The 57,671-nt window shown below is 57.2% G+C and carries 49 protein-coding genes and 1 pseudogene (2 of these 50 cut by a window edge); 30 read left to right on the top strand and 20 right to left on the bottom strand.

Translation table 11 applies throughout. The features are described 5' to 3' along the window. Both AC2FIP_RS17740 and AC2FIP_RS17735 read left to right on the top strand, forming a co-directional pair. Positions 1-327: the 3' portion of a hypothetical protein gene (locus AC2FIP_RS17740; protein WP_496787508.1), read on the top strand. Its footprint begins 1,020 nt before the window's first position; the window shows 327 of its 1,347 coding nt (coding positions 1,021-1,347); its start codon lies beyond the left edge, outside the window; its stop codon occupies positions 325-327. Between the two features lie 141 nt (positions 328-468). Further along, a complete protein-coding gene (locus AC2FIP_RS17735) occupies positions 469-2,976 on the top strand; it encodes a GcvT family protein (RefSeq protein WP_496787507.1) in 2,508 nt (835 codons plus the stop codon). A gap of 65 nt (positions 2,977-3,041) precedes the next feature. On the opposite strand, the gene AC2FIP_RS17730 is transcribed toward AC2FIP_RS17735, so the two are convergent. The 3 genes from AC2FIP_RS17730 to AC2FIP_RS17720 all read right to left on the bottom strand — a co-directional run bounded on the left by AC2FIP_RS17730 (position 3,042) and on the right by AC2FIP_RS17720 (position 5,163). Beyond that, positions 3,042-3,377: a carboxymuconolactone decarboxylase family protein gene (locus AC2FIP_RS17730; protein WP_496787506.1), complete on the bottom strand. Its 336-nt coding sequence runs from the start codon at positions 3,375-3,377 to the stop codon at positions 3,042-3,044. 68 nt (positions 3,378-3,445) lie between these two features. Beyond that, positions 3,446-4,099: a DUF938 domain-containing protein gene (locus AC2FIP_RS17725; protein WP_496787505.1), complete on the bottom strand. Its 654-nt coding sequence runs from the start codon at positions 4,097-4,099 to the stop codon at positions 3,446-3,448. Beyond that, positions 4,096-5,163, bottom strand: a complete 1,068-nt coding sequence (locus AC2FIP_RS17720) for an NAD(P)/FAD-dependent oxidoreductase (protein ID WP_281973636.1) — start codon at positions 5,161-5,163, stop codon at positions 4,096-4,098. Before AC2FIP_RS17720 ends, AC2FIP_RS17725 begins: the two co-directional genes overlap by 4 nt. Before the next feature lie 145 nt (positions 5,164-5,308). Here AC2FIP_RS17720 and AC2FIP_RS17715 point away from each other — a divergent pair, with 145 nt between their 5' ends. Then, complete coding sequence (locus AC2FIP_RS17715) at positions 5,309-5,713, top strand: hypothetical protein (RefSeq protein WP_142638956.1); 405 nt, start codon at positions 5,309-5,311, stop codon at positions 5,711-5,713. 3 nt (positions 5,714-5,716) lie between these two features. After that, complete coding sequence (locus tag AC2FIP_RS17710; protein WP_496703855.1) at positions 5,717-6,949, top strand: HlyD family secretion protein; 1,233 nt, start codon at positions 5,717-5,719, stop codon at positions 6,947-6,949. Between the two features lie 15 nt (positions 6,950-6,964). Here AC2FIP_RS17710 and AC2FIP_RS17705 read toward each other — a convergent pair whose 3' ends face one another. The 8 genes from AC2FIP_RS17705 to xdhA form a co-directional block, all read right to left on the bottom strand. Continuing rightward, entirely contained in the window at positions 6,965-7,723 is a 759-nt protein-coding gene (locus AC2FIP_RS17705; protein WP_496787503.1) for a nuclear transport factor 2 family protein, read from the bottom strand. Between the two features lie 145 nt (positions 7,724-7,868). Next, positions 7,869-8,942, bottom strand: coding sequence for a BMP family ABC transporter substrate-binding protein (locus AC2FIP_RS17700; RefSeq protein ID WP_281973637.1), 1,074 nt, complete (start codon positions 8,940-8,942; stop codon positions 7,869-7,871). Positions 8,943-8,976: 34 nt separating this feature from the next. Beyond that, positions 8,977-9,897, bottom strand: a complete 921-nt coding sequence (locus AC2FIP_RS17695) for an ABC transporter permease (RefSeq protein ID WP_142638949.1) — start codon at positions 9,895-9,897, stop codon at positions 8,977-8,979. A 2-nt stretch (positions 9,898-9,899) separates the two neighbouring features. Further along, positions 9,900-10,982 carry an ABC transporter permease gene (locus AC2FIP_RS17690; RefSeq protein WP_142638948.1) on the bottom strand — a complete coding sequence of 361 codons (1,083 nt, stop codon included), beginning with the start codon at positions 10,980-10,982 and terminating at the stop codon, positions 9,900-9,902. Between the two features lie 35 nt (positions 10,983-11,017). Then, complete coding sequence (locus AC2FIP_RS17685) at positions 11,018-12,535, bottom strand: ABC transporter ATP-binding protein (RefSeq protein ID WP_142638946.1); 1,518 nt, start codon at positions 12,533-12,535, stop codon at positions 11,018-11,020. After that, positions 12,532-13,467, bottom strand: a complete 936-nt coding sequence (xdhC, locus tag AC2FIP_RS17680; RefSeq protein WP_496787501.1) for a xanthine dehydrogenase accessory protein XdhC — start codon at positions 13,465-13,467, stop codon at positions 12,532-12,534. The genes AC2FIP_RS17685 and xdhC overlap by 4 nt, the downstream gene beginning before the upstream one ends. After that, entirely contained in the window at positions 13,467-15,791 is a 2,325-nt protein-coding gene (xdhB, locus tag AC2FIP_RS17675; protein WP_496787500.1) for a xanthine dehydrogenase molybdopterin binding subunit, read from the bottom strand. The genes xdhC and xdhB overlap by 1 nt, the downstream gene beginning before the upstream one ends. Further along, positions 15,788-17,149, bottom strand: a complete 1,362-nt coding sequence (xdhA, locus tag AC2FIP_RS17670; RefSeq protein WP_496787499.1) for a xanthine dehydrogenase small subunit — start codon at positions 17,147-17,149, stop codon at positions 15,788-15,790. Before xdhA ends, xdhB begins: the two co-directional genes overlap by 4 nt. A 343-nt stretch (positions 17,150-17,492) precedes the next feature. Here xdhA and dnaE point away from each other — a divergent pair, with 343 nt between their 5' ends. The 3 genes from dnaE (at position 17,493) to AC2FIP_RS17655 (ending at position 21,669) form a co-directional block, all read left to right on the top strand. After that, complete coding sequence (gene dnaE, locus AC2FIP_RS17665) at positions 17,493-20,993, top strand: DNA polymerase III subunit alpha (protein ID WP_496709676.1); 3,501 nt, start codon at positions 17,493-17,495, stop codon at positions 20,991-20,993. 89 nt (positions 20,994-21,082) lie between these two features. Further along, complete coding sequence (locus AC2FIP_RS17660) at positions 21,083-21,295, top strand: YMGG-like glycine zipper-containing protein (protein ID WP_282022354.1); 213 nt, start codon at positions 21,083-21,085, stop codon at positions 21,293-21,295. Between the two features lie 5 nt (positions 21,296-21,300). Then, positions 21,301-21,669, top strand: a complete 369-nt coding sequence (locus tag AC2FIP_RS17655; RefSeq protein ID WP_282022355.1) for a hypothetical protein — start codon at positions 21,301-21,303, stop codon at positions 21,667-21,669. A 4-nt stretch (positions 21,670-21,673) separates the two neighbouring features. On the opposite strand, the gene AC2FIP_RS17650 is transcribed toward AC2FIP_RS17655, so the two are convergent. Next, entirely contained in the window at positions 21,674-21,868 is a 195-nt protein-coding gene (locus tag AC2FIP_RS17650; RefSeq protein ID WP_142638896.1) for a SlyX family protein, read from the bottom strand. Between the two features lie 127 nt (positions 21,869-21,995). Between AC2FIP_RS17650 and hisS the strand changes: the two genes are divergently transcribed. The 3 genes from hisS to hisG are packed head-to-tail and all read left to right on the top strand — an operon-like array spanning position 21,996 to position 25,261. Next, a complete protein-coding gene (gene hisS, locus AC2FIP_RS17645) occupies positions 21,996-23,483 on the top strand; it encodes a histidine--tRNA ligase (RefSeq protein ID WP_496787498.1) in 1,488 nt (495 codons plus the stop codon). Between the two features lie 3 nt (positions 23,484-23,486). Continuing rightward, positions 23,487-24,575, top strand: coding sequence for an ATP phosphoribosyltransferase regulatory subunit (locus tag AC2FIP_RS17640; RefSeq protein ID WP_496787496.1), 1,089 nt, complete (start codon positions 23,487-23,489; stop codon positions 24,573-24,575). Next, positions 24,572-25,261, top strand: a complete 690-nt coding sequence (gene hisG, locus AC2FIP_RS17635) for an ATP phosphoribosyltransferase (protein ID WP_496787495.1) — start codon at positions 24,572-24,574, stop codon at positions 25,259-25,261. The genes AC2FIP_RS17640 and hisG overlap by 4 nt, the downstream gene beginning before the upstream one ends. On the opposite strand, the gene AC2FIP_RS17630 is transcribed toward hisG, so the two are convergent. Then, positions 25,262-25,693: a DUF1489 family protein gene (locus AC2FIP_RS17630; protein ID WP_496787494.1), complete on the bottom strand. Its 432-nt coding sequence runs from the start codon at positions 25,691-25,693 to the stop codon at positions 25,262-25,264. A 128-nt stretch (positions 25,694-25,821) separates the two neighbouring features. On the opposite strand from AC2FIP_RS17630, the gene AC2FIP_RS17625 reads away from it, so the two are divergent. Together AC2FIP_RS17625 and AC2FIP_RS17620 are read left to right on the top strand one after the other, a co-directional pair. Then, on the top strand, positions 25,822-28,104 hold the full coding sequence (locus tag AC2FIP_RS17625) for an adenosylcobalamin-dependent ribonucleoside-diphosphate reductase (RefSeq protein WP_496787493.1): 2,283 nt from the start codon (positions 25,822-25,824) through the stop codon (positions 28,102-28,104). A 340-nt stretch (positions 28,105-28,444) separates the two neighbouring features. After that, positions 28,445-29,020, top strand: a pseudogene (locus tag AC2FIP_RS17620) (tyrosine-type recombinase/integrase). A gap of 27 nt (positions 29,021-29,047) precedes the next feature. On the opposite strand, the gene AC2FIP_RS17615 reads toward AC2FIP_RS17620, so the two are convergent. From AC2FIP_RS17615 to AC2FIP_RS17600, 4 genes are all read right to left on the bottom strand, one after another. After that, on the bottom strand, positions 29,048-29,356 hold the full coding sequence (locus AC2FIP_RS17615; protein WP_496787492.1) for a hypothetical protein: 309 nt from the start codon (positions 29,354-29,356) through the stop codon (positions 29,048-29,050). 145 nt (positions 29,357-29,501) lie between these two features. Beyond that, positions 29,502-31,445: a multiheme c-type cytochrome gene (locus AC2FIP_RS17610; RefSeq protein ID WP_496787490.1), complete on the bottom strand. Its 1,944-nt coding sequence runs from the start codon at positions 31,443-31,445 to the stop codon at positions 29,502-29,504. A 56-nt stretch (positions 31,446-31,501) separates the two neighbouring features. Further along, positions 31,502-32,479: an HAD family hydrolase gene (locus tag AC2FIP_RS17605; RefSeq protein ID WP_496692290.1), complete on the bottom strand. Its 978-nt coding sequence runs from the start codon at positions 32,477-32,479 to the stop codon at positions 31,502-31,504. Between the two features lie 97 nt (positions 32,480-32,576). Beyond that, complete coding sequence (locus AC2FIP_RS17600) at positions 32,577-34,208, bottom strand: arylsulfatase (protein WP_496696853.1); 1,632 nt, start codon at positions 34,206-34,208, stop codon at positions 32,577-32,579. Between the two features lie 319 nt (positions 34,209-34,527). Between AC2FIP_RS17600 and AC2FIP_RS17595 the strand changes: the two genes are divergently transcribed. Beyond that, the gene (locus AC2FIP_RS17595; RefSeq protein WP_496787489.1) at positions 34,528-34,764 is read left to right on the top strand and encodes a hypothetical protein; all 237 of its coding nucleotides are present in this window, start codon (positions 34,528-34,530) and stop codon (positions 34,762-34,764) included. 670 nt (positions 34,765-35,434) lie between these two features. Here the strand turns inward: AC2FIP_RS17595 and curA are convergent. Beyond that, the gene (gene curA, locus AC2FIP_RS17590) at positions 35,435-36,466 is read right to left on the bottom strand and encodes an NADPH-dependent curcumin/dihydrocurcumin reductase (RefSeq protein WP_496787488.1); all 1,032 of its coding nucleotides are present in this window, start codon (positions 36,464-36,466) and stop codon (positions 35,435-35,437) included. A gap of 658 nt (positions 36,467-37,124) precedes the next feature. Further along, positions 37,125-37,742, bottom strand: coding sequence for a helix-turn-helix domain-containing protein (locus tag AC2FIP_RS17585; protein ID WP_496692294.1), 618 nt, complete (start codon positions 37,740-37,742; stop codon positions 37,125-37,127). 101 nt (positions 37,743-37,843) lie between these two features. Between AC2FIP_RS17585 and AC2FIP_RS17580 the strand changes: the two genes are divergently transcribed. Genes AC2FIP_RS17580 through AC2FIP_RS17560 form a run of 5 tightly spaced genes read left to right on the top strand, consistent with a single transcriptional unit; the run spans position 37,844 to position 41,450 of the window. After that, positions 37,844-39,034, top strand: a complete 1,191-nt coding sequence (locus tag AC2FIP_RS17580; protein WP_496787486.1) for an LLM class flavin-dependent oxidoreductase — start codon at positions 37,844-37,846, stop codon at positions 39,032-39,034. Beyond that, complete coding sequence (locus tag AC2FIP_RS17575) at positions 39,027-39,704, top strand: glutathione S-transferase family protein (RefSeq protein ID WP_496787484.1); 678 nt, start codon at positions 39,027-39,029, stop codon at positions 39,702-39,704. Before AC2FIP_RS17580 ends, AC2FIP_RS17575 begins: the two co-directional genes overlap by 8 nt. Continuing rightward, complete coding sequence (locus tag AC2FIP_RS17570; protein WP_281973656.1) at positions 39,704-40,186, top strand: flavin reductase family protein; 483 nt, start codon at positions 39,704-39,706, stop codon at positions 40,184-40,186. The genes AC2FIP_RS17575 and AC2FIP_RS17570 overlap by 1 nt, the downstream gene beginning before the upstream one ends. Next, on the top strand, positions 40,183-41,079 hold the full coding sequence (locus AC2FIP_RS17565; RefSeq protein WP_496787483.1) for an alpha/beta hydrolase: 897 nt from the start codon (positions 40,183-40,185) through the stop codon (positions 41,077-41,079). Before AC2FIP_RS17570 ends, AC2FIP_RS17565 begins: the two co-directional genes overlap by 4 nt. Further along, on the top strand, positions 41,076-41,450 hold the full coding sequence (locus tag AC2FIP_RS17560) for a nuclear transport factor 2 family protein (RefSeq protein WP_271952617.1): 375 nt from the start codon (positions 41,076-41,078) through the stop codon (positions 41,448-41,450). Before AC2FIP_RS17565 ends, AC2FIP_RS17560 begins: the two co-directional genes overlap by 4 nt. A gap of 374 nt (positions 41,451-41,824) precedes the next feature. Here AC2FIP_RS17560 and AC2FIP_RS17555 read toward each other — a convergent pair whose 3' ends face one another. Further along, entirely contained in the window at positions 41,825-42,478 is a 654-nt protein-coding gene (locus AC2FIP_RS17555; RefSeq protein WP_496692299.1) for a GntR family transcriptional regulator, read from the bottom strand. 74 nt (positions 42,479-42,552) lie between these two features. Here AC2FIP_RS17555 and AC2FIP_RS17550 point away from each other — a divergent pair, with 74 nt between their 5' ends. The 12 genes from AC2FIP_RS17550 to fdhF all read left to right on the top strand — a co-directional run. Then, positions 42,553-43,770, top strand: a complete 1,218-nt coding sequence (locus AC2FIP_RS17550) for a Gfo/Idh/MocA family protein (protein ID WP_496787482.1) — start codon at positions 42,553-42,555, stop codon at positions 43,768-43,770. Between the two features lie 100 nt (positions 43,771-43,870). Further along, the gene (gene dctP / locus AC2FIP_RS17545) at positions 43,871-44,881 is read left to right on the top strand and encodes a TRAP transporter substrate-binding protein DctP (RefSeq protein WP_496787479.1); all 1,011 of its coding nucleotides are present in this window, start codon (positions 43,871-43,873) and stop codon (positions 44,879-44,881) included. Between the two features lie 30 nt (positions 44,882-44,911). Then, entirely contained in the window at positions 44,912-45,487 is a 576-nt protein-coding gene (locus AC2FIP_RS17540; RefSeq protein WP_496696870.1) for a TRAP transporter small permease, read from the top strand. Then, entirely contained in the window at positions 45,484-46,779 is a 1,296-nt protein-coding gene (locus AC2FIP_RS17535) for a TRAP transporter large permease (protein WP_496692303.1), read from the top strand. Before AC2FIP_RS17540 ends, AC2FIP_RS17535 begins: the two co-directional genes overlap by 4 nt. Further along, positions 46,779-48,671, top strand: coding sequence for a bifunctional sugar phosphate isomerase/epimerase/4-hydroxyphenylpyruvate dioxygenase family protein (locus AC2FIP_RS17530; RefSeq protein WP_496787477.1), 1,893 nt, complete (start codon positions 46,779-46,781; stop codon positions 48,669-48,671). Before AC2FIP_RS17535 ends, AC2FIP_RS17530 begins: the two co-directional genes overlap by 1 nt. Further along, entirely contained in the window at positions 48,668-49,504 is an 837-nt protein-coding gene (locus tag AC2FIP_RS17525) for a citryl-CoA lyase (protein ID WP_496787476.1), read from the top strand. The genes AC2FIP_RS17530 and AC2FIP_RS17525 overlap by 4 nt, the downstream gene beginning before the upstream one ends. Before the next feature lie 451 nt (positions 49,505-49,955). Beyond that, positions 49,956-50,870, top strand: a complete 915-nt coding sequence (locus AC2FIP_RS17520; protein WP_496787475.1) for a sugar phosphate isomerase/epimerase family protein — start codon at positions 49,956-49,958, stop codon at positions 50,868-50,870. Continuing rightward, positions 50,851-52,260 carry an aldehyde dehydrogenase family protein gene (locus AC2FIP_RS17515; protein ID WP_496787474.1) on the top strand — a complete coding sequence of 470 codons (1,410 nt, stop codon included), beginning with the start codon at positions 50,851-50,853 and terminating at the stop codon, positions 52,258-52,260. The genes AC2FIP_RS17520 and AC2FIP_RS17515 overlap by 20 nt, the downstream gene beginning before the upstream one ends. Continuing rightward, positions 52,260-54,041 carry a thiamine pyrophosphate-binding protein gene (locus AC2FIP_RS17510; RefSeq protein WP_496787472.1) on the top strand — a complete coding sequence of 594 codons (1,782 nt, stop codon included), beginning with the start codon at positions 52,260-52,262 and terminating at the stop codon, positions 54,039-54,041. Before AC2FIP_RS17515 ends, AC2FIP_RS17510 begins: the two co-directional genes overlap by 1 nt. A gap of 282 nt (positions 54,042-54,323) precedes the next feature. Further along, on the top strand, positions 54,324-55,205 hold the full coding sequence (locus AC2FIP_RS17505) for a LysR family transcriptional regulator (protein WP_142640095.1): 882 nt from the start codon (positions 54,324-54,326) through the stop codon (positions 55,203-55,205). Positions 55,206-55,290: 85 nt separating this feature from the next. Further along, entirely contained in the window at positions 55,291-56,994 is a 1,704-nt protein-coding gene (locus AC2FIP_RS17500) for an NAD(P)H-dependent oxidoreductase subunit E (protein ID WP_496787471.1), read from the top strand. Positions 56,995-57,007: 13 nt separating this feature from the next. Further along, positions 57,008-57,671 carry the 5' portion of a formate dehydrogenase subunit alpha gene (gene fdhF, locus AC2FIP_RS17495; RefSeq protein WP_496701090.1) on the top strand. Its footprint extends 2,120 nt past the window's final position, so 664 of the gene's 2,784 nt are visible here — the first part of the coding sequence; it begins with the start codon at positions 57,008-57,010; the stop codon falls past the right edge of the window.

Here is a 57,671-nt window from a genome sequence, read left to right as displayed (position 1 = left end):
GATGATTTGATCCAGATCGGGTATCGCAAAGGGTTGGCTGGCCTGGAAATTGAAAACGCAGATGCGGATGGATCTGGCGGCAGTGTTTTTGGGCGACTTTTCGGGAAGCTAACGGGTGGGTCGGAAGAAAAAGAGGTCGAACCGAAAAGCTCGAGCGGTTTGTTCGGCGGCCTGAAGTCGTTTTTTAAAGGTTCAGAAACTGCCGATGCTTCTGGGAAACGTGTGAACGAAGCATCCGAGATTCGTGTGAACAAGGGTGGCGCAGGGTCTTCGGGCAAATGCGCCTTCAAAGATGCGCGCAAGACCTGCTCGCTGTCTGGCGGCTGAGAAAGTTCAAAACTTTTAGGAAAAACGACCCCCAGATGTCTGAGGGTCGTTTTTTTTATATCACTGGTCGGATGAATGTCGCGCGGTGGGCGCTGATTGCGCCATATGGTGGCAACAGATTCCAAGGGGAGACACCCGGCTATGAAAACCCAAGTCAAAGCACTGGTCGTTGGCGGCGGCGCCGTCGGCACTTCGATTGCCTATCATCTGGCCAAGGCAGGCTGGGACGATGTCATGCTAATTGAGCGGGACGAACTGACATCAGGTTCGACCTGGCATGCGGCGGGTTTGCTGCCGCTGTTCAACATGTCCTATGCGACCACGCATATCCACAAATACTCGGTCGATTTCTACAAGCAGCTTGAAGATGAGACCGGCCTGAACGCGGGTTTCGCCGTGGTTGGCAACCTGCGCATGGCGCAGACCCAGGAGCGCATGGACGAATACATGCTGTACGCGTCCACCGCCGAAACCTGTGACGTTGCCTATGAATGGCTGACTCCGGACCAGATTAAGGAACGCTGGCCGCTGATCGAGACCTCGGACCTGAAGGGCGCGATCTATCACACCGAGGACGGCTATATTAACCCAGCAGACGTGACACAGGCGATGGCCAAGGGTGCGCGTCAACGCGGTGTTGAGATCGTTCGCAAGCTGCAGGCCGATGCCTTCCATTGGAATGGCACTCATTGGGAAGTCACCTGCACCAAAATGGTCGAGAAGGGCGGTAACCTCATTCCGTCGGATGAGCAGGTGGTTATCACCGCCGAGCATGTCGTGACCGCATCGGGCAACCACGCACAGCGGACCGCGAAAATGCTGGGCATCAAGATGCCCGCGATCCCGGTCGAACACACCTTCATCGTCATGGACAAAGACCCTGAGCTGGTCAAATGGCGTGAAGCGGGCAACCCCGAACACCCTGTTGTCCGCGATGCCGACAACGAATCCTACGCACGCGAGGAACGCGGCGGCTGGATTTTGGGGATCTATGAACATGGTGCGCCGGCGCAGTTCGAACACGGCGTGCCGGACAGCTTCCGTGCTGATCTGTTCCCGCTCGATCTCGACCGGATTGCAGATCAGTATATGGCAATGGCCGAGCGCGTGCCGTCCTGTGCCGAATCCGGCCTGAAAGACGATTTCAACGGCCCGATCTGCTACACACCCGACGGTAACCCGCTGGTTGGACCCGCGCCGGGTCTGCGCAATATGTGGCTGGCCGAGGGCTTCAGCTTTGGTATCACCGCTGCGGGTGGCACCGGTTATTATCTGGCCCAGATGATGGTCGATGGAGAAGCCGAGATCGACATGGCCTCGCTGGACCCCAAACGCTATAGCAGCAACTGGATGACCACCGAGTTCGCGGCGCGCAAGAACGAAGAGTGCTATGAGCACGTCTATATCCTGCACCACCCCGATGAAGAACGTGCTGCCTGCCGCCCGCTGCGGACTGTTCCGGCCTATGACCGTCAGAAAGCGCGTGGCGCACAGTTTGGCTGGGTTAACGGCTGGGAGCGCCCGAACTATTTCGGTCCGCTGGATGCACCCGAAAACTTCGACCATGATGCCCGCTCGTTCCGCCGCGGTGGCTGGTGGCAGCATGCCGTTGACGAAGCAAAGGCGATCCGCGAAGGCGTTGGCCTGATCGACGCATCGGCCTTCACAAAGCATGTCGTCAAAGGCCCCGGTGCGACCCAGTTCCTGGATTGGTTCACCTGCAACAAGCTGCCCAAGGTCGGTCGTATCAACCTGACCTACGCGCTGACCTCGCACGGTACCACCCGCACCGAATACACCATCGTCCGTAACGGCGAGAACAACTACTATATCGTCTCTGCCGGTGCCTGGACTGAGTACGACGCCGATTACCTGCGCAAGGCGGCCGAGGACAAGATGGAGGAGTTCGGTTACATCGAGATCCAGGATGTGACCACTCAGTGGGGCGTTTTTGCCATCGCCGGACCCAAATCGCGGGACGTTCTGAAAGAGGTCATCAAAGACGCCGATCCGGAAACCGCACTGTCCAACAAGCGCTTCCCATGGTTGTCGGCCCGTCAGATCGAACTGGGCATGTGCCCGGTCAACGCGATCCGTGTGGCCTATACCGGTGAGCTGGGTTGGGAACTGCACCACCCGATTGAAATGCAGAACTACCTATACGACCTGCTGGAAAAAGCGGGTGAGAAGCATGGCATGAAGCTGGTCGGCGCACGCGCCCAGAACTGGCTGCGTCAGGAGAAATCCTATCGCGCCTTCGGCACCGAACTGGGCCGCGACGCGACCCCGCTGGAAGCCGACCTGCCGCGCTTTGTTGACCTGTCCAAGGACTTCTATGGGAAGGCCAAGCTGGCAGAGACTGGCGTGCGCGTGAAATGCTGCACGCTGCTGATCGACGGCCCGAACGATGCCGATCCGTGGGGCCGGGAAGTGCTGTATACGCCGGAAGGTGAACGCGTCGGTCGTCTGACTTCGGGTGGCTATTCAGTAGCCTTCGAGAAATCCATCGGCATGGGCTATGTGAAGCCCGATCTGGCGGTGGAAGGCACCAAGCTGAAGGTTAAGCTTCAGGACAAATTGTGGGATGCGGTCGTCACCTGCGACAGCCCCTATGATCCGAAAAACGAAACCATCCGCAAGGACGGCTGATCTGGATAAGAACGGCGGCACCTTTTTGGTGCCGCCTTCAAATGCCCGCAGCACGCGGGCTTTTTTCATGCACTCAGCTCGTCGAAACAGTCCAGCGCCTTAGAGGCGTACATCATCGACGGCCCGCCCCCCATCTGAACCGCCATGGACAGAACGTCCGAAATCTCGTCACGTGACGCGCCGGCTTTGATCAAAGCTTCGGTGTGCAGCATGATACAGGGTTCGCATCGGTCCGCTATGGATATGCCAAGAGCGATGAATTCTTTGGTCTTGTAGTCTAGCGTTCCGCCTTGCTTGACCGCCGCGCCAAGCGCACCGAAGGCGCGGGCGGTATCAGGGATTGCGCCGTTCAAATTGCGAAGACCTTTTCGCGTGTCGTTGATCTTTTCCTGCCAGGGCATGCTACATTCCATTTAACATCGTGTGTTTGGAATATGTTTAGTTGGCCTCGGTCGGGCTTTGATCTGGATCAGGTGTCAGATTTTTCCACGATGAAGGCCAGGTTATTTGCAGGCATCTCCGCGACTTCCAGGATTTTCAGGTCGTGATTGGCCAAAAGCTCAGAAACGTCTCCGTCGTTTTTATATCCGATTTCAGCATCCTGCTGGACCAGAGCTGTATGAAATCGTTGATCCCCCGCGCTGGTCAGGCGATTGTTGCGCATGAAGGGACCATAGAGGATCAACTGGCCATTCGCGTTCAGTGCTTGCGCTGCCTCGCCGACAAGCGTTTCCATTTCGGCCCAGCTGATCAGGTGCAAGAGATTGATCAGAACGATCAGATCCCTGCCGCCAAACGGCTGATGCCAACCCTCGATGGTTGCATCCAGAGCGACTGCTTTAGACACATTCGGCAGGCCCGCGGTGTAGGCATTGATGCTGGCCTGCCGTTCGGATTCAACCTCACTGGGTTGCCAATGCATGCCGGGGCGGCATTCGGCAAAGGCTGCGATGTGCTGACCGGTGCCACTTGCCAGTTCTAGCGCTTGTCCGGTCAAAGGGGCGAACCGGTCCAGAAGGTCGCACAAAGCCCTGACGTTACGGCTGGCTGCCGGAGCGACCAACTGACCGTTCTCTCCTACAGTCGCGACGCTGGCGTTGGAGGGTAACGGGCGCTTGTTCATCTGTGCAACCTGTCTGGTCTCAGAGAGGCGATGGTCGCCGTGTCCAGACTTGATTGGTTGCCGACTGTCAGATCCGCTACCAGTTGGGATGCAGCAGGGGCCGTCTGAAACCCGTAACCACCCTGACCGGCAGACCAGATAAACGTAGGATCGGTCGGATCGGGCCCCAAAACCAGGCTGCCATCCGGTGCGAAACTGCGCAAGCCCGCCCAGTTGGTTTCGACCCGCGTCACAGGCTCGGTGACCATTGCCTCGTACCGGGCCAAGCCCTCGGCCAGAACCATGTCATCGGCAAACGCATCATGGGCGGCGGTCGGATCGGCATCGGCAGGTGAGACCAGCAATTTGCCCGCGTCGGGTTTAGCATACCAGCTTTCGCCCGCACCCAACATCATGGGCCAGGCGCGCAAGTCATGCCCGCCGGGGGCCGGGATACGGGCCATTGAGCGGCGGCGCGGCTGGATACCAATCGGCGCGATACCGGCCATCGCCGCGATTTCGTCAACCCAGGCGCCGGCTGCATTGACGATGTGTCGTGCCTCAAAGCTCTCAGTGGCCTCGACGATCCAGTGCCTATGTTTGCGAATTGCCGTGACGCTTTGCCGGGTCAGAACGGATCCGCCATTCCCACGGATCGTCCGGGCGAAATCCTGCATCATGCGGTCGGTATCTATATCTTGTTCACTGTCGCTGTGCGCCGCGAACCCGACGGTTTCGGGGTTCAGGATCGGGATAAGGGATTGTGCCGCGTCAAAGGAAATCTGTCGGCCGCCAAGTTGATCGGCATCCCGGTGAAACACATCGTGTTGGTCTTTCCCGCCGATCAGAACCCAGCCGCGTGGCGACAGATAGTCATTCGTCTCAAAATGCGCTGCGCTGGCAAGGTTGAGGGCAATAACAGCAGGCGGACCATAGGCGGGTGCAAACATAGCCGCGGACCGGCCTGATGCGTGATAGCCCAGCGCCTCTTCGCCTTCGAGCACGGTGACCTGGCCGCGCTCTGACAACCGCGCGCCCGCGCTAAGCCCGGCAATACCGCCGCCGATAATCAGGAAATCTATCATGTCGCCCCTTTGCTGGCCGCAGTCGTGATTTTCTGACGTCGAATGCGCCCTGCACGACCGTAGAATTCTAATTGAGACTTTAAGCAGGGTTGAATTTGCGCATCAACCCATCCAAAGAAGTGGAAAGCAATTAGAGGAGGGCAGGGTGAGCACAGCAGATTTACACCCATTGGCCACGGGGCACATTCCGTCTTACGTGACCCAGGCGGATGGCAGCGATTTTCTTTTGACGGTCATGTTCATTTTCACGGTTGTGGTGATCATCCTGATCGGCGTTGGCTATTTCACCCTGCATTCGATCCCCGAAAAGCTCGCGCATGAATCCAACCACCCGCAGTTTCAGCTTGTGGGAATTCTTGCGCTGCTGGCTTTGTTCACTCATAACGGATTGTTCTGGATTGCAGCCATTCTGGTCGCCGGATTCCAGTTTCCCGACATAGGTGCGCCCTTGCGTGCCATTGCCGATGCGATCCGATCTTTGGCGCCGCAACCGCCTGCTGATCCCGATCCCGTTCCATCCCCCGAACCCGTCGCGCAGCAGGAGCAATAGGACATGCTTGAAACACTGATGTGCGCGCTGGTCACAGTGCTGCCCGATTATCTGTTCCGCCGCTTTGTGCAGGGAAAACGCATCGGGCATGAGATAACCCTGTTCACCATGTGGTACGAGCTGCGCTGGGGTCTGACAACCTGTGCCATTATGGCGCTGACCGTGATCACCACTCTGTTCTATTTTCACCCGGCCAGCAAAACTGCGGCCTCGTATTTCCGCACGGTGACGATCCTGCCGCAACTGGGTGGGCGAGTGTCCGAGGTCTATGTCTCCAACAATCAACAGGTTGTTGCTGGGCAGCCAATCTTCCGGATCGAGGACTTCACTCAGACTGCAATGGTTGAGGCAGCGCATGCGCAGATCGCGCAAGTTCAGGCATCACTGAAAGTTGCGGAGACCGATCTGGCCGAGGCCGCCGCCGGGATCGCGGGCGCAAAAGCGGCGCTGGATCAGGCGCTAGAGGACTTGCAACGCAATACGACCCTGCGGGACGAAGGGTCAAGCGCCGTCCGCCTGGCCGAGATTGACCGGCTGGAAAACCTTGTCGCTGAACGAGAGGCCAAGCTGGTTGCGGCTGAATCGCAACGCGCTGCCGTCGTACAGCAAATCGAAGAGCTGATCCCGGCCCAACTGGCCAGCGCCAATGCGAACCTGGATGCTGCTTTGACCGAGCTGGACAAGACTGTGATCAACGCGGGTGTGACGGGGAGGATCGAACAGTTCGGCCTTCAGGTTGGCGATTACGTCAGTCCTCTGCTACGTCCAGCAGGTATTCTTGTGCCGTCAAATTCCGGGCATGACCGCTTTCAGGCTGCGTTCAATCAGATGTCGGCGCAGGTTATCAAACCCGGCATGGTCGGAGAGCTGGGCTGCATGACCAAGCCGTTCACAGTTATTCCGGTTGTGGTGGTCGAAGTTCAGGATGTGATCCCATCGGGACAAATTCGCCCGTCAGACGAGCTTAGAGACGTGCAGTCCAACAAGGTGCCGGGCTCGATCCTGGTTTATTTTGAACCGCTTTATAAGGGCATGGCGGATGATATCCCGCCCGGCAGCAACTGTCTGGCGAATGTCTACACCGATAACCACGAGCGGCTGGAGCATGAAGATTTGGGCTTTTGGCAATCTGCTTTCCTGCATGTGGTCGACACGATCGGCGTGGTTCATGCGGCGGGTCTGCGCCTGCGTTTGATCCTGATGCCGGTGAACACGCTGGTTCTGACTGGGCATTAACGGCTCTTACGTAGATCAGAATTTGCCGTTGTCATTCTTCCACTCGCTACGGGGCGCTATGGTTTCCATAGTGCCCCAATGCTCGACGATCACGCCGTCAGCGACCCGAAACAGATCATAAAAGCTGGTATGTTTTCCGTGACTGGCACCTTCGCTCATGCACAGGACGAAATTCCCTTCTGCCAGCACACGATGGACGCGGTGATACTGAACGATCAACTCCGCGTCTGATCTAGCTTCAAGCACCATGCGATAGGCGTCGATGCCGTCAACGCCATCGGGATCGTGTTGTATCAGGTTCGCATCAACAAACGCCTTCATCCGCTCGGTTTTCCGGTCTATCAGGACCGTTTGCGAGAAGTTGCCAACCAATTCCCGGTTCTGTTCGGTTCTGTCAATATCCGTGATTTCAGTTGGCCCATCAAGCATGCCGCGTCCCGAAGCGTTTGGGCCGCGCAGGGGCTGAATGTTATCCCAGTGCTCAATAGCTTTGCTGTCTTCAAACCGAAAGACCTCGAACGCGGCCTTAACTTCGGCAAAATCATATTCGTTATGGGCAAAAGCGAATTCGCCATCTTCAAAAACGCGAACAAATTTAACCTTGGGATTTGTTTTCGACAGGCGGGCAAACAACGTGGCCAGCCCCTCGCTGCCTTCATGGGTCTGGGGATTGTGCTGGATGTATTTTTCTTCGTTGACGACGGTTGCAGCCCCGGCATCCCCGGTTTCGATACCCTTCAACAGTTTCTGCAGCAATTCGCGTTTTGAATTCATCTGGTCCTCGTTGATCGGTAGAGCCGCGGATCAATGTGCTTGGCGCTGGTTTCGGGCTATCGAAGATCAAGAGTGGCATAAAACAGGTGGCAAAATCAAAAAAGGCCCGCACATGGCGGGCCTTTCTGCGTTATCCTGTGCCGCCTTACTGCGGAATCTCACCTTCCAAGCCTTCGACATAGAAGTTCATGCCGGCCAGTGTACCGTCGTCTGCGGTCTCGCCTTCGGCCAGCCAGTCACTACCGTCCTGCTTTTTCAGCGGTCCGGTGAAGGGGTGGTATTCACCCGCGGCCATGGCCGCTTTCAGCGCCAGTGCCTCTTCTTTGACGTCAGCGGGAACCGCGTCCGAGATTTCGCCGATTGCAACCATGCCTTCGCGGATGCCATCCCATGTATTGGCGCTTTCCCATGTGCCATCCATGACGGCCTGGGTCCGTGCAATATAGTAGGGCGCCCAGTCATCGATGATCGACGAGACGCGCGGGTACGGAGCGTATTCGCTCATGTCCGAGGCCTGGCCGAAAGTGATGACGTTGCCCGCCTCTTGCGCAGCTGCTTGCGGTGCGGTCGAGTCGGTGTGCTGCAGGATCACGTCCGCGCCCTGTTCGATCAGAACAGTGGCGGCATCTGCTTCTTTCGCCGGATCGAACCAAGTGTAGGCCCAGATGATCTTGAACTCGACATCCGGGTTGACCTTCTTGGCGTGGATATAGGCCGAGTTGATTCCGCGGACCACTTCGGGGATCGGATAGGACCCGATATAGCCAACAATGTTCGACTTGGTCATCTTGCCCGCGATATGGCCCTGTACCGCACGACCTTCATAAAAACGTGCCGAATAAACCGAAACGTTGTCGGCTGTTTTATAGCCGGTCGCGTGTTCGAACTTCACGTTCGGGAATTTCTTGGCCACGTTGATGGTCGGATCCATGTATCCGAACGAGGTGGTAAAGATCAGGTCTGCACCTTCCAGCGCCATCTGGGTCATCACCCGCTCTGCATCCGGGCCTTCGGGCACGGATTCAACAAACACGGTTTCGACTTTGTCGCCGAACTCTTCCTCAACCGCCAGACGGCCCTTGTTATGTTCATAGGTCCAGCCGCCGTCGCCCACCGGGCCGACAAATACAAAGCCGACCTTGGTTTTGTCTTCGGCTATGGCAGTAGTTGCCAAACCCAGCGCCATGGCAGCGCTTGCCAGAAATGTAGTAATTTTCATGTGTTACTCCCCAAGTTGGTTCAGTTGTCCCCGTCTAATGCGAGGCATGGAATATCCGGCCGAGTGAGGCAGGTGCGCTGCTTTTGTCGGCGGAAAGGATCACAAGCACAAGGATCGTGATGATGTAGGGCGACATTGCCAGATACTCGACCGGGATGGCAACGCCCGCTGCCTGCAAATTCAGCTGCAACACGGTGATACCGCCGAACAAATAGGCACCCAGCAGGGCGCGCCATGGCTTCCAACTGGCGAAGACGACCAAGGCCAGGGCGATCCAGCCGACACCGGCTGTCATGCCCTCGGTCCACTGTGGCACCCGGATCAAGCTGATATAGGCCCCACCTAGCCCGGCACAGGCACCGCCGAACAGGATCGCCATGATGCGGATCTTGATCACCTTATAGCCAAGCGCATGCGCCGCATCGTGGTTTTCACCTACCGCGCGCAGGATCAGTCCGACGCGAGTGTATTTAAGCGTAGCCCAGACAGCCGCTGTCAAAGCGATGCCGACATAAAGGATCGGGTCATGCTGAAACAGGATCGGGCCGATCACCGGAATATCGCTGATCACCGGGATATGGATATCGCCCATGCTGGGGGGTTTGACCCCCACATAGCTTTGACCGAGCAGGGCGCTGAACCCTAAACCAAACAGAGTAAGCGCCAGACCACTGGCAACCTGATTGGCCAGCGCCACCTGCGTCAGCAGCACAAACAGCAGGGACAGTACTGCACCGCCTATGGCGGCGGCGACAAAGCCCAGCCAGGGCGACCCAGTCTCGACCGAGATCGCAAAACCGCTGATCGCGCCAACGATCATCATGCCCTCTACGCCAAGGTTCAGAACTCCTGCTTTTTCGACGACCAATTCACCGATCGCGGCCAGAAGCAGGGGGGTTGCAGCCACCATAAGTGACGCGACCAGAAGTACGGGATTAATCTCACCAAGGTCCATGATTACGCCACCTCGCTACGGGCCGCACGGATGCGGTAGTTGGTCAAAAGGTCGAAGGCCAGCAGGAAGAACAGCAGCATCCCCTGGAATACTTGAATGGCCGCGGCAGGAAGACCCATTTGGGACTGCGCAATTTCACCACCGATATAGGTCAACGCCATTAGGCCACCGGCTAGCAGGATGCCCACCGGATGCAGTCGACCCAGAAAGGCCACGATGATCGCGGTAAAGCCATAGCCGACGTTGAAGTCGATGCTGACAACACCCGAGGGGCCCGAGACTTCGAACATCCCCGCGAGCCCGGCCAGTGCGCCTGACAGGCCAAGACAGAACAGGATCAGCCGTGCTGGGTTTACCCCGGCGAATTTGGCAGCGCGCGGGGCCTCACCCGTCAGGCGGATGTGAAAGCCCAGCATGTGCCGGTTCAGCAGGATATAGGAAAAGATCACGGCTATCAGTGCGGTCACAACGCCCCAATGCATCCCCGATCCTGCGATCAGCTCGGCATTATGCGCACTCTCATAGGATTGAAGATTGCGTGAACCCGGAAAACCGAACCCTTCAGGGTTTTTCAGCAGTCCCAGCGAGACCGAGGCCATCATCTGTTCAGCCACATAGACCAGCATCAGCGAAACCAGAATTTCATTGGTGCCAAAGCGCACCTTCAGAAAGGCCGGAATAGAGGCCCAGAGCCAACCGCCAAGCGCACCTGCCATCACCATGATCGGAAAGACATACCAGGCATCCAGCGGGTAAAAGGCCAGCCCGGCCCCCGCGCCAAAGATGGCGCCCATGATATACTGACCCTCGGCGCCGATGTTCCAGATACCGGCGCGGAAGCCTAACGACAGGCCAATCGCAATCAGCACCAACGGCGCGCCCTTCACCAGCAGCTGCGGGCGGTAATAAAAGGCGAATTCACCGAACAGAGGCTCCCAGAAAATGGTGCCGATAGCCTGAACCGGGTTTTTACCCAGGACGGCAAACAATATGCCGCCAAACAGCATCGTCGCCAGTACCGCCACAAGCGGGGTCGCATAAGACCACGCTTTGGACGGCTGTGGCCGTTTCTCCAATACAATCATCTGCTCACACCCCTGTCGTCATATTTTGTTTTGCATCAGACATGGGCTACCTCCATGCCATGTGCACCGCCCATCATCAGGCCGATCTCATCCACGGTCAGACCCGTGGTTGTGCGTGGCGCGCTGAGCCTGCCTTCGTTCAGGGCGGCAAAGCTGTCCGAGATTTCCATCAATTCGTCCAGATCCTGGCTGATGCAGACCACCGCCGTGCCCTTGGCGGCAAGGTCCAGAATGGCCTGTCGGATCGACGCAGCGGCAGCGGCGTCCACCCCCCATGTGGGTTGGTTCACGACCAGCACATCGGGGTTCTGCAACACTTCGCGTCCGATCACGAATTTCTGTAGGTTGCCGCCTGACAATGACCGGGCCGCATTCTCGGGCCCCGGCGTGCGCACATCAAAAGCGCTGATGATCTTTTCAGCAAAGCTTTTGGTATCTGCCCATTTCAAGAACCCGTTGCTTTCCAACCCTTCGCGGACCGATCCGGTCAGCAGGGCGTTTTCGGTCAGGCTCATGTCTGGGGCGGCTGCATGTCCCAACCGCTCTTCGGGGGCGGTCAGTACGCCCAGCTTGCGCCGTGCGGTTGGGCCCAGTTTGCCAATCGGCTGGCCATCGAATTTGATCGCATCGGCAGCTGTCTGGATTTCGCCAGACAGGACACCCAGCAGTTCGTCCTGTCCGTTGCCAGCAACACCGCCAATTCCCAGCACTTCGCCCTTGCGAACTGTCATGTGGACATTCTTCAGCGCGGTGCCAAATTCAGACGGTGAAGGCACGGAAAGCCCGCTGACATCCAGCGCGACCTCGCCGAACTCGCGGCCTCCGCGCTCAGGTGTTTGCAGGGTTGAACCGACCATCAACTCGGCCATCTCCCGGGCCGAGGTTTCAGACGGAACGCATTCGCCCACATTCTTGCCCAGACGCAAGATCGTAGCGTGGTCGCATAGGGTGCGGATTTCTTCAAGCTTGTGCGAGATATACAGGATCGATGTGCCTTCAGACCGCAATTTATTCAGCGTTTCGAAAAGGATATCGACTTCTTGCGGCGTCAGAACACTGGTCGGTTCATCCATGATCAAAAGCTTTGGATCCTGCAGAAGGCAGCGAATGATCTCAACCCGTTGGCGTTCCCCCGCAGACAGGTCACCGACTGTACGAAAGGGGTCCAGCGGTAGGCCGTAGGTTTCCGAAACTTCCCGAATGCGCGAGGCCAGGTCGCCCATTGGTGGCGGGTTCTCCATCCCCAATGCGATGTTCTCGGCCACGTTCAGCGCGTCGAACAGCGAAAAATGCTGAAATACCATCGCGATTCCGTCAGCACGCGCGGCGCGCGGCTCGGGCGGAGCAAAGGGTTGGCCACGCAACAGCATGGTGCCGCTGTCTGGCTTCACCAAGCCATAGATCATTTTGACCAGCGTGGATTTCCCCGCACCGTTTTCGCCCAACAGGGCATGAACTTCGCCCTCACCGATGTCAAAGGACACCTGATCATTGGCCACGACGCCGGGATAGGCTTTGGTCAGTCCTTGCAAACTTAGCAGTGGAGTGGTCACGCGCTCAGATCCTTCTTCAAATTGTTTTGCCCAATCGGGCGCAGCAGTTGTGCTGCGACGCCCACGGCAATCATCTGCGGGTGCTTGCCCAGGCCCGGGTCGCCAATCGGGCAGGTGATCCGGCTGATCCGCTCGGGCGAGTGCCCCAGCGCCGCCAGCCGAGACCGGAACCGCGCCCATTTCGTAGCCGAGCCGATCAGCCCCGCAAAGCGGAAATCGTGCGAAAGCAGACGGTTGCACAATTCCAAGTCCAGATTGTGTGAATAAGTCAGCACCAGATGTTCAGCATCACGCGGCGCATGCCGAACCAGTTCCGCTGGTTTCGCGGCAGGGACGGCGGTGACTCCGTTCGGTACGGTTTCCGGAAACCGCTTGGATCCTGTATCGACCCAGGTGATTGCGAGATCGGGCAGCGGTGACAGGACATCCACCAAGGCGCGACCGACGTGACCCGCGCCCCAGACCCACAGTGCACGCGCGGGTTTGTGGACCGGCTCGACCATCCAGCCTTCGATCAGCTGTGCCTCTGGTGCAATCCCCTGTCCGCGGGCTTCGGTCAACAGGCGTTTGACCGACAGTGGCATGTCCTGGCCCGATGTTGGTCGCGCGATGATGCTGTCGTCCAGATCGTTGATGTTGTTGCGGTCATAGACCTCGCTTAGCAAGGAAACAGCGCCACCGCAGCACTGGCCCATGTCGGGGCCAAGCGCGTGATGGGTCAGGCGCGATTGGGCGGTTTGTATCCGCGCCGCTTCGGCTGCCTGAAACTCAAGTGTGCCGCCACCGATCGTGCCGGATTGCCCGTCCTGCCAGACCAGCATTGCGGCACCAACCTCACGTGGGGACGAGCCCTTGATCCCGGCGATGACTACCCGGATCACGCGCCCATGGGTTTTGACCGCCTCCCTCAAAGTCTCAAGGTCAAATCCCATCAGTCGTCCCCCTTCATCCTTTGGACACCATGCCAGACTTCTTCTGCCGTGGCGGGGGCATCCAATGCGGGGTAGCTGTTTCCGCAGGCCGCCACCGCATTCGACAGTGCCAGCCAGGCGGATATCCCAAGCATGAATGGAGGTTCGCCTACCGCTTTCGAGCGATAGATCGTGTCCTCACGGTTTTCAGCCTCCCAAAGCGCAACGTTGAAGATGTCGGGGCGATCGGAACAAGCCGGGATCTTGTAGGTCGATGGCGCATGGGTGCGCAGATTGCCTGTGCCATCCCAGACGAGTTCTTCGGTCGTCAACCAACCCGCGCCCTGCACATAGCCACCTTCGACCTGACCGATATCCAGCGCAGGGTTCAGCGACGCGCCCGCGTCATGCAGGATATCCGTGCGCAAGATGCGGTTCTCACCGGTTAGTGTGTCCACGGCAACTTCGGTGATCGAGGCGCCATAGGCGAAGTAGAAAAACGGACGACCCTGGCCTTTGATCCGGTCCCATTCAATCTTGGGTGTCTTATAGAAGCCGGTGGCCGAAAGACTGATGCGGCCCTGATAGGTCAGCGCGGCCGCTTCGGCAAAGGTATAGCGTTCTTCACCAACCGATACATGACCATCCCCGAAGGTGACAGCCGACGGGTCGGCCTGATGTCGCTCGGCCAGATACTCTGCCATCCGGTCGCGGATCGTGTCACAGGCAGCTTTCACCGCCATGCCGTTGAGATCGCTTCCCGAGGATGCCGCCGTTGCCGAGGTGTTCGGCACTTTGGCCGTGTCTGTGGCGGTGATTTTCACCATCTCTAGCGGAATACCAAAGCGTGAGGCGGCAACCTGGGCCACTTTTTGAAACAGGCCCTGGCCCATCTCGGTACCGCCATGGTTCAGGTGCACGGACCCGTCCTGGTACACATGCACCAGCGCGCCGGCCTGATTCAGATGGGTCAGGGTGAAGGAAATGCCGAACTTGACCGGAGAGAAGGCGATGCCCTTTTTGATCACGCTGTTCTCGGCATTCCATTTCTGAATTGCTGCCTTGCGCGCGGCATAGTCGCTGGAATTCAACAAGGCTTCGGTCATGCCGTGAAGTTCGAAATCTTCGACTTCCATGCCATAAGGGGTGGTGTTTGGCGTATCGCCGCCACTGCGATCAGGGGCATGGTCATCGGTACCCGCCGGGGCAGCGTAGTAGTTCCTGCGGCGCAGCTCGACCGGGTCCAGACCCAGCTCATGCGCGGCGTGGTCCATGACGCGTTCGATTCCAACCATACCCTGAGGGCCTCCAAACCCCCGATAGGCGGTGGCAGATTGGGTGTTGGTTTTCAGTCGGTGACTTTCGATCCGCGCATTGGGCAGCAGATACGCATTGTCGGAATGCAGCATCGCCCGGTCCGCGACGGGCAGCGACAGGTCTTGTGCCCATCCGCATATGGCGTGGTGCAGAAAGGATACCCCCTGAATATGCCCATCCTGATCGAACCCGGCCCTATAGCCAATGCGAAAGGCATGCCGCTTACCGGTGATGATCATGTCGTCATCGCGGTCATAGCGCATCTTGCAGGCTGTGCCGGTTGCCCGCGCAGCCACTGCGCAGGAAACAGCCAGTGCGTTGCCCTGGCTTTCCTTGCCCCCGAACCCGCCGCCCATGCGCCGGGTTTCAACGCGCACAGCATGCATGGGAACGCCCAGAGCCTCTGCCACTTTGTGCTGAATCTCAGTCGGGTGCTGGGTCGAGCTGTGGACCAGCATATCAGCACCCTCATTCGGCACCGCCAGTGCAGCCTGACCTTCCAGATAGAAATGCTCTTGCCCGCCAAGCTCAAAACTGCCTTCGATCACATGCGCCGCGCCTGCAATGGCGGCGTCTGCATCACCTTTGGTGTAGATGCGCGGGCCGTCTTCGAACCGACTGTCGGCGGCCAGCGCCTCTTCAATCGTCAGAATTGGTGTTTCTTCAGTATAGTCGATCTTGCCCAGTCGTGCAGCTTTGCGCGCGGCCAGATGGCTGGTGGCGACAACCAGAAACACGGGCTGCCCGATATAGTGGACAGAGCCGTCCGACAACAAAGGTTCATCGTGAATGGACGGTGAGACATCATTCGCAAAGGGCAGGTCTTCGGCGGTCATCACCATGACGACACCGTCAGCGGCCTTGACTGCAGACAGGTCAATCGCGGCGATTGTGCCCTTGGCGATGGGGCTGAGACCAAAGGCCAGATGCAACGTGCCTTTTGGTGTTGGGATATCGTCCACATAGCGGGCCGAACCGGAGACATGCAGCGGCGCGGCGTCATGAGGCAGTGGTTTTGTCACGCTCATGTCGACACCTCCAGCACATTGGTTACCTGGCCCTGATCTTCAAGGAAATAACGCTCCAGCATCGCTTTCGCCGTCTCAAGGCGGTAATGAGCCGAGGCGCGCATATCTGACATTGGCGCGTAATCCTCGGCAAACATCGTCAGAGCGGATTGAACGGTAGCAGCTGTCCATGGCTTGCCGGTCAACGAAGCTTCGACTTGAGTGGCGCGTTTCGGTACACCCGCCATTCCGCCAAATGCGATGCGCGCCTGAGTGACGGTACCTTCTGCAACGGTAATGTTGAAACACCCACAAACGGCCGAGATATCCTGATCAAACCGCTTGCTGAGCTTGTAGCATTTCAACCGATCCGCCTGGCGCGGGAAGCTTACGGCTTCGACGAATTCTCCGGGTACGCGATCCTGTTTTCCATAGTCGATGAAGAACTCTTCCAAGGGCAGCGTTCGCCTTGTGTCGCCTTTGCGCAGGTGCAGGCTGGCGCCCAGGGCAATCAGTGCAGGCGGGTTGTCACCGATTGGTGACCCATTGGCGATATTACCGCCTACGGTTGCGGCGTGCCGCACCTGTACGCTGGCATAGCGGCGGATCATTTCAGCATAAGAGGGGTGCAGATCCCCCAGCGCTTCGCCCATGCGGTTCATATCGACCATGGCACCAAGGTGAATTTCATCGTCTGTAACCGTGATCTGTTTCAGATCATCGCAACCGTTCATGAAGATTACTGTTTTCAGGTCGCGCAACTGTTTGGTCACCCAAAGGCCCACATCAGTCGCGCCTGCGACCAGGGTGGCCTCGGGGTGGTCGGCATAAATGGCGGCAAGCTCGTCCGAGGACCGCGGCAGCATAGGAGACGCGGCGGGTGCTGCGTCAGGCTTGTCCTTGATCCAGACGGGAACTGGGTGCTTTTCGGCGGCTTTGGCGGCACGGATAATCGGCGCATAGCCCGTACAGCGGCACAGGTTCCCGGCCAGCTGTGTGTCGTGATCGGTTGCACCATTCGCATGTCCGGCCACCATCGACATTACAAAGCCGGGGGTGCAAAAGCCACATTGCGACCCGTGCAGATCAACCATTGCCTGCTGAACCGGGTGGGCCTGCCCATCCGGGCTGCTGGCGCCTTCGACGGTGCGCACCGCTTTGCCGTGGAGCTGAGGCAGGAACAGAATGCAGGAGTTCAGAGCTTTGGCTCCTCCCTGATCCGTCACCATGACAGTGCAGGCACCGCAATCACCTTCGTTGCAGCCCTCTTTGGTGCCGGTCAGAGAGCGATCCTCGCGCAGCCAATCCAACAAGGTGACTGTCGGATCGACATTCGCCAACTCCACTGTCTCTCCGTTCAGAAGAAACGTGATATCCATTCGTGAAACCCGTCGCGTTACCGAATTGCGCCTCTGAATGCTCTCCTTCGATGCGACGTAGAAAGAGTGCGGGCGGATAGCTTGCCACTAGATGTTAGAAACAGCGCAGCCAATCTGGCAAGAAAAACCGCGCTTCTGATGTATCATTTCATTGGTCCGATCCTTGTGTTTCATATGGTTTCGATGTTCATCACCTTGAAACTAAAAGGTTTTGTAGCATGTTTCACCCTCAGAGTCCGAAGCACCTTATGGATTTCCCGAACAATCAACGCCTGTTTTTTTGGCAATCCGAACCTACGGTTCAGGCTTTTGTACCACCACTGGCTGCGATAGCGTGGGCGGCATGAGCAGCACTCCACGATTCATCCACCTCCGCGTTCACACCGAATATTCCCTGCTGGAAGGCGCCGTGCGGCTGAAAAAGCTGCCTGGTCTGTGTGAAAAGCTTGAGATGCCCGCCGTCGCCGTCACGGACACCAACAGCATGTTCTCTGCGTTGGAGTTTTCGGTCACCGCCAGCGGAGCGGGCGTTCAGCCGATCATGGGGTGCCAGGTCGATCTGACCTACCTGCAGGCGCAACCGGGCGAGAAAGCGAAAGCCCCCGCGCCGCTGGTGCTGCTGGCGCAGTCAGAGGCCGGGTATGAAAACCTAATGAAGCTCAGCTCTTGCCTGTATGTGGACAAGGGCGGGCAGTTGCCGCAGGTGACATTGGATGAACTGGCAGAGCGCTCGGATGGTCTGATCTGCCTGTCTGGCGGCCCTGACGGACCGGTGGGTCGCTTGTTGCAGCAAGGGCAGCGCCCAGCGGCCGAGGTCTTGGTGGATCGCCTTGCAACCATGTTCCCGGATCGTCTGTATGTCGAACTACAGCGCCATCCAGGCGAGGGTGGTCAGCCCGAGGCCGAACGTCTGACCGAGCGCGGCCATGTTGAAATGGCCTATGCCAAGAACCTGCCGCTGGTGGCTACCAACGATGTCTACTTCCCGACCACGGACATGTACGAAGCGCATGATGCGCTGATCTGTATTGCCGAGGGCGCTTATGTCGATCAGCAGGATGGCCGCCGCCGTCTGACCGCACAGCATTATTTCAAGTCGCAGCAGGAAATGGCGACCCTGTTCGCCGATCTGCCCGAAGCAATCGAAAACACGGTCGAGATCGCCAGGCGCTGTGCGTTCATGGCCTATCGCCGCGATCCGATCCTGCCGAAATTCGCCGATGACGAGGTGGCCGAGCTGCGCCGCATAGCCAATGAAGGACTGCAGAAACGTCTGGCCGTGATCCCGCATGCGGTAACCCCTGAAGAGTATCAGAAGCGGCTGGATTTCGAACTGGACATCATCGAGGGCATGGGGTTTCCGGGTTATTTCCTGATCGTTGCCGATTTCATCCAATGGTCAAAGGATCAGGACATCCCGGTTGGGCCGGGGCGGGGCTCGGGCGCGGGGTCGCTGGTGGCCTATGCGCTGACGATCACCGACCTTGATCCGTTGCGTTATTCGCTGCTGTTCGAACGTTTCCTGAACCCCGAACGGGTATCGATGCCTGACTTCGATATCGACTTCTGCATGGACCGCCGCGAAGAGGTGATCCGCTACGTGCAGCAGAAATATGGGCGCGACAAGGTTGGGCAGATCATAACTTTTGGCGCGCTGCTGTCGAAGGCCGCCGTGCGTGACATCGGGCGGGTTTTGCAGATGCCATATGGGCAGGTGGATCGCCTGTCCAAGATGATCCCGGTGGAAGGCGTCAAACCCGTCTCCATCGAGAAGGCGTTGAAAGATGAACCCCGGCTGCGGGAAGAGGCGCGTAACGAGGAGGTTGTGGACCGTCTGCTGACTTATGGCCAGCAGGTCGAGGGGCTGTTGCGAAACGCGTCGACCCACGCGGCTGGTGTGGTGATTGGCGACCGTCCGCTGGATGCGCTGGTGCCGCTGTATCAGGATCCGCGTTCCGACATGCCTGCGACCCAATTCAACATGAAATGGGTAGAACAGGCCGGTCTGGTTAAATTCGACTTTCTGGGTCTGAAAACCCTGACCGTGATCCAGAATGCGATGGATCTGATCTTCAAATCCGGGCGCGACCTGCACATCGCTGCTGATGGCACCGAGCTGTACGAAGCCGCCGAGGGGGCCGCGAACCAGATCAACGCCATCCCGCTGGATGATGAAGCGACTTACAAACTCTACTCAGCGGCCAAGACCGTAGCGGTGTTCCAGGTGGAATCCTCGGGCATGATGGATGCGCTCAAGCGGATGAAACCGGATTGTATCGAGGATATCATCGCCCTCGTCGCGCTATACCGTCCGGGCCCGATGGAGAACATCCCCAAGTTCTGCGAGGTCAAGAACAAGCTGAGCGAACGGGACACGCTGCACCCTTCCATCGACCATATCCTGGACGAAACCCAAGGCATTATCGTCTACCAGGAACAGGTTATGCAGATCGCTCAGGAAATGGCGGGCTATAGCCTTGGCGGAGCGGATTTGCTGCGCCGCGCGATGGGTAAGAAAATTCAGGAGGCGATGGATGCCGAGCGGCCTAAGTTCCTCAAAGGCGCTGCTGAGAATGACGTGGACGAGGCTAAGGCGACCGAGGTCTGGAACCTGTTGGATAAATTCGCCAACTATGGCTTCAACAAATCCCACGCTGCCGCCTATGCCGTGGTCAGCTATCAGACCGGCTGGTTGAAGGCGAACCACCCGGTCGAGTTCATGGCCGGGGTCATGAACTGCGATATCCATCTGACTGACAAGCTGGCGGTTTACTTCGAGGAAGTCCGCAAAGGGTTGGAACTGCCTTACATACCGCCCTGCGTGAACCGCTCGCAATCCACGTTTGACGTGGTGGATCAGCATCTGGTTTACGCGCTGGGCGCGTTGAAAAACGTCGGCGTTGAGGCTATGAATTTGGTAGTAGAAGGACGTGCAGGCAAACCGTTCGTCAACCTCTTCGACTTTGCCCGCCGCGTTGATCTGAAGAAGGTCGGCAAGCGGCCCTTGGAAATGCTGGCGCGTGCTGGCGCGTTTGATGAACTCGACAAGAACCGCCGCCGCGTCTTCGAAAGCCTTGATCCACTGGTGCAATATTCAGCTGCGATCCACGATCAGAAGAACTCGAACCAGGTATCGCTGTTCGGCGAGGCGGGCGACGACCTGCCCGAGCCACGCCTTTCGCCGACGCCGGACTGGTTGCCTGCCGAGCGTTTGAGCGAAGAGTTCAAGGCCATCGGATTTTACCTGTCCGGCCACCCGCTGGATGATTATATGCCTGCCCTAAAACGCAAGCAGGTACTGACACTGGATGAGGTGATGGAAAAGGCACGCTCGGGTCCGCTGATCGCCAAGATGGCCGGTGTAGTGGCTGGGCGGCAGGAACGGAAATCTGCGCGCGGAAACCGGTTTGCCTTTGCCCAACTTTCTGACCCTACAGGTGCCTATGAGGTCACACTGTTTTCCGAAACGCTGGAGAAATCCCGTGAGTTTCTGGAAACCGGTGCACAGGTGGTGCTGACCGCCGAAGCAACGATGGAGGCCGATCAACTCAAACTGCTAGGCCGGTCCGTCGGGCCGGTAGATGCGGTCGTGGCCGAGGCAGGGGCGACCGGGCTGCGCATTTTTGTTGACCAGTCGCAGGTTCTGCCCACAGTTGCCAAAGTTCTGGAAGATGCCGCTGGCGCAGCCAAGGGGGCTGCGAAAGGGCCTATCCATCTGTGCCTGCTTGATCCTGGCCTGCCGGGAGATGTCGAGATGGACCTCGGGCAGGAATTCCCGATCAACCCGCAGATCAAAGGGGCGATCAAGTCGCTGGACGGTGTGATGTCGGTCGAGGAAATCTGACCGCCCCGGAAAAGTTGCCTGATATTCGCCCGCCGGGTAGGCTGAGGACTGAAAGAGATTTTCTGGTGATGCCACAGGAGGGCAACCATATGACGATCCCACATTTCGGTTTTCGAACATTGATATTGGCCGCGTCGATGGCCTTGGTCACAGCCTCAGCAGGTGTGGCGGACAACAAGAAGAAAAAACAAACGATTGAAGGCGCGTTGATCGGGGCGGGCGTCGGTGCTTTGATTGGTGATGGCAAGGGCGCGGCAATCGGCGGCGTGGCCGGGGCCCTTATTGGACATAACTGGAAATGACTACGATGCGTTTGACCCAAATGAAAACCGCTCTCGCAAGCCTGTGCATGATCGTTCCGGGCATGGCCATCGCCGACGAAGCTGCTGAACAAATGGTTCAGGACGCATTGCCCGTCATGTATCATACCTGTGCAACGGTGGTTGAAGAGTCGGACGGTGATGAGGCCTATATCTTTGCGGTTGTCGAGAAGATGACAGCACTGTCGATCTATAACCGCCAGATAGATATCAATGATCACGCAAGCTCGGACGAGGATCAGGCGCAGCTGCGCGAAACGTTTCTTGAAGCACTGAAAGAGGGCTGTGCCGAGGACCACAACGCCCTTTTGGGCGGGGTAGTCGATAATGCGGTGAAGACGACGCTGGGCTTGTGATCGCTCAATAATGCGGCGGGCGTTCGTCTCCGAGGATGATGCCGCCTGATCCTTCTTGTGCCCGTTCACCTTCGCGGCGCATCAGCACCTCAACCCGGCGGGTCAAGTTGTCGATCTCATCCTGCTGGCGCGTGACGATTGTGTTCAGATCTTCGACCGTGCGGGTCAGATGGGCGATCTGCTCTTCCAGATGTTGCATTGGAAACTCCTGTCTCGGGCCGGTCATAACGGCACCGGCTGTGCAAGGCCAGCGAAAGCGCGCCTTGCCCCGAAACGGGCCATGGGATAGACCGCGCGCGGAACACTAACGCCCAAGGACGCCCCAAATGGCCAAGCCCAAGAAACAGCCCCGCCCCAAGGCCGTAACGCCGAAAGGGTTTCGCGACTATTTTGGCGAGGAAGTCACGCAGCGCACCGAGATGCTGCGGACTATCGCGGGTGTCTATCATCGCTATGGCTTTGATGCTTTGGAGAGCAGCGCGGTCGAAACGGTCGAAGCGCTGGGCAAGTTCCTGCCTGACGTGGATCGCCCGAACGAAGGCGTCTTTGCCTGGCAGGAATTCGATGAGAACGACAAGGGCGATTGGATGGCCCTGCGCTATGACCTGACCGCGCCATTGGCCCGCGTCTATGCGCAGCACCGCAACGATCTGCCGACACCGTATCGCCGCTATGCGATGGGTCCGGTCTGGCGCAACGAAAAGCCAGGCCCGGGGCGGTATCGTCAGTTTTATCAATGTGATGCGGATACGGTGGGTACCGCATCAATGGCGGCGGATGCCGAGATTTGCGCCATGTTGTCGGATACGCTGGAAACCGTGGGCATCCCGCGCGGTGACTATCTGGTGCGGGTGAATAATCGCAAGGTACTGAACGGCGTGATCGAGGCGATGGGTCTGGGCGAAGACGCCGCCGCCCGTGACAGCGTGCTGCGCACCATCGACAAGTTCGATAAGGTGGGCAAAGCAGGCGTGCGCGAATTGCTGACCAAGGGTCGTTTGGACGCGTCAGGTGCCTTCATCGACGGCGTGGGTCTAAGCGATGATCAGGCAGAACCGGTCATCGCCTTCCTGACCTCCAAAGCTGCAGATACCGCAGGAACGTTGGCCAATCTGCGTGCCGCCGTGGGCGACAGCCAAATCGGTGCGGATGGCATTGGCGAACTGGAACAGATCGGGACCTTGCTGGAAGCTGGCGGCTATGGCGCGGATCGGATCGAGATTGACCCATCGGTCGTGCGTGGGTTGGGCTATTACACCGGTCCGGTCTATGAGGCCGAGTTGACCTTTGATATCTTTGACGAGAAAGGCCGCAAGCGGCAGTTCGGCTCTGTCGCAGGCGGCGGGCGCTATGACGATCTGGTCAAGCGTTTCACTGGACAGGAAGTGCCAGCGACTGGTGTCTCCATTGGTGTCGACCGCCTGTTGGCTGCTCTGCGCGAAAAGGGGCGGATCAGCGCACAGGCCAAGGGACCTGTGGTTGTCACCGTGATGGATCGCGACCGCATGGCGGATTATCAGGCCATGGTGGCCGAGCTGCGCAATGCAGGTATCCGGGCCGAGGTGTATCTGGGCAACCCCAAAAATTTTGGCAATCAGCTGAAATATGCGGACAAGCGGAACTCACCCATTGCGGTCATCGAAGGTGGCGACGAAAAGGCGAATGGGATCGTGCAGATCAAGGACCTGATCCTTGGTGCAAAGATAGCCGAAAGCGCCACGCTTGAGGAATGGAAAGAACGCCCAAGCCAGTTCGAGGTTCCGCGCGGTGATCTGGTCGCCAAGGTGCGCGAAATTCTGGACAATCAGGACTGAGCCATGGCCAACCGTACTCAGATACAGACGCGCGCAGCAATGATGCGGGTGCGTTTCGAGACCGCAGGTGCCCGGGTTGTTGATCCGCCTCTGTTGCAACCGGCTGAAACGTTGCTGGGCCTCTATGGGGAAGACATTCGTGCCCGTGCTTACGTGACCTCGGATGCGTTGCATGGTGAACAAATGCTGCGCCCGGATTTCACGCTGCCGGTGGTGCAGATGCACATGTCCGACGGTGCCGAACCGGCGCGGTATACCTACTCGGGTGAGGTGTTTCGAAGGCAGGAACACGATCCGGATCGCGCGAATGAATATATCCAGGTCGGGTATGAGGTGTTTGATCGCACCGATCCGGCCAGTGCCGATGCCGAAGTGTTTTCGCTGTTTGCGCTGCAACTGCGTGGGTTGCCCCTGCGGGCGGCAACCGGGGATATCGGTATTCTGACCGCTGCTGTCCAGGGGCTGAGGACTTCCGACCGGCGCAAGGCGGCCCTGATGCGCCATCTGTGGCGGCCCCGCCGTTTTCGCGTCTTGCTGGACCGTTTCGCTGGGCGCAAGCCGGGGCCTGAAGGACGCAAGACCTTACTCGAGGCTGCTGACCCTTTGGCAACCGACGCGCCTATGATCGGCAAGCGCCGCGCCTCTGAAATTCAGGCGCGGATCGAAGCCCTGCGTGAGGATCGTGATACCCCACCGATTTCCGACAACGAACTGGCCGGGTTGGAAACCCTGCTGAACGTTCGCGAAACCATGCCCTTTGCGCTTGAACAGCTGCGCGACGTGGCGGTGGACTTGCCGCAGATCACCCCGGCACTGGACCGGCTTGAGGCGCGGATCGCAGCCTTGCAAGCGCGCGGCGTGGATGTGGGCAGGTTGGATTTCGAAGCGTCTTATGGCCGGACCTCGATGGAGTATTATGATGGGTTTGTCTTTGGTTTCTACGCCGAGGGCCGGCCGGATTTGCCGCCCATTGCCACTGGGGGGCGCTATGATGCACTGACCCGCCACTTGGGCAAAGGGGCAGAAATCCCGGCAGTTGGCGGCGTGCTGCGCCCGGACCTGATGCTGGAGATTGAGGAGGACGCGCAATGAGCTTGAAACTGGGCGTGCCTTCAAAGGGCCGGTTGATGGAAAAGACCTTTTCGTGGTTCGAAAAGCGCGGCATCACCCTGTCTCGCAGTGGGTCGGACCGCGAATATGCCGGTAAGGTGGAAGGGATCGAGGGTGTCTCGCTGATCCTGTTATCGGCGGGGGAAATTCCGCGTGAATTGGCTGCTGGTCGCATTCATCTTGGCGTCACCGGAATTGATCTGGTGCATGAAAAACTGCCGCGCTGGGAACAGCAGGTCGAAGAAGTATCTCCGCTTGGGGTTGGCAAGGCCGATCTGATCATCGCTACGCCAGCCTGCTGGGTCGACGTGGACACGCTTGATGACCTTGACGCGGCGGCGGCGGCTTTTCGCAAGACCCACGGCCACCGCCTGCGGATTGCGACCAAATACCACCGGTTGGTGCGTGAATTTCTGACAGATGCGGGCGTGGCCGATTATACGTTGGTCGACAGCCAGGGGGCGACCGAAGGCACGGTAATGAATGAAACCGCCGAAGCGATTGCCGATATCACGTCAACGGGGGAAACCCTGCGCGCCAACCACCTGAAAATTCTGACAGACGGGCTGATCCTGCAATCGCAGGCAACCCTATGGCGCAGCCGGGTGGCCAAGTATACGGACGAAGACAAGGATGTTCTGACTGAGGTGCTCGACCGTCTGGCCTGATTACAGCACGCCGATATCCGCCAGCGCGCGGTTCAGATCATCGGGCAGGGCATCGTCCTGCGCGCGGGTTTTTGGCAGATCGGCGGGGGTGTCCTCGGGATTGATATAACGCCACCCCTGAAAGGGGCGCCTCAGGGCGTTCTGGGTGCGATGAACCTCAGGATCCAGAATAATGGCGCAGCGGCGAATGCCGTCATCCCCGATCACTTCGTCCATACGTAGGATGCGCTGACGGCATTGCACAACGCCTTTGATCACCCAATAGATTGATCCGCCATTCAGAATCTCTGCCTCGCGTTTGGGCCACATGCGTGTCACGTGGCGCGGCAATCCGTCCTCGTACAGAGGCATGCGACTCTCCTGCCATGCGATCAGCGTGTCGACGCTTTCTGAACCGACGGACAGTTTTATGAGGTTTACGTACTTATCCACAGCTTTCCCACAGAGTCGTCCCAAGGCTACCTTTATATTGTAGCCTTCTGCACCGCTTCATCAAGGTGTTGTGGTGAAGGTGCGAATTGGGCTAATCTGGATACCTCTTTCAAGACAGGGAATCACCAATGAGCCGCTTTGCCGCCCCCATCGCCGAGCAGATCTGGGACATGAAATACCGCTTTAAACAGGCGGATGGAACACCCATCGACCAAACGGTTGAAGACAGCTGGCGCCGTATCGCTCGGGATCTGGCCCGCGTGGAACAGGACCCTGCTCATTGGGAAGACAAGTTCTTTGAGGCGTTGGAGAATTTCAAATATCTGCCCGCCGGACGCATCACCGCCGGTGCGGGCACTGCACGCCGGGTGACCCTGTTCAACTGTTTTGTCATGGGAACCATACCAGACAGCATGGGCGGTATTTTCGATATGTTGAAAGAGGCCGCCCTGACCATGCAGCAGGGTGGGGGGATCGGCTATGATTTCTCAACCATTCGTCCGCGTGGCGCGGATGTACACGGGGTGGCGGCGGACGCCTCGGGGCCGCTGAGCTTTATGGATGTGTGGGACGCGATGTGCCGCACGATCATGTCTGCGGGGTCGCGCCGCGGGGCGATGATGGCGACCATGCGCTGCGATCATCCCGATATCGAACAGTTCATCACCGCCAAATCCGACCCGGCCCGTCTGCGCATGTTCAACATGTCGGTTCTGGTGACAGATCCGTTCATGGAGGCGGTCAAGGCCGATGGCCCGTGGGAACTGGTGTTTGATGGCAAGGTCTATCACACCATCCAGGCCCGCGATCTATGGAACAAGATCATGCAGGCCACTTACGACTATGCCGAGCCGGGCGTGATCTTCATCGATCGGATCAATGCGGCCAACAACCTCAGCTATGTCGAGACCATCGCGGCGACGAACCCCTGCGGTGAACAGCCCCTGCCGCCGTATGGCGCCTGCCTGCTGGGCTCGATCAACCTGGCGCGTCTGGTGGCCGGACCGTTCGAGGATGCCGCACATCTGGATGAGGCCGCGCTGCAAGAGCTGGTCGCCACCGCCGTTCGCATGATGGACAATGTGGTCGACGCCTCGAAATTCCCGCTGGCCGAACAAGAGGCCGAGGCGCAAGATAAACGCCGCATCGGTCTGGGTGTCACCGGGCTGGCCGATGCACTGTTGATGCTGGGTCTACGCTATGGCTCTGACGAGGCGGCGCGTCAGACCGAGCGCTGGTTGCACGCAATCGCCCGCGCCGCGTATCTGGCGTCGGTCGATTTGGCAAAGGAAAAGGGGGCGTTTCCCTTGTTCGAAGCCGAGAAATACCTGGCCAGCGGCACAATGCTGCAGATGGATGACGACGTACGCGATGCGATCCGCGAACACGGCATCCGCAACGCGCTGCTGACGTCGATTGCCCCGACGGGGACGATTTCCCTGTATGCGGGCAATGTCTCATCAGGGATCGAACCGGTCTTTGCCTATGCGTATACGCGCAAAGTGTTGCAAAAGGATGGCTCGCGCACCGAAGAAGAGGTCGTGGATTACGCTGTCCAGATGTGGCGCGACAAGTTTGGTGATAAGGACCTGCCCGACTATTTCGTCAACGCGCAGACGCTGCCTCCGTCTGATCATGTCAAGATGCAGGCGGCGGCACAGAAATGGATCGACAGCTCGATTTCCAAGACGATCAACTGCCCCGAGGATATCAGCTTTGACGCTTTCAAAGATGTCTACATGCAGGCCTGGGATCAGGGCTGCAAAGGGTGCACGACCTATCGCCCCAACGATGTGACGGGGTCGGTTCTGACCGTATCAGAGAGTGCCGACAAAGCTCCTGGAGAAAGTGCGGATGCGCCGCACGAGGTTGATGGCGGTGATGTCATCTATATGTCCGAACCGCTGGACCGCCCACAATCACTAGAGGGGTCAACATATAAGTTGAAATGGCCCGACAGCGAGCATGCGATTTACCTGACCATCAATGACATCGTCATTGGCGGGCGCCGTCGTCCGTTTGAGGTTTTCATCAACTCCAAGAACATGGAGCATTACGCCTGGACGTTGGCGCTGACCCGCATGATCTCGGCCGTATTCCGTCGCGGCGGAGACGTGTCTTTTGTGGTTGAGGAACTCAAGGCGGTGTTCGACCCGCGTGGCGGGGCCTGGGTGAAAGGCAAATACATCCCCTCGATCCTGGCCGCGATTGGCGGAGTGATCGAGCAGCACCTGATCAATATCGGCTTCCTTGAGGGCGAAGGGATGGGGCTGAAATCCGACCCTCAGGCGCAAGTGGTCAACCTCGACGGCCCCCGCGGCAAATCCTGCCCGTCCTGCGGTCAGTTCGACATGGTGATGATCGAAGGATGCATGACCTGCCGTAGCTGCGGTCACTCTAAATGCGGGTGAGCTGAAGTAGTGGATTCTGTTGTATGTGACGTGTCACACGACATGACCTAAACGTTTCATTAGGTCATTTTGGTTGATGGAATGAGTAAACGGCCTCGGATTTCTTCTGGGGCCGTTCGCAACTCTGACAGAGACAGACGAATGAGATGGCGCTGGGCTGAAGCGGTCATTCGCTTCGGACGCCAATAGCAATTGGCAAGGGGCTCGTAGCCGCCGAATGCATCGGCAGAAATGGTGTTCTCGGCTGACTTCCGAGAGCAGGCATTCACTCCGCTTGTACGATAACTTCGTCAGCGCGGTGCTGATGTCTGGGGATGGAGAGAGGATCGGAGGGCAAATCATGCCAAGAGTCCAACTTCCCGCTGTCACTCCGAAACGAAAAGCCTGGAACAAGGGCCGGATTGTCGGCCAGAAACGGCCGCTGCTTCCGAAACAGGTTTGGGCGATCCGCGCGCGGGTCGAACTGGTGGACAACCTGCGCGATCTTGCGCTGTTCAATGTGTCGATTGATAGCAAGCTTCGCGGATGCGATCTGGTGAAACTGGCCGTCACCGACCTGGTGAGGGATGATCGCGTTCGCGAAAGGGTGTCCGTTATCTAAAGCAAAACTCGGCGACCCGTTCAGTTCGAACTCTCTGAAAACACGCGCGATACGATTACCTCTTGGATCACGTCACCGGAATTGATCCGCTGCCGTCTCATGTTTCCCAGCCGGTTTCACGACCGCTCGCATATTTCGACGCGACAGTACGGTCGAATTGTCCGCGATTGGGTGACGGCCATCGTGTTAGAGCCGAGTGGGTACGGCATGCATTCTTTGCGCCGGACAATTGCTGCGGAAATCTATCGAAAAACTGGCAATCTCCGCGCTGCCCAGCTGCTGCTAGGTCACACCAAAATCGACAGTACTGTTTGATATCTAGGCGTCGAATTTGAAGATGCTCTACCCGTTCAGGATCTGGGTCGTCATCGAAGTGCTCAACTCCGAGCGCACAGGCTCGGGCGTGTCGTTGCCGAAGGACAGGTCTGTGTACAAATAGTCGGTGAGAAAGCTCCATTTCCCGTTACTGGCGGCAAATGCTCCCATAAAGGCAAAGTCCAGATACTCAAGCGCGTCGCCAAACATGAGTACGCCCTTGATCTGCCCTGAGGGTGTATCGATTGCGGTTTTGGTCTCGGGCGCGAACAGGTAGATCGTTGCCTCGTTGTTCCAGTCAGTATTCTGAGCAGACGCGGGCCCGGATGCCGGCAACTGCCGGCACGATTGCGGTCAAGATCGTTTTCATAGGCAGTGCCTTTTGAGCTAACATTTCATTGTGTGCCGGGTGGCTTCAGAGATAGCAGAAGCTGAGCAGCTCAGCGGTCCGCTCTGAGATTCCGGATTCTGGCAAGAGCAGTCACTCGCTATCTCCTTGCAGTGCAGGTTTTCCTTCCAGCTCTGCCTGTGCGGCCAGAAGTGCGGGATGTTCCGGATTGGCTGACAGAGCTTCTGCCACAACCGCGGCGGCAGCAACGCGTCCTTGGGTTGCCGCTGTGATCCTGGCCAGCATCATCCATGCATCCAGCCGTTGCGGATCCAGCCGCACCACCTCGCGGAACGCGGATGTGGCTATGCCCATGTTGCGCATGGTCAGTGCCACACCGCCCAGTTGTAGGTGGGTTTCAGGAAAATCGAGCCGGTTTGCCATGGCATCCTGCCATTCAGCCATGGCGGCTTGCAGCTCTCTGGCGGTTCCGTTCTGGAGGCGGTTCTCCGTATCACCCAGCATCGCGCGGGCAGCGGCCATGCGCACATTGCGGGCAGGGTCGGCAAAGACAGCGGCCAGGCGCTTGCCCCTTTCCTGAAGCGGTGCAAGGCGCTGCAGAGAGGCCGCGGCAGCGCGGACAAGCGGATCCGGGTCCCGCAGCAGGTCCGTCAGCCTAGCGGCGAACAGCGGGTCGTTGGACTGCTCCAGAAGCCAGAGCGCAGTGGCCCGCACGATGCCCGGCTGGCTGGTATTCTGCGCAAGCGCTGTCAAGTCGCCGGCGGCCGCTGCCGCATCGGCACGCCCCCGCGCCAGCACCTCCCCGTAATGCCGGCCACGGTTTCTGTCGTCCGGATACCAAGCGGAAATCTGTGCAGCTGCCCAGGCTGCGTCCTGGCCGCGGTGGCAGGCGGTGCAGGCATCCGGTGCTCCCGTCACCGGCGAAAGATCCGGCCGGGGAATGCGGAAGGAGTGATCGGCGCGCCAGTCGTTGCCCATGTAGACGCGTTCTGGCATGTGGCAGGACTGGCACTTCGCTCCAGCGCTGCTTTCCGGGTGGAAGTGATGTGCAGGGCTGTCGTAGTCTGCTGCTGTGAGTGTTGGGAAGTCCGGATTGCCCGCCGGGCTGTGGCATTGGGTGCAAAGGCCGTTGCCTTCTGCCTTCAGGTCCAGACTGTGCGCGCCGTGGCAATTCAGGCAAGTCACGCCCCGAGCGTGCATCTTAGATTGCAGAAAGGAGCCGTAGACATAGACCTCGTCCTGGATCTGCCCGTCCGCGTGGTAAAGTCCTGGGCGCAAAAGTGCGAGCGTGTAGGCATCATGAAAACGCGTGCCTGGCACCGGGTTGCCGTCCAAGTTGGCTTCGCGTCTGGAATGGCACGTCGCGCATTGTTCGACTGCCTGCCGAGGATCGGCGAAATCCACAGGAAATCCATGGTTTGCGGGCGGCGGTGTCCTTGTCGTTTCCCATGTATCAGCCCAATCAACGTGGTCCTTTCCCGGTCCGTGGCAGGCCTCGCAGCCAACGCCTATTTCGACCTGGGTTGATGCATAGCTTAAACGGCGTGCGTCGTAGTTTTTGCGGAACCCGGTGGCGTGGCACTCTGCACAGCGCGCATTCCAGGTCTTGTAGGGACCCGTCCAATGCAGACCATCCAACGGAGGCAGGGTCTGGTCCGGATAAAGGTGGAACCACTTCCCCTCTTCGGTGTCCCAGACCACGTCAAAACTCTGCAGCTGCCCCGGTTCGGTCTCGAGAAGATATTGCTGCAGTGGTTCGATCCCCGCAACCGAATGCACTTGGTATTCCGCCTGCGATCCATCCTTTTCGATCACCTCGACGTAGTATTCGCCCTCCGCTCCTGTCTGAAACCGGGCGGTCATACCGTCATGGTGAAAGGCCGTTCCGCCGAAGTCACCTGCGACCGTCTCCCGCGACGGCGTTGTCCAGGCCTGAGCGTGATGCGATCCTGCCCAGCCTGCGGCACTGTCCTTATGGCAACCGGTGCAACGATCCGACCCCAAGTAGCCGTCAAGGCTCTGGGCCATCACTGGCAGACCCAGCAGCAAGAGAAGGATCAAGACTACAATCTGCATTTTCAGAGGGCCATCCGATTTTCTGGGTCGTTCATGCACAGGGATGGTGCAGGGCTTCATTCGCGGCTCGGCCAGATCCGCTCCCAATCACGGGCCATGTCGATTACCAGCCAACCGCGGCTGGCTGCTTCATCAAGTCCGCGTGCAAGCTGCCCGATATGGCTTTCACGGCCGTAAGCGTATTCGCGTTCGCTGTCAGTATGGTGCAGCAGGATGCCCAGCCGCGCACCATCGCCCGCAGTAGTCCACTCAAGCATCTGGAAGTCTCCATCGGAATTTCCCACTGCGATCACCGGCCGGCGCCCGATGCGGGCCTCGATAGCAACGGGCTTACCTGCCTTGTCGTCGATGAAGAATAAACCGGGGTCCTTCATCACCCGCGGCGGTCCGTCCCCGGCGGAATAACTGCCATTTCCGATGGATCCGATGACCTGCTCGGGCGGAATGTTATAGGCGCTTTCAGAGAACACCCGGATGAAATGCAGGCCGCCGCCTGAGGCGATGTAGGTACGGAAGCCTTCATCGCGCAGATAGGTCAATAGCTCCAGCATGGGTTGATAGACCATTTGGTCATAGGCCAGGCCTGTGCCGGAATGCCTGGCCGTGTCCAGCCAGCTGCGCACGGCGGCCTGGAACTCGTCCACCGTCAGGCCGGAGTGGGTGGTGGAGACGATTTCCAAAAGTCCCTCAGTGCCCGAGGCGGCCACTGTCTCCATGTCGCCTTCGACTGCGGCCCGCAGCACGTCAGACGTGAGCACCCCGGGATCAGCGGCGGCCATTTCTTTCAATCGGTCGATGGCAAATAGCAGTTGAAAGTAGACCGGTTGTTCTGCCCAGAGCGTGCCGTCATTGTCGAAGGTCGCAATACGCGCGGCCGGGGTGACATAATCAGGTGAATCCGGGTCCGTTATGCCTTCGACAAACGCAATGATCCGATCCTTGGTGGCCGTGTCCGTCCAAGACGGCAAAGGGTCAGCGAGCGGAGCTGATGCAAACAGAATTGTCAAAGGAACTGAAAATAGCAGAGCACGCATAGGGACAACCTCCGCAAGTGCAGGGAAAGGGATGCCGAGGCAACCGGAAAATTACGCGCCCCGATGGAATACTCCGTCGGGGCGAAGTGGGATGAGTCTACTGCGAGCCGCCCGGCTGCGACAGCTTCTCCATTACCTTGTCGAGGCTGAACGAAGCCGCCTCCTGCCGCGGTGGGTATTCTTCGAAGGTTGCCAGGAACTGCCCAACATAAGCCTGGGCCGGCACCAGCATGAAGGCATGGTCGAGCAGCCAGTCGTAATAGGTGTTCGACGTCCGGTAACCGCGTTCATAAGGGTCGCGGCGCAGGTTGAAGATCAGCGGCACGCGCAGCGGCGTCAGCGGCTCCATCCAGGCCCGGAAAGTCCCCCAGGCCTTCTGCTCGAGGAAGGTGATCTTCCAGTTGTTGAGCCGGATCGCCGCGAGGTCGCCGTCATCAGTGAAGTAGAAGATCTCATTACGCGGGCTCTTGTCCGTGTCACCCTTGAGCATCGGCAATAGGTTGTAGCCGTCGAGATGGACGCGATACTCGCGGCCTGCCATTTCCGGAACTGTGATGCCTTCGAGCAAATCGTCCTTGATGGTTTCATTGCCTGCAGCGGCCAGGAATGTTGGCAGCCAATCCATGTGATGAACGATCTCGTTCGAGATCGTTCCGGGCGCGATATTACTGGGCCAGCGGACCATAGCAGGCACCCGCCAGGCGCCTTCCCACTGGGTGTTCTTCTCGCCCCAGAACGGGGTCATCCCGGCATCCGGCCATGTGTTCATATGGACGCCGTTATCAGTGGAATAGAACACGATGGTGTTATCGGCGATGCCGAGCTCGTCAAGCTTTTCGAGGAACTTGCCGATATCCATGTCGTGTTCGATCATGCCGGCAGTGTATTCATCAGCTTTTTCCCCATTGTATAACTCATCCGCGAGCGCGCGGTTCTCTTCGCTGACGTGGGTACGGAAATGCATCCGTGTGCCGCTCCACCACAGGAACCACGGGGTGCCGGCGTTGGTCTGTTCTTCCATCCAGGCAATTGCAGCATCTGATGTCTCGTCGTCCACAATCTCCATCCGCTTCCGGGTCAGTGCCCCGGTATCCTCGATATTCTGGGTGATTTCATTTTCGCCGTAGGTCGCGGTCACGTTCAAAACACCACGCGGACCGAACCGTTCAAGGAACGTCGTGCCGTCTGCCAACACCATATCCTTCGGGTAGTCCTCGTTTTCCGGCTCTTCTTCGGCGTTCAGATGGTAGAGATTTCCGAAAAACACATCGAAACCGTGGTTCGTCGGAAGGTGTTCATCCCGGTCTCCCAGATGGTTCTTGCCGAATTGACCGGTGGCATAGCCTTCGGCTTTGAGGAGGCCAGCAATGGTGGGATCTTCGATCTGCATACCTTCCTTGGCACCGGGCAGGCCGACCTTGGAAAGGCCGGTACGGAAGACTGACTGGCCCATGATAAAGGATGACCGGCCAGCCGTGCAGGATTGTTCACCGTAGTAGTCGGTGAAGATCATACCTTCTCTGGCAACCCTGTCGATATTCGGCGTTTGATAACCCATCAGCCCCATTGTGTATGCGGAGATATTGGACTGGCCGATGTCGTCGCCCCAAATGACGAGAACGTTCGGCTTGCCGCCCGCGCTGCCTTCCTGGGCAAGCGCCGGCGCAATCCCAATGCTTAAAATCAGGAACCCGGCCGCGACGGCCCTGTTCAAATACGAAACTGGCATAATCGGTCACTCCCTCACATTCGCTAACAGTGAAACTTGAGTTGGTCGCAGACAAGCACCAAGCGAGAGGCTTTGCTCGCCTTTGTCCGCCCGTAGAACATTTCGAGTGGGATCAACTATCCATAAGTTGAATGTATGGCGCAACACTTTCTTTTTTTGGGCAATCTTTCGGTTGTCGGCCATTGTGTCTAGGCCGTTGCGGACCGGCAGTCATCAGGAACTGCCATGGCCTGCAAGCGGAGTCCTTGGCGCACAAGCCGGAGGCCCACGCGCACAGCAGGCTTTCCGGGATGAAAGTCAGGACACAGACCCGGCCTTTGTGGATGAGCTCCGCGAAGCGGCGCAGGCGGTTTCACTAGGCTTCCGTCTCGGCTTCTATGGCGATCCGGTGCAGAAAATTTACATGCAAGGTGCCGGACAAATTCTGCCTGAAGAGGGATGGGAGATGTCTGACGTCAGCGCCAACCCGACGTTGACGTATTACAATATCATCGATTGCTGCGTTTGCTTCGATGGCCGCTATGAGCCGATTGTGTTGAAAAACTCGAGTATCTGACGGCTGCATTTTTCCGCCAGAATCCGTTACGGCGGCTAAATTGAAACCCTGTGCTTGGTAGGGGCCCTGAGAGCCGCGGACATTGTCAACGCGAATTCCCCCTCGACGAATTCTCGGAAAGGCCTCCTGCAGGCAAGTATTTCACCCATCTTCACGAAAATCGGAGTTTTTCAACACGATCAGCCCAGTCTGCACTAAGGTGAGATGCACCAACCTAGAGACCCGGTTGTTGGAGCGAACATTCATAGGGCAGCGTCTACACGTAAGTCTGCACAGGACTAAGACGTTTGGCGATCAACAGATAGTCCACGGCACTTGCGGCGTCCCCCGCAAACTGGAGATAGAAACCCATGAAGAGGTTAGCCTCGTATCCGTTAGGTTCGAGGATAAGTGACTGATGCACAGCGTCGACGGCTGCATTTGCGTCGCCGCTGGCGACATATACGCCTCCCAGAGCAATGTGCCCGCACGCAAAATCCCTTTCGAGCGTCATCCGAATGCCGTGACGGGCGACTAAACTTCTGAAAGTGGCGCATCCTTCCAGTAGCCCGAATGGCAGATTTCGGGATCAGCCGAGAAGATCGAACCTTTGGCTCAACTGCAGCTTTGGGCCGTTACTTTGACGATGGAACCATCCAAAGAACGATGCAATGTCTGGCTGTGTGTCCGGCTAACCAACTTTTACGACCATCTTTCCAAAGTTTCCCCCGGCCAGCAGTTGATTGAATGCTTCCGGAGCATTTTCCAGCCCCTCAACCATATGTTCCTTGTAGCTTATTGAACCGTTTTTGAGCCAAGCCGTCATATCGCGGACAAACTCCTGATACACGTCGGCACCAAAGTTGTCGAAGATTATGAAACCCTGCATTCTGACTTTCATCCGCAGGATCGTGCCCATGATCGCAGGGCCCATATCCGGGCCGTCCGGTAGGCCGGGCAGGTTGTACCAGGATACAATCCCGCAGACGGGCACCCGTGCAAACGGGTTCAAGAGCGGCAATACGGCATAGAGAACTTTGCCGCCAACGTTTTCGAAATACACGTCAATTCCACTTGGACAAGCCTCGCGCAGTTGCGCTGCCAGATCATCAGATCGATGGTCCAAACATGCGTCAAATCCAAGGTTTTCGACTACATGAGCACATTTTTCAGAACCGCCTGCGATGCCCACTACACGACATCCTTTTAGCTTTGCGATCTGACCGACTGTTGCGCCTACCGGGCCGGCTGCGGCAGCCACAACAACTGTTTCACCGGCTTTTGGCTCCCCGATTTTCAGAAGCCCGGCATAAGCCGTGTAGCCTGGCATTCCGAGAATTCCGAGCGACCAAGACGGGTTGTCCGGAGATTTACCCAACTTAACGACCTGCGTTCCGTCTGAGACAGCAAAATCCTGCCACCCGCTTGTATTGAGCACATACTCTCCGACTTCGTATCCTTCGATGTTGGATTTGACCACCTGCCCGACGACCTGCGCCGTCATAACACCGCCAATCGGAACGGGTTCGGCATAGGATTTTGCGTCATTCATTCGGCCACGCATGTAAGGATCCAACGACAGGTACACCGTACGTACCAGCATTTCGTCTGGTCCAGGTTCAGGAACGCTCGTGGTTTCCAGGCGCAATGTATTCTCGTCCGGTTGTCCGGTTGGGCGATTGGCGAGAACAATACGACGATTGGTGGCGGATGCTTGGGGCATTGTGACCTCTCATAAGACGGCTTTCTTGCAACAGAGACCAAATTCCGCTGCAGAGCAACACGACAGCACCAACGAGTTCGAAAAACCTATAGACGTGGCCCAATCACGCACGATCTGCGCATTGAAATGCCCAAACGCTCATGGAAACGCCCTGCTAAAAAGTAATCAAACCCGACCCTAGGTTCGTCTTCCATTCACCTCTCGACTGAGGTTCTGGTTCCTTCAAGAATCTCGAAATGGAGGGGTCTCCGAGTCTTGCTTTGCAGGTCTGAAGCCTGCTCATGGGGCTGACCAGAAGCCAGGACATAAAAGACTTCAATCGTGACCAAGTCACAGCCGCACAATTTACTGTCGATGGTCATATCGAAGAGAGCGAGATCGCGTTGGTTAGCTGCAAGCGCACGCAGCGTCTCAAATGCAGCGCGAGTGGAGGATCTGGTGCCGCTGTTCAGCGGAAAGGATAACCATTCATGCAGACCGTAGCGACGATTAGTGGTCGAATTTACAGGTCGCAGGACAAAGCCAACTGTTGTCTCTATTGACCAAATGACTGGTTTTGGCCCAAGCAGTTAGGTCAGATCTGTGGGCTTTTCCGAATGCCATTATCCGTTGCTTTGTATCAAAAGCAATTCTCGCAATAGTGATAGCTGGCCAACAATCACCAAGTAATTCGTATTGGCGACATCGCCCAGACCATTGTGGCCTCTTTGTCAGTCCGGTTGCGGAACCGATGCGCGATCATTGAAGGGTAGGAAAAGCTGTCGCCTTTGCGAAGAACTATGATTTCTTCACCAAGGCGCAGCTCCACTTCGCCACTCAAGACGATCGCATGTTGCTCGCCCTCGAAAGAATAACCTTCCTGGGGTTCAGGCGGTGTACCGGCTCCTGGGCGGAACCGTGACAGGATCAGATAGCATTGTCCGGATAGTGTGCTGGATAGCAGTTCGTCTTCGAATCCCAACTCCTGGGTTGTTCGCGTGTACATGTTGGAAAGCGCCCTGCGATTTTCTTTGCGTACGACATGTTTGCGTTCCAATGGTCCGACACCCGATTGCTTGGGAAAGAACCAGTTGGGATCGACCGAGAGCGCTTCACTGATCTCTCGCAGAAGCTCCGCCGATGCTTTTGCTGATCCCAGCTCGATCCGGCTCAGATACGCCGTCGAGCAGGATACCGTTTCCGAAAGGTCTTGTAACGTCAGGCCACGCGCCTTGCGCACTTCGCGGATTTCGCTGCCAAGCCGTTGAGTGTCAGTATCAGTAACGTTGCTATTCATGCATTCGGGATAAGAGATTTTTGTTGATTTTTCGAGTAAAATTCAACTTAGTTGAAAATTGGGTGATAATTCAACTTACCACATCTGTCCGGGAGATCGCTATGCGCTTTGATTTGATTGCCAATTTCAGTCCTGGTGCGACGATTCCCTGGACCCGGACACTGGAGATGATCCTCGAACAATGTTCGCTGGCAGAGCAGGCTGGATTCACGACCGCCTGGTTCACAGAACATCACTTTGCCCATAACGGCTATATGAACGCGCCGCCCAACCCGATCCAGATGGGTACGCATGTGGCTGCTCATTGCACAAAACTGCGGGTTGGAACGGCGCCCATCATCTTGCCGGACTGGCACCCATTGCGCGTGGCCGAAGACGCGGCGATGCTGGATAACATGTCGCTGGGCCGGTTCGATTTTGGTGTCGCCAAGGGCATCAATGAGCGCTCGACCATCCAGTTCAACTCGGATGCGGATCGGCGCGACAACGCCAAGGTGATGCGCCTCTATCAAGAGAGCTTGGATATTATTCTTAAGGCGTGGACCAACGACGCCTTCACCCATCAAGGTGAGTTCTATGAGTTCCCAGTTCCAGGCTGGAAAGAAACCAACCGTTTTTTTGAACCGCTGGACCTGCGCTATCACGACGAGAATGGCGAGTACAAAGCGATATACGTGCATCCACGCCCGTATTCTGATCCGCACCCACCGGTCTGGCTCATGTCGAATGCGCCTCCTACATTCAAGCTTGCTGGTGAAAAAGGGTGGGGTGTGATCTCGATGGCCGCTGGACCCAAGGCGACACTGGCCTGCTGGGAACCCTACCGCGAGGCGCTGTCCAAACGTGAAGGGCGCGATGTGAAACCAGGAGAAGGCGTTGGCGTCTGCACGGCGTTCTATGTCGGTGAAAGCATGGAGGAGGCTGTGAACACCATTCGTGGCCCGATCAATGCCTATTACGAATTCCTCGGCGGGTCGCGCCCCAAGGGCGAGTGGACAAAACATGGCTATCTTGATGTCGGCGAAGAGATGACTTCTGAGGACGAAGAGATGGATTGGTTCGATTTCCTCAATAAACGCGGGATCATTGTGGTTGGTGACGCCGAATATGTAGCGGATCGTTTTGCCGAGCGGCAGGAAACCATCGGCCTCGACCACCTCATGTTGATGCAGCAATACACTGGCGTTCCCTATGAGAAAATCCTGTCCAGTTGGCATCGACTGTTTGAGCATGTCGTTCCAAAATTCGGGACACAATCCATCGCGCAGAAAAGGATGTTGGAGCATGCTTGAGATTTGGGGGCGGCCCTATTCGTCAAACGTTATTCCGGTGATTTGGACAGCCAATGAGTTGGGATTGGACTATACGCTGCAACTGGCCGGGGGCAGCTTTGGCAAGCTCGACACTGATATGTACGCGCAGATCAATCCCAACAAAATGATCCCGGCGATCCGCGATGGGGATTTCGCGCTTTGGGAAAGCCTCGCCATTGTGCGGTATCTCTGCGACCGGTACGGCGCGGGTACGTTTAGTCCCTCTGACCTACAGACCCGCGCCATCGCGGATCAATGGATGGAGTGGTCTGCCAGCCGCGCTTTCGGGCCGGTGATTTACCTGTTTTTTGCAACTGTACGCACCCAATTCGAACAACGGGACCAGGAACAGATCGCCAAACTTCGCGATGAGGCGCATGAAGCGCTGACCATTCTGGATCAGCACCTTGCGGATAAGGCCTATGTCTGTGGCGACAGCTTTACCATGGCGGATATTCCGCTGGGTTGCGTGGCGTATCGCTATTTCAATGTCGAGGTCGACCGCCCACCGTTGCCCAATGTCGAAGCGTGGTATGAACGATTGGCGGAACGCCCTGCATACCGGGGTCACGTCATGCGCCATTTTGGCACAAACCCGGATGAGTGGGCCGCCCTTGAAAAGGCCTGCGTCAGCGAAGGAGTTCTGTGATGGACCTGCGTGACTTTCGCCGTGCGCTTGGCGCTTTTCCGACAGGGGTCACAATCGTGGCCACTTATGACCCCGAGGGCATGCCATGGGGCCTGACCGCCAACTCCTTCACCTCGGTCTCACTCGAGCCGCCTGTGATCTCTGTCTGTGTCGCAAAATCGGGTCGCGTGTTCCCGACGCTGTCCAGGTCTGATCATTTCGCGGTCAACATCCTGTCCGCGGATCAGAAAGCTTTGGCGTTGCATTTTGCCAGCAATGTGGAAAACCGGTTTGCCGATACGGAATGGACTCCTGGGGCCAAGACGCCTTTGGTCCCCGGTGCATCTGCGCATCTGGAATGCACCGTGCACAACCGGGTTGATGCGGGTGATCATGAAATCCTCTTGGGACGTGTCGTGAACTATGCCCATGCACCCGTTCCTCCGCTGGTCTTTTGTCGCGGCGCGTTCTTTTCCGCGCCCCAATCGGAGGCAGTATCATGAGTGATCACCTGACTTTCCACACCCGGTTCAGCCCTGACGAATTCGACGCGCAGTACAATTTGCGGGCTGGGCGGCCGGACTATGAAGTGACCGTCATTCCCGGGTGGAGCCGCGACAGCGCGCACGCGCGTGCGACATCCGATTGCAGCCTAGATATCCGCTATGGAGAAGGCGAAAAACAAAAGCTGGATGTCTTCCGCTGCGCGGACACCGCCGCACCGACATTGGTCTATTTCCACGGCGGTTATTGGCAGCGTGGCGACAAATCGATCTACAGCTTCATTGCGCCGCCGTTTGTTGAGGCGGGGTTCAATGTTGTTGTCATCGGATACGATCTTTGCCCGTCTGTGACCATCACGAGAATTTCAGAAGAAGCGCGTGAGGCCATGTCCTTTGTCTGGCGCAACGCGGGCGCATTGGGCTTCAATCCAGACCGTCTCTGCGTTATGGGTCATTCCGCTGGCGGCCATATTACCCAGATGATGATGGCGACCGATTGGCCGGCATTTGACGATGACTTGCCCGCAGACCTGATTAAATCTGGCATTCCGGTCTCACCGCTCAGCTATCTCGAGCCGGTCCGCCTGACCGAGGCTTTGAATGCGGGCATCCAAATGGATCCGGCAGAAGCCCAGGCCGAAAGCCCGATGACCAAGCACCCTCCGGGTACCAATGCCCCTCAGCTGGTCGTCGTCGGCGGCGCGGAAACCGATGAGTTCCACAGGCAGGCACGAATGTATGTCGAAAAATACGAAACAGCAGACCGCAAGATGGGTCTCTATTTCGTGCCCGATGTGGATCACTTTGACGAACTGAATGTGCTGGTCGACCCGGCGAGCACCTTCTTCAAACACACTTGCGATATGCTTCAAGGAAAAGGACCGAAATCATGACCGCTTTGACCCGAGACCTAGTCGACTCTGTCGGTGACGCGTTTAACGCCAATGACATCGATGCCGTAATGAGACACTTCGCAACCGACGCTACATTTGATCACGCTGTTGGCCCCGAAGAACATGGCGTGCGTCTGGAAGGAGCCGAAACCATTCGTGGTGCTTTTGCAGCCCTGTTTGAAAAGGTCGCGAACGTGCATTGGGAAACGCTCGACTGCGCTATTTCCGGCAACAAGGCTTATTGCGAATATCGCCGTACAGCCGTGCACAAGGATGGTTCAAAAGAAGAGTTTCTAAGCGTTGACATCCTGACCTACCGAGACGGGCTGATTGTCCACAAAGACACGTACTACAAGCAACGTACAAGCTGACCCGACAGCCTTTGATGCAGCCAAGCACGCAGCAGTTTTGTAAGAGGGAACCTATCACGCTTTGACAAACCGCTGCATCGGCAATCAAGCTCCGTTTCGCGCAATCCGTTATTGCGTAATGAAAAGATGCGAAAACAGCTAAGGCCCAAACTTGGCATTACCAATGGGAACAAGGATCGGTTCGAGGAACTGCACAGGATTGTCGAAGAGAGCGAGAAGAAGCGCTTTACCATCATCGGATGATGAAAAGCTGTTCAGGGGCACGCTGAAGATGTAGATTTCTAACTAGATCCTGAGACGCCATCGGAAGCACTGCATCACAGTATTCAGCTCTTAGCTTAAAAGTACCGGTGTCACAGTAAAGGGGGGAGAGGTCACATAGCCTCCAAGGTATGCGCGAGGCCATTTCGAATGTGGTCTTCCAATAACCTCTTTGCCGTGTTCGCGTCTCTGGCCAATGCTGCATCGAACATACCCTTATGCTCCTTGATGGCTTCTTCGCCACGATTGGTCAGCACGAGCATCTGATAACGTAAGTATTTGTCGTAGATGATCGAGTGCAGAGACAGAAGGTTCTTGGAGTTGCAGGCCGCGATCATCGCTTGGTGGAACTCCCAATCATAACGTTTCCAGGTTTCTTTCTCGGATTCGTCGCCTTTGAGAAGTTGCCGTTCTATCAGGTGCAGTTTGTGATGTGCGGCAACGAGGTTGCCTTCCCAATCCGTGTCGCCGTTCGCAATGGACAACTCCAACGCGTGGCATTCCAACAGGACACGCAGCTCTGATATTTCGGTCAGGTCTTCTCGGGAGACCGGCGCAACCAGGAATCCCCGTTGTTCGGGAGCTTCGACAAACCCATCGCTGGCAAGCCTGTTTAGGGTTTCACGAAGTGTCGAAAGGCTCGCCGCATAGCGTTCCTTCAATGCGTCCAGCTTCAGTTTGGAACCGGGTTGCAGCGCCCCGAAGATGATATCCCGCTTGATGCGCTGATAGGTGCTTGCACCTATCGTAGACGGCTGTTTCGCCATGCGTTTCACCCGATATTCTCAGTTTCTTCGTTCAATTAGCATTTTTCAGAGACATCAGCAATCCCAACTGATGTATGGTAAAAATAAAAATATCATACATTATTGCGGAATCGCGAAAACCCCAATACCTTCATGTCCAAATTGAGCAATGCAGCTCAGTCGCAAATGTCGGTTTCGGGATTTTTCGAACCATCCGGAAGGAAGCAAAAGTGTCTAAGAACTTTCGCATTGCCATTGTTGGCATTGGCCTTGTTGGACGCCGCCACGCAGACGCTATCCGGGCGTTGCGCCATGTTGACCTTGTTGCGGTCGTCGATCCCAGTGACGAAGGCCGTGCTTACGCCGTTGAGCACGGGGTGGCATGCTACGAGACCCTTGAGGAAATGTTTGCAACTCAGACGCCGGACGGCGCTGTGCTTGCGACTCCTACGACGCTTCATGTCGAACAAGGCCTTACATGTGTGCGACATGGGTGTCCTGTTCTCGTCGAAAAACCGATCGCCGTGGAAGCTGCGGCAGCACTGGAGCTTGTCCAGGAAGCGGAGAGGGCCAGTGTGCCTCTGATGGTCGGACATCATCGTCGGCATAACCCCCTGATCAAGTCAGCCAAAGAAGCTATTGTTGATGGGAGGATTGGGGATGTTCGTGCTGTCCACGCGAATTGCTGGTTCTATAAGCCCGACGAGTATTTTGATGCCGCGCCCTGGCGAAAGAAACCCGGTGCAGGACCCATTTCGGTCAATCTTGTCCATGATGTGGACCTTCTGCGGTATCTGGCCGGAGAGGTCGTGACAGTACAGGCGCAGTCGGCTTCATCGCAACGCGGTTATGACAACGAAGATGTCGCCGGGGCGCTGTTGACGTTTGAAAGCGGAGCGATTGGGACCATAAGCGTGTCCGACAGCATCGTCGCCCCGTGGAGCTGGGAGATGACGTCTCAGGAATATCCAATCTATCCGTCGACAGCGGAGAGTAGCTACATGATCGGTGGTTCTCATGGATCGTTGTCCGTACCTGATCTTCGACTATGGAACTACCAAGGTGATCAACGGGATTGGTGGACGCCAATCTCATCAACCGTGTTGAAGAAGGGTGCATCTGATCCGCTGGTCAATCAACTCAGGCACTTTGTTGAAGTTGCTCGGCACGAAGCAGATCCGATTGTGTCCGGATGGGAAGGTTTCAGAACACTTCAAGTCATTGAAGCTATACAGAATTCCTGCAGAATGGGCGAGAAGGTCAGGATAAAAAGCCTGCAAAATACGCCAAATGCAAATGTATCTGTAATATAAAATATCTGATATTTTGTAAAAAATCTTGCAAAATGTCCAAAATAGGTCAAAACTCTGAATCGCAAAAAAGAAGCTTCATGATGTCTCAGGGAGGAGCAAAGTGATTACCAAACTTACCCGTAGGGCTGCAGTATCAGCCCTGGTCGCAACCGGTGTTCTGTTTAGCGCAACAAGTGGTGCGCTGGCGGAAGACAAAGTGCAACTTCGCCTCGCAACATCAGGATCGGAGACCGACCAGCGCTCGGTCGCCATGGCAGATATCTTCGCGCCAATGGTTGCCGAATTCGCAAATTATGAGCCCAGCTATAACGGCACAATCTTTGCACAGGGCACCGAACTTGACGCCATCAGCCGGGGCAACCTGGAAATGTCGATTACCTCGGCGCAGGAACTCGCGCAGTTCTTCCCCGAGTTTTCGATCTTTACTGCTGGCTATGTCCACCAGGACGCCGCGCATCAGGTGGCTGTCTTTACCGATCCCTTGATGGATGCGTTCAAGCAAAAGGCTGAGGAAGAGCTGGGTGTTAAACTCCTGTCGGTTATGTATCTGGGCCGACGTCAGGTGAACCTGCGCCAGCCCAAAGATGAACTGACTGTGACGACACCAGCGGACTTGGACGGCGTGAATCTTCGGATGCCGGGCACAGACGCATGGCAATTTCTAGGCAAGGCTCTGGGTGCAGCCCCGACGCCAATGGCCTTCTCAGAGGTTTACACCGCTCTATCGACAGGTGCGGTTGACGGTCAGGACAACCCACTGCCGACCGTGGTGGACGCCAAGTTCTATGAAGTGACCAATCAGATCGTTCTAACGTCGCATCTGGTGGACCTTAACTATATCGCCATTGGCAAGGGTGTCTGGGACGGGCTGACACCGGAACAGCAGGCTAAAGTTCAGGAAGCCGCAGACGCAGCCGCGGAATCTGGTCGCCAAAAGCAGCTTCAGAAAGAAGAGGACCTTGTCAGCTTCCTGAAAGAGCAAGGGATGGAGATCTACGAACCTGATCTCGCTGCGTTCCGCAATCAGGTACAGTCCATGTATCTGGGCAGCGAATTCGCTGGCTCTTGGCCCGAGGGGGTTCTGGATCGGATTAACGCTCTGGGCAACTAAGTCCAGCAAGACAAGAGAGGGAGAACCGCAATGAAGGCCTTTATCAAGGGGTTCTCCCGACTGACCGAAGCGATTGCCGGCGGGATGCTGGCGGCAATCTTCCTGATCTTCCTTCTGCAAATTCTCTTGCGGTATTTTTTTACACCCGCCGGTTGGACGCTAGAATTGATCGGCATTCTTTGGGTCTGGGTGATCTTCTTCAGCTGCGCCTTTATCGTGCGCGAACGGGATCATGTGAAGTTCGACATCATCTATCTTTCGGTGCCGACGCGCGTACGCCAGGTCTTTGCAATGCTGGCGGCCGCAGCGATCGTGATCGGGATGCTCTATAGCTTCCTGCCGACCTGGGACTACATCGACTGGATGAAAATCCGCAAGACAGCGACTGTCCGCAATCCGTTCTCGGGCGAGAAGATACCGTTGCGCACTGTGTTTTCGATATATGCGGTATTCATGCTGGTCGTAACAGCGCGATACGCGTGGTTATTCTTCGACGTTTTGCGCAATGGCCCTCCAAAAACAGAGTTGGAACTGGTCGTTGGGTACAACGTGGTTGACGATCATCCCCGTGTCGACGTCGTAGACGACGAGGAAGCAAATAAATGAGTATCGAACTTATTTCCTGCCTGCTCGCTCTTTTTCTTCTGGCGGGCATTGGGACACCTATTGGGTATTCCATCCTCTTAGCCTCATTGGTGTATTTAGGCACGGCCGGACTGGATGTCGCCCTAGCGGGCGAGAAGATCCTACAAGGCTTCTACAAAAGCACGATCCTGCTTGCCGTGCCTTTGTTTATTGTCGCCGCCAATATCATGAATGCGGGGTCGATCACTGACCGCCTGCTGAACTTCTGCGTTGCGGCGGTCGGGCGTTTCAAGGGTGGCCTCGGACACGTAAACGTAGTGGCATCTCTGATCTTTTCCGGCATGTCCGGCTCTGCTGTCGCGGATGCGGCGGGAATTGGTAAAATCATCATTGAGATGATGACCAAAGATGGCCGCTATAGCCGAGGCTATGCAGCCGCAATCACGGCGGCCTCGGCAACAATCGGCCCTATCATCCCGCCCTCAATCCCGATGGTATTGTACGCGCTTGTTTCCAAGGCCTCTATCGGTTCGTTATTTCTGGCCGGTATTCTGCCGGGACTGATAATGGGCGTCGTCCTCATGGCGATGAACTATTATCTGGCCGGAAAGCGGAACTTTGCCTTGGAAGAACCTGTTCCGTTGCGCGAATTGCCCGCCAAAACCGCCAATGCGTTTCCTGCGCTGCTAATGCCCGCCATCCTGCTCTATGGCATCTACGGGGGTGTCACGACACCGACCGAGGCCGCGGCCGTGGCCGCACTCTATGCCCTGCTGCTGGCAGGGTTCTTCTATCGCGCCTTGTCGTTCCGTGGCCTTTATCAGGTCTTCGTTGACAGCGCCCGTTCTTCTGCAGCGGTTGGAGTTGTCATTGGTGGCGCGTTCATTTTGAACTTCATCGTGATTCAGGAGCAAATCCCACAGTCTATCTCGGCGCTGCTGGAAGGTTCGGATGTCAGTCCGATCGTCTTCTTGATCCTCGTCAACTTGCTGATCCTTGCCCTGGGGTGCGTTTTGGACGCGACAACGATCATTCTGGTGATTGTGCCCTTGTTCATCCCCACTTGCGAAGCGCTTGGTATTGATCTGGTGCATTTCGGTGTGCTGGTCGTCGTGAATTCGATGATCGGTCTGATCACGCCGCCCTACGGGATTCTGCTGTTCGTAATTAATGCTGTTTCGGATATTCCACTGCGTGAAATCATTTCCGAGATTTGGGCCTTCTTGGCGGTGTTGATTTTCGCCTTGGTGATCATGATGCTGATGCCCGATCTGGTTCTGTGGTTGCCGCGTATGTTTGGGTATCAGGGGTAATGTGTCTCTCGGTTTCGACAACGTCGATCCCCGGTGATCTGGCCGAAAAACTAAGTGCAATCGCTGATGCGGGCTTTAGCGGTGTCGAGTTGCATGAACCGGATTTGACCGCTTTTGACGGGCCACCATCGCGAATTCGGGACATTGCATCAGATCTCGGACTAAAGATTTGTCTGCTGCAACCCTTCCATAACCTTGAAGGCCAGGCCGACAGCGAGCGGGAACGTGCTTTTGATCGGCTGAAGCGCAAACTCGATCTGATGAGCGAGTTGGGAACGGATCTGCTGCTAATTGGCTCTGCATTCGAAGTGGACCCTGCTGCCACCGAGGATCAGGTGATCTCAGACCTCAGCGAAGCGACCGAGATTGCAAAAGGGATGGGGCTTCGCTTGGCTTATATGGGTTTGCCGTGGTCCGATCTCATTCACTCGGACGAACAGGCGTTGCGCGTCGTCGAGGCGATTGACAGCCCTTACTTTGGACTGGCTTTAAACTCTTTCTTCTCGCTCGCTGACGGTTCCAAACCCGCCCGCCTTAGGGACATTCCCGGAGAGCGATTGTTCCATGTGCAACTGTCCGATGCGCCCCGGCTTGAGATGGATATTCGCAGACTCAAAAGGCACTTCGGGCTTCTACCTGGGCTTGGATCACTTAACCTAGCAGGCTTTGTGCGCGTGCTGGCCAGAGCAGGATACATAGGACCCTGGTCTATCGCCCGTGTGAACGAAGCGGCGGCACAGCCCGGTGCCCGAACACTGGCCCGGGACAGCTATAGGTCCCTGGTCAACCTTTTGGACGAGGTATCACGGACCGAGCCGAAAGCAGACTTTGAAACCCCAAACCTGCCAGAACGCGTTTATGCGTCCGGCTTCGAATTCGTAGAGTTTGCAGCCGATGAAACAAGCGGGGCACAACTGGCAGACTTGCTGTCAGCAATGTGTTTTCGAATGGAGCGAAAGCACGTCACCAAGTCTGTCGAATTGTGGCGGCAAGGCGCGATCAACATCGTTGTGAATACCGAAAAAGAAGGCTTTGCCCATTCGGCGTTTCTGGGCCATGGCCCATCGGTCTGTGACATGGGATTGCGTGTCAAAGATGCGGATCAGACGGTTCAACGTGCAACCGCGCTGGGCGCCCCGAATTTCTTACAACCGGTGGGAACAGGAGAGCTGGATATCCCTGCAATCCGTGGTGTTGGTGGCAACGTCGTTCATTTCATCGATGAGAAATCCGATCTGCATCGGGTTTGGGATATCGAATTCGAGCCGGTTGCCAAAACCAAAGCCATGCAACCCGCCGGATTGCGCCGTATCGACCATCTGGCACAGACAATGCGCCACGATGAAATGCAAAGCTGGCTGCTGTATTACATCTCGACCTTCGACATGGCAAAGTCGCCAATCGTGAACGTGGCTGACCCGTCGGGCGTCGTGCAAAGCCAGGCCATCGAAAGCCCCGAAGGCGAAGTGCGTCTGAACTTGAACGGGGCCGTCGGTCGCCGAACGCTGGCGGCATCGTTCCTTGAAGAAGGCTTTGGGGCAGGTGTTCAACATATCGCCTTCCAGTCCGACGATATTTTTGAAACCTCTGCTCAACTGCTTAAGTCTGGTTTCCCCAGCCTGACTATTCCAGAAAACTATTATGCTGATCTGCAGGCGACTTTTGGGGTGAGTGACGAACTGATCACCCAACTGCATGGGGGCAATATCCTCTATGATCGCGCGGGGGGAACAGAGTATTTTCAGATCTATAGCCGTCCCGTTTTCAACGGTTTTTTCTTTGAAATCGTTGAACGCCGCGCTGGTTATGCAGGTTTTGGCGCGCGCAACGCCCCTATTCGCCTCGCCGCGCAAAGGAAAACTCAGGCGGCGAAAGAGGTGCAAACGCCATGAGCGCACTGGATGAAAACACGACAAGCGATGAGCGCGCCGTTCGCCAATGGTGGCGCACCTCCATCATCGATATGAAGCCCGGGTACATCGCATTTCGTGGCAACGCCATAGAGGACCTGATCGGGAATGTATCCTTTCCGCAGATGATCTGGATGATGGTGCGAGGCGATCTGCCGGGCGATGCTCAGGCGCGCCTGTTTGAGGCCGCTCTGGTCGCAGGTGTGGATCACGGCCCGCAGGCTCCCTCGATTGCGGCTGCGCGCATGGCTGCTACTTGTGGAGTAGGTCTCAATAATGCGATGGCGACTGCAGTGAATATGCTGGGCGATGTACATGGCGGAGCAGGCGAGCAGTGCGCCGAGCTTTATTATGATATCGCCGATCGCATAGATGCCGGGGCATCGCTGAATGATGCTGTTCGGAATGGTCTGGACAGTTGGCGCGAGACTTACGGCAAGATCGTTTCAGGTTTCGGACACCGGTTTCACAAGCCCGTCGATCCGCGTGCACCCCGGCTGATGCAGCTCGTTCGCAATGCGGCAAATGAAGGCACCGTTTCAGGTCGCTTCGCAGACATCGGAGAAGGGGTTCAGGCCGAACTTGGTAGTCAACGGGGCGGTCGGCCGATTGCGATGAACATCGATGGCGCGACAGCCGTGATCTTTTGCGAACTTGGCTTTCCCGCGCCCCTGTCGCGGGGGCTGTTTTGCTTGTCCCGTTCGGTTGGAATACTTGCCCACGCCTGGGAACAGATGAACCAGGGCGGTCGGAACAAAGGCCCTATGCCCCCGAATTACTTACCCCTCTACGAAGACAGGAATGATGAGATGTGAGACATCGAAATCTTTCCGGTCCGGCTCTGTTGGCGTTGGTCGTATAATCGGTGTCGATCTAAAACCACATTCAAAAAATTCCCAATGCCAAAGTCATGATCTGCGGCAACCTCGATTCTTCAGAAAGCCGCACCAAGGCCGATCAATACGGCATCGCCAGAGCCTGCGCGCCTTGATGGCGCCAGGGTTCCGGCTGATTGGCTTGCCTATCCCGGTGATGATCACGGCGCAGACGCGTCCGATTTAACGATGCCTCTGTGGGGCCTCACCAGTTTAGAGCGATTGGATTGCCATGTAAGTCGCTGTAAAAAAATAATTAAACCTGCTCGGGAGCCCGTCCGGTGGTTTCAGTTTAAGCCGCGTCGCTAAGAGTTGATATTTTAAGAAATATCAGATATTTTTTACTAAGTATGATGAAAATTAGATTCGCAGACGTATGGAGCTGTCGTTCATGGTGAAACCCGAAGAGGCCGGCTCATGCCCCTCTCTCTATTCCTTGGCGCATCTGACGCTGATCGGCTGCACGCCGCCCGAGCTAGTCTACATTGCTGCCCGGTCCGGTTACGATGCCGTCAGCCCGCGATTCATTCCGATGCATGTGCCCGGTGAGTTTACTCAATCCCCGATCGACAAGGCACAGGTGCAGGCCACCAAAACCGCTCTTTCTACTACGGGTTTGAAAGTTCTTGATGTCGAGCTTGCGCGCATCACCGAAGATGTCGACCCGCGCAGTTTTGAACCCTCTTTGGAAATAGGCGGAGAGCTTGGTGCAAAGCGCATGATCATGAGCGCGTGGACCAACACCCGCGATGATCGCGACTTCTTGATCGACGTCTATTCCGAGACCTGCGAACTGGCCGCGCTCTACGGGCTGACGGTCGATCTGGAGTTCCCCAGCTTTTCACGCCTGCGTACACTGGACGAGGCGCTGGATATTGTCCGCGCCTCCGATCAGCCGAATGGCGGTATTCTGGTCGATACGCTTTATCTGCACCTAAGCCGGGTGGATCTAGGAGAACTGCTGCACGTCCCTTCGGACCTGTTTCACTTTCTGCATATCTCTGACTGTCTACCAGGCATCGCGGATACGCGTGAGGGCATGATCCAACTGGCCCGCGATGCGCGGCTTTATCCCGGTGAAGGTTGGATTGATTTCACCGGCATCATCGAGCGGATGCCCCCTGTCGACTATTCCATTGAACTGCCCAACCAAAGCCGCGTTGCCGAGTTGGGATATGAAGAGCACGCGCGTCGCTGTCTGAGCCACGCCAAGCGAACATTCGGTGAGGCGCGATCTCAGCGCCGCATGCCCAATGCAGCAATTCTAAAACACCAAGAGGATCATCATGGGCAAAGAGCTCACTGAAGACGACCGCCGACTGGCGGCTGATATGTTGGAACGTGCCCGCGCGGCCATGGCCAAAATCGAGGATTGGGAACAGGACAGGCTGGACCGTCTGTCTCAGGCCATAGCGTGGTACGCGGGGAACGAAAAAACCTTTACGCGATTGGCTCAGCAGGGGGTGGACGAAAGCGGCATTGGTGACCGCGAAGGACGCCCTGCAAAGCGGTTCAAAATACACATGGTACTGCGCGATGTCCTGCGCACCCCGTCGACTGGGATCGTCGAGGTTGATGAGGAAAAAGGCCTGGTGAAATACGCCAAGCCTGCGGGTGTGATCGCATCCCTGATCCCAATGACAAACCCGGCGATGACACCACCGGTGACCGGTGTTTCCGCCGCTAACGCCCGTAATGCGGTCATCTTCAGCCCGCATCCACGCACAGCAGTCACGACCTATGAAATGGTCGAGGTTATGCGCGCAGCCTGTCGAGCAGCAGGAGCCCCGGAAGACTTGTTCCAATCGATCCGCAAACCTTCGATCCCTCTTACCCAGCACCTGATGGAGATTTGTGATCTGACGCTGGCAACAGGTGGGAAGCCGATGGTCAAAGCGGCCTATAGTTCAGGGCGTCCGGCCTACGGTGTCGGCGCAGGCAATTCGTCTATCGTCATTGATGAAACTGCGGATCTGGATATCGCTGCCCAGAATACACGGATTTCAAAGACGTCTGACTTTGGGTCTGGTTGTTCGGCAGATGGCAACATTATCATCCAGCGCTCGGTTTACGATGATATGGTTAAGGCGCTTGAAGCCGAAGGTGGTTATCTTTGTTCTGACGTAGAGAAGGCCATGCTCGAAGCAGCCATGTGGGATGAGAAAGGAAACCGTACGTTCCCGACCATCGCCTGTCCGCCTCAGCAAACGGCCAAAGTCGCCGGTTTCTCGATCCCTGAAGATCGCAAATTCCTGATGGTTGAAAATCAGGGGCAAATCGGGCCGCAGCACAAGTTCTCCAAGGAAAAACTGACCACGCTGATGGCGCTATATCACTTCGACACATTCGATGACGCGCTGGAAACGGTCAGCCAGATTTACAACACCGGGGGCAAGGGCCATTCCTGCGGCATCTACAGCCACAATGACGATCACATTGACCGGTTGGCGCGCCTGGCTCCGGTCAGCCGCATGATGGTTCGACAGCCTCAGTCCAAGGCCAATGCGGGTGCCTGGACCAATGGCATGCCTATGACCAGCAGCCTGGGTTGCGGCATCTGGGGCGGCAACATCACCAATGAGAACGTCACCATGAAACATATGATGAACTACACTTGGGTCAGTCGTCCTACGCCTGAGGATCGCCCCTCGGCGCCGGACCTGTTTGGTGAGTTCTACGGACAGGAGATCGCGTGATGGACGGAGCGAAACTGGAAGGCAAAACCGTTGCCGAACATATCGTTGACTTTCTCGAGCGCCGTGAGGTCAAGCACGTATTCGGCCTGTGCGGCCACACGAACATCGCTGTTCTGGCCGCGCTGGCGGAAAGCCCCATTGATTTCGTAACTGTGCGGCACGAACAGATCGCAAGCCACGCGGCGGACGCTTATGCGCGGGTTACAGGCAAGGCCTCGGTGGTGCTGTCCCATCTCTCCCCGGGACTAACTAATTGCGCCACCGGGGTCGCCAATGCGGCCTTGGATTGTATCCCCATGGTCGTGATCGCGGGTGACATTCCTACGCATTACTATGGCAAGCATCCGCATCAGGAGGTTAACCTGCACGCGGACGCTGCCCAATGGGAAATCTATCGACCCTTCGTCAAACGCGCCTGGCGGGTAGACCGCGCGGACTTGATGGCCGAAATTTTGGAGAAGGCGTTCCATCTCGCCGAAAGTGGTCAGCCCGGGCCGGTACTGGTCAATGTCCCCATGGACATCTTTTCAGAGGTGATCCCCGCGGACAGTTTCGACCGTATCCGCGACAACACGCGCGCGCTCAAGAAACCGTCGATTGACGACGAGACAGCGCGAGAGATTGTCGAAGCGTTGGCTAAAGCTGAAAACCCAGTCGCATATGTAGGAGGTGGTATCCTACTGGCACAGGCCAGCGAGGAACTGCGCGAGTTCGTTGAACACATGGGACTGCCCGTCGCGCATTCCTTGATGGGTAAAGGCGCCCTGCGGGACGACCATCCGCTTGTTTTGGGAATGACCGGGTTTTGGGGCACCGAGTTGGTTAATCAGTCTTGCCTGAACGCGGACTACATCTTTGCCGTGGGAACACGGTTCAAAGAGGCCGATTGCTCCAGTTGGTATCCCGGATACACGTTCAACATTCCCGGCTCAAAGGTCATCCATATCGACATCGAGCCGCAAGAGATCGGTCGGAACTATCCCACCGAGATCGGTGTTGTTGCGGATGCCAAGGCTGCGTTGCGCGTCCTCACCCGGGTTGCCCGCAAAATGTATCCGGGCGGTTTCAAGCGCCCCGCCGTTGAACAAAAGATTGCTGATTTCCGGATGGGCTTCAAAGCACGCAATGTGGAAATGGCCACCTCATCAGCGTTTCCGATGATGCCCGAGCGTATTCTGGCAGATACCCGCAAGGCACTGCCCGAGGATGCCATCATCACAACGGATGTCGGATGGAACAAGAACGGCGTCGGACAACAATTCGATATCCTGACACCCGGTTCGATCCTGACCCCAGGTGGTTTTGCTACAATGGGTTTTGGCCCTCCGGGCGCGATCGGCGCAAAGCTGGCAGCACCTGATCGTGTGGTGATCAGCCTGGTTGGTGATGGTGGTTTCGGCCAAAACCCGTCGATGCTTGCGACTGCGGTCGAGCTTGATCTGGGTATCATCTGGCTGGTTATGAACAACAACGCCTTCGGCACGATCGCAGGTCTTCAGAAGGCGCATTACGGTTTGACCTATGGTACAACCTTCCCAGGGTCGGCCGAAGCGCCGGCCAACGGACCGGGTTATGCAGAAATTGCACGGGCCTACGGCGCAGAGGGACACAGGCTGGGCGCTGCTGACGAGCTGTTGCCCGCATTGGAAGCGGCAATAGCCAGCGGCAAACCCACTGTTCTTGATGTCCCAATGATCAATAATCCGACACCAACGACCGGACATTGGAACATCTTGGACATATACTCACCAGACAAAGATGTATCCCACGTTGCGACGTGAAAAGCCTGTTCGAGGAATGCCTCACCGGGGGTGTGCCTCGAACAGGCCTGCAGTGGTTTCATTCTCGCAGTGGTGAGCGAAGAAACATCAAACAGCATCACCAGTAGCGGGCTACAAAAAGAGGAACAACTCCAAAGCGCCGGGGTCCTTCAGACATTGCGTGGCAACGTTTGGCGCATGATGTTGAATACGGAGTTGAGGGGCCGGGTTTAACTCCTGCTTTCCTCATCCCAAGGAATTCCGCTAGTGTCGGCACCGACCTGATATGAGTGATGCCGCCACATGATCGAAATCCGCGACCTGCAACTGCTCAGCGCTTTGGCGCGGCACCGGCATTTTGCAAAGGCAGCCGAGGAATGCGGGATTTCCCAGCCTGCGTTTTCAATGCGTATTCGCAACCTAGAGGATCGGTTGGGCGTGTCCATCGTCCGCCGCGCCAACCGGTTTCAGGGCCTGACCGAAGAGGGCGAGATGATCGTCCAGCGGGCGCGGCGCATTCTGGACGACACCAAGGCCTTGGAACAGCAGGTGCAGGCGGCAAAGGGGGAAATCACGGGGACTCTGATACTGGGCGTGATCCCGACTGCAATCGCCTTTACGGGCCGGTTGATCAAGCGTCTGCAGCAGGCGCATCCGCGCATCATCACTCGGATCGAAACGATGTCGGCTACGGCCATTCAACATCGGCTGGACGAAGGCAGTCTGGATGCGGGCATCACATATGGCGACAGTATCGGCACCGATTTGCGGCAGGTACAGTCGCTGTATGAAGAAACCTATGTCCTGTTGATCCCGTCTCATATGACAGACGAAACGGGGCCAATTCCCTGGGCGCGGGTCGCCGAATTTCCGGTCAGCCTGCTTGAACCGCAGATGCAGAACCGCCGTATATTAGACCGGATTTTCGCCGAACAGGGCCTGCATCCTCATGTGGTCGCGGAAACCAGCGGGTTCACTGCCTCAATGGTCATGGCGCGTGAGGGATTGGCGGCCACCGTGGTGCCACGCGTGTTGGTGCGGGCGTTGGGGGATCTGAAGGGAACAAAGGTTCTGCCTTTGGTCGATCCGGTGGTCAGCAAACCTATCTGTCTGGCGACCCTGACACGCGATCCGGAACTGCCAACGGTTGGAGCGTTGCGCGCGGTGGTGACGTCTTTGCGGTGATAAGGTGTCGTTATCGTGCGATTGAAATATGCGATTTGACGATATGCTAGTCTGATGAGACACGGAGCCTGAATCGGAGGGCAACATGGCACCATTAGATACCAAGCCATCAGGCGCACCCAAGGGCGTCTGGAAGTCAGGTAAAGGCAAGGGGCGGCATACGCCCAAAGGCCGTCAGTTCACGGATGAGGCGCAGGCCGAGATTACACGCCTGCTGGGCGATCGTCCCCGCCGCCGCGATCTGTTGATCGAATTTCTGCATCTGATTCAGGACGCGCATGGCCATATCAGCGCCGACCACATTGCCGCGCTGGCCGTCGAGATGCGCATTGGTCAGGCCGAGATCTATGAGACCGCCACCTTCTACGCCCATTTCGATGTGGTGAAAGAGGATGAAACCCCGCCGCCCGCGCTGACCATCCGGGTCTGCGATTCCCTGTCTTGCGAAATGGCCGGTGCCCAGCAGTTGCAAAAGGCGCTGGAAGACGGGCTTGATCCGTCCGAAGTCCGGGTGCTGCGCGCGCCTTGCATGGGCCGTTGCGATACCGCGCCTGTGCTGGAGATCGGGCATAACCATATCGACCATGCCACCCCTGAAAAGGTGCAGGCGGCGATTGCTGCGGATGATACCCACGCCCATTTGCCCGCCTATGAAACCTTTGCGGCATATGAAGCAAACGGCGGCTATGCCAAGCTGAAAGAGCTGCGCGAGAGCGGTGATTGGGAGAAAGTACAGGAAGACATCCTGTCCTCGGGCTTGCGCGGTCTGGGTGGTGCTGGCTTCCCGTCCGGCAAGAAATGGGGCTTCGTTCGCATGAACGAAGGCACCCGCTATCTGGCCGTGAATGGCGATGAAGGCGAGCCTGGCACGTTCAAAGATCGCTATTACCTTGAACGCACGCCGCATGTCTTCCTTGAAGGCATGCTGATAGCTGCCTGGGCGGTAGAGGCCGAAACCTGCTTTATCTACATGCGCGATGAATATCCGGCGGTGCTGGAAATTCTACGCCGCGAGATTGCCGCGCTGGAACAGGCTGGCGTGGTTGAAAAAGGATATATCGATCTGCGCCGGGGCGCCGGTGCCTATATATGCGGCGAAGAATCCGCTATGATCGAGTCGATCGAAGGCAAGAAAGGCTTGCCGCGTCACCGGCCTCCGTTTGTGGCGCAGGTTGGGGTCTTTAACCGTCCGACCTTGGTGCACAATGTCGAGACGCTCTATTGGGTGTCGAAAATCTGCCGCGAAGGGCCGCAGATTCTGAACTCTGTCGAAAAAAATGGTCGCAAGGGCCTGCGCAGCTATTCAATCTCGGGGCGGGTGGCCAAGCCGGGTGTTTACCTGCTGCCGGCGGGTTCGACCATTTTGGACGTGATTGAGGCCGCTGGTGGCATGGTCGAAGGGCAGACTTTCAAGGCGTATCAGCCCGGCGGTCCATCCTCGGGTCTGCTGCCTGCGTCGATGGACGATATCCCATTGGATTTTGACACGCTGCAGCCACATGGCACCTTTATCGGATCCGCCGCCGTGGTGGTGCTGTCCGATCAGGACACTGCCCGCGACGCGGCGCTGAATATGCTGCGGTTTTTCGAGGATGAAAGCTGTGGCCAATGCACGCCCTGCCGGGCGGGCTGCGAAAAGGCGGTTAAGCTGATGCAGGCTGACACGTGGGACCAGGATTTACTGGAAGACCTGTGTCAGGTCATGGGCGATGCCTCGATCTGCGGTCTGGGGCAGGCGGCCCCGAACCCGATCCGCCTGGTCATGAAACATTTCGCTGACGAAATCTGAGGGAGACAGAGCCATGCTTGATGCAAGCCCAACCAAGACCGTCACCTTCAACCTGAACGGAAATGACGTCACCGTGCCCGAAGGCTGGACCATCTGGGAAGCCGCCAAGGGGCAAGGGTTCACGATCCCGCACCTCTGCCACAAGCCCCAGCCGGGTTACAAACCCGACGGCAACTGCCGCGCCTGCATGGTCGAGGTCGAGGGCGAGCGCACGCTGGTCGCTTCGTGCATTCGCCCTGCGGCGGACGGCATGGTGGTGAAAACCGACAGCGACCGTGCCGAGAAATCGCGCGCAATGGTCATGGAATTGCTGGTCGCCGATCAGCCCGAGGTGGCCCACGACAAATCCAGCCATTTCTGGGACATGGCCGAACTGAACGATGTCAGCGACAGCCGGTTCCCGGCCAAAGAGCCTGGGAAAATCCCGTTGCTGGATGACAGCCATATCGCGATGCGGGTTAATCTGGATGCTTGCATCAACTGCAACCTCTGTGTCCGCGCCTGCCGGGATGTGCAGGTAAATGATGTGATCGGGATGGCCGGGCGTGGTCACACCGCGCAGGTGGTGTTCGATCAGAACGACCCGATGGGCGATTCTACTTGTGTGGCCTGTGGTGAATGCGTTCAGGCCTGTCCGACCGGTGCATTGATGCCAGCCACTGTTTTGGACGAAAAGC

It is taken from the genome of Ruegeria sp. CDSB114, assembly GCF_059611025.1.
This window is presented reverse-complemented; position numbering and strand designations above follow the sequence as displayed.

Excerpts from the sequence above, each read along its gene's own strand:
- AC2FIP_RS17735 (WP_496787507.1), top strand. The coding sequence starts at position 469 with ATGAAAACCCAAGTCAAAGCACTGGTCGTTGGCGGCGGCGCCGTCGGC.
- AC2FIP_RS17730 (WP_496787506.1), bottom strand. The coding sequence starts at position 3,377 with ATGCCCTGGCAGGAAAAGATCAACGACACGCGAAAAGGTCTTCGCAAT.
- AC2FIP_RS17725 (WP_496787505.1), bottom strand. The coding sequence starts at position 4,099 with ATGAACAAGCGCCCGTTACCCTCCAACGCCAGCGTCGCGACTGTAGGA.
- AC2FIP_RS17720 (WP_281973636.1), bottom strand. The coding sequence starts at position 5,163 with ATGATAGATTTCCTGATTATCGGCGGCGGTATTGCCGGGCTTAGCGCG.
- AC2FIP_RS17710 (WP_496703855.1), top strand. The coding sequence starts at position 5,717 with ATGCTTGAAACACTGATGTGCGCGCTGGTCACAGTGCTGCCCGATTAT.
- AC2FIP_RS17705 (WP_496787503.1), bottom strand. The coding sequence starts at position 7,723 with ATGAATTCAAAACGCGAATTGCTGCAGAAACTGTTGAAGGGTATCGAA.
- AC2FIP_RS17700 (WP_281973637.1), bottom strand. The coding sequence starts at position 8,942 with ATGAAAATTACTACATTTCTGGCAAGCGCTGCCATGGCGCTGGGTTTG.
- AC2FIP_RS17695 (WP_142638949.1), bottom strand. The coding sequence starts at position 9,897 with ATGGACCTTGGTGAGATTAATCCCGTACTTCTGGTCGCGTCACTTATG.
- AC2FIP_RS17690 (WP_142638948.1), bottom strand. The coding sequence starts at position 10,982 with ATGATTGTATTGGAGAAACGGCCACAGCCGTCCAAAGCGTGGTCTTAT.
- xdhC (WP_496787501.1), bottom strand. The coding sequence starts at position 13,467 with ATGGGATTTGACCTTGAGACTTTGAGGGAGGCGGTCAAAACCCATGGG.
- xdhB (WP_496787500.1), bottom strand. The coding sequence starts at position 15,791 with ATGAGCGTGACAAAACCACTGCCTCATGACGCCGCGCCGCTGCATGTC.
- xdhA (WP_496787499.1), bottom strand. The coding sequence starts at position 17,149 with ATGGATATCACGTTTCTTCTGAACGGAGAGACAGTGGAGTTGGCGAAT.
- dnaE (WP_496709676.1), top strand. The coding sequence starts at position 17,493 with ATGAGCAGCACTCCACGATTCATCCACCTCCGCGTTCACACCGAATAT.
- AC2FIP_RS17660 (WP_282022354.1), top strand. The coding sequence starts at position 21,083 with ATGACGATCCCACATTTCGGTTTTCGAACATTGATATTGGCCGCGTCG.
- AC2FIP_RS17655 (WP_282022355.1), top strand. The coding sequence starts at position 21,301 with ATGCGTTTGACCCAAATGAAAACCGCTCTCGCAAGCCTGTGCATGATC.
- AC2FIP_RS17650 (WP_142638896.1), bottom strand. The coding sequence starts at position 21,868 with ATGCAACATCTGGAAGAGCAGATCGCCCATCTGACCCGCACGGTCGAA.
- hisS (WP_496787498.1), top strand. The coding sequence starts at position 21,996 with ATGGCCAAGCCCAAGAAACAGCCCCGCCCCAAGGCCGTAACGCCGAAA.
- AC2FIP_RS17640 (WP_496787496.1), top strand. The coding sequence starts at position 23,487 with ATGGCCAACCGTACTCAGATACAGACGCGCGCAGCAATGATGCGGGTG.
- hisG (WP_496787495.1), top strand. The coding sequence starts at position 24,572 with ATGAGCTTGAAACTGGGCGTGCCTTCAAAGGGCCGGTTGATGGAAAAG.
- AC2FIP_RS17625 (WP_496787493.1), top strand. The coding sequence starts at position 25,822 with ATGAGCCGCTTTGCCGCCCCCATCGCCGAGCAGATCTGGGACATGAAA.
- AC2FIP_RS17610 (WP_496787490.1), bottom strand. The coding sequence starts at position 31,445 with ATGCAGATTGTAGTCTTGATCCTTCTCTTGCTGCTGGGTCTGCCAGTG.
- AC2FIP_RS17605 (WP_496692290.1), bottom strand. The coding sequence starts at position 32,479 with ATGCGTGCTCTGCTATTTTCAGTTCCTTTGACAATTCTGTTTGCATCA.
- AC2FIP_RS17600 (WP_496696853.1), bottom strand. The coding sequence starts at position 34,208 with ATGCCAGTTTCGTATTTGAACAGGGCCGTCGCGGCCGGGTTCCTGATT.
- curA (WP_496787488.1), bottom strand. The coding sequence starts at position 36,466 with ATGCCCCAAGCATCCGCCACCAATCGTCGTATTGTTCTCGCCAATCGC.
- AC2FIP_RS17585 (WP_496692294.1), bottom strand. The coding sequence starts at position 37,742 with ATGAATAGCAACGTTACTGATACTGACACTCAACGGCTTGGCAGCGAA.
- AC2FIP_RS17580 (WP_496787486.1), top strand. The coding sequence starts at position 37,844 with ATGCGCTTTGATTTGATTGCCAATTTCAGTCCTGGTGCGACGATTCCC.
- AC2FIP_RS17575 (WP_496787484.1), top strand. The coding sequence starts at position 39,027 with ATGCTTGAGATTTGGGGGCGGCCCTATTCGTCAAACGTTATTCCGGTG.
- AC2FIP_RS17570 (WP_281973656.1), top strand. The coding sequence starts at position 39,704 with ATGGACCTGCGTGACTTTCGCCGTGCGCTTGGCGCTTTTCCGACAGGG.
- AC2FIP_RS17565 (WP_496787483.1), top strand. The coding sequence starts at position 40,183 with ATGAGTGATCACCTGACTTTCCACACCCGGTTCAGCCCTGACGAATTC.
- AC2FIP_RS17560 (WP_271952617.1), top strand. The coding sequence starts at position 41,076 with ATGACCGCTTTGACCCGAGACCTAGTCGACTCTGTCGGTGACGCGTTT.
- AC2FIP_RS17555 (WP_496692299.1), bottom strand. The coding sequence starts at position 42,478 with ATGGCGAAACAGCCGTCTACGATAGGTGCAAGCACCTATCAGCGCATC.
- AC2FIP_RS17550 (WP_496787482.1), top strand. The coding sequence starts at position 42,553 with ATGGTAAAAATAAAAATATCATACATTATTGCGGAATCGCGAAAACCC.
- AC2FIP_RS17540 (WP_496696870.1), top strand. The coding sequence starts at position 44,912 with ATGAAGGCCTTTATCAAGGGGTTCTCCCGACTGACCGAAGCGATTGCC.
- AC2FIP_RS17535 (WP_496692303.1), top strand. The coding sequence starts at position 45,484 with ATGAGTATCGAACTTATTTCCTGCCTGCTCGCTCTTTTTCTTCTGGCG.
- AC2FIP_RS17530 (WP_496787477.1), top strand. The coding sequence starts at position 46,779 with ATGTGTCTCTCGGTTTCGACAACGTCGATCCCCGGTGATCTGGCCGAA.
- AC2FIP_RS17525 (WP_496787476.1), top strand. The coding sequence starts at position 48,668 with ATGAGCGCACTGGATGAAAACACGACAAGCGATGAGCGCGCCGTTCGC.
- AC2FIP_RS17520 (WP_496787475.1), top strand. The coding sequence starts at position 49,956 with ATGGTGAAACCCGAAGAGGCCGGCTCATGCCCCTCTCTCTATTCCTTG.
- AC2FIP_RS17515 (WP_496787474.1), top strand. The coding sequence starts at position 50,851 with ATGGGCAAAGAGCTCACTGAAGACGACCGCCGACTGGCGGCTGATATG.
- AC2FIP_RS17510 (WP_496787472.1), top strand. The coding sequence starts at position 52,260 with ATGGACGGAGCGAAACTGGAAGGCAAAACCGTTGCCGAACATATCGTT.
- AC2FIP_RS17505 (WP_142640095.1), top strand. The coding sequence starts at position 54,324 with ATGATCGAAATCCGCGACCTGCAACTGCTCAGCGCTTTGGCGCGGCAC.
- AC2FIP_RS17500 (WP_496787471.1), top strand. The coding sequence starts at position 55,291 with ATGGCACCATTAGATACCAAGCCATCAGGCGCACCCAAGGGCGTCTGG.